Source organism: Streptomyces syringium (assembly GCF_017876625.1).
Classification (GTDB): Bacteria; Actinomycetota; Actinomycetes; order Streptomycetales; family Streptomycetaceae; genus Streptomyces; species Streptomyces syringius.
This window is the reverse complement of sequence record NZ_JAGIOH010000001.1, coordinates 574,051-631,375: the sequence shown is the minus strand read 5'-3', so window position 1 is coordinate 631,375 and position 57,325 is coordinate 574,051. Positions and strand designations below refer to the sequence as shown.

The window sequence follows — 57,325 nt, the reverse complement described above, 5'->3', positions numbered from 1 at the left end:
GTCCCGGCAGACGGTCGACTACCACCTCAGCCGCCTGCGGCATGTCCTGGGGGCGGCGACCCGCCCGGCCCTCGTCGCCCGCGCCTACGTCCTCGGCATCCTGGCCCCGTGCGCCTGGCCTCCGCGCTCCGCCACGGCTGCCCATCCACTCAGCGCTGTCTGAGGGAAGGGCAGCGGCGAGCCTTCCGCGGTGCGAGGCCGCGCAGTGCTGAACGGGCCGGGCCCTGCGTGTCGGGGGCTGTCGCGGTGGACGTGTCCGAGACCGGATGTGGGCCGGCAGATGGCCGGGGTGCTCGGAAATCGCAAGCCCGGGATCAGGCTGCCTGGTATGTCTGACTAAGCCTTGATGGGTGCGGCGGACCTGGCGGCCTGCTCGATCTTCGCGCGGTAGGCCGCACGGGCTTCCTGGTCGATCTGCTGCTCGTGCTCGGCGCGCACCCCGGTCCGGCCGTCGAGGCCCTCGCGCAGGATGTCGGCGTGCCCGGCATGCCGGATGGTCTCGCCGAGGACGTGGACCACGATGGCGAACAGGTTCGTGTTGGGATAAGGCTCCGGCCACCACGGCACGTGGCCGGGGGCGTCGAGGGGAAGCTCGTTGATCGTCGCGTCCGAGTGTTCCCACGTGCGCCGGTAGAACCCGGTGATCTGATCGAGGGTCTCGTCCTCGGCCGCCCACTGATCGCTGCCGTCATGGTCCTGCCACCGGGGCAGCGGTTCCGGGGAAGGGCGGTCGAAGACCTCGCCGAAGTACCTGGCCTCGACGCCGGCCACGTGTTTGACCAGGCCGAGGAGGTTGGTCCCGGTCGCGGTCAAAGGCCGGCGGGCGTCGTATTCGGACAAGCCGTCGAGTTTCCAGAGCAGCGCCTTGCGGTCCCGCCGCAGTCTCCCGTGCAGGCTGTCCTTCGCGAATTCATCGATCATGCGGCATGAACCTTCCATGGGCTGTTCGTGGTCTCAAGATCCCGTACGTGGTCCGCAACAGCAACTACACGCATGCTGTTCGGTGCTGTTCTCTGATCCCGTTGAGTAGTTCGGGACGGGGACCGGGGAGGCGGGCGGGTGCCAGGTGAGAATCCAGCCGGCGGTAAGGACCGCCGCGCCGCCTGCCAGGGCGATCGCGCCGCCTGTTCCGATGCCTGCGGACACCGAGCCGAAGCAGGCCGGCCCGACGCCCTGCAGCGTCATGCTGCCGGAGCCGAGCAGACCGAAGGCCTGGCCCTGGCCCTCCTGCGGCAGGGCGTCCAGGAACGGCCGTTGCAGGCCGAGACCGTAGGCCAATCCGAAGCCGCAGAGCAGCAGCAGACAGGACGAGACGCCCACTCCGGGCTCGGTAGCGAAGCCGACCAGCGGCAGTCCCGTCAGCGCAATCAACGGGACTACCAGTCGCTCCCGGGTGGGTGGCCGTAGCAGTCGACCCACCAGCAGGTCACCGACAAGCATGCCGACCGGCAAACAGCCCATCAGCACCGCGTACCGGCCGGGCGCGAAGTGGTGTCCTCCCGCGTAGGCGACGATCAGACCTTCCGCGCCCGCTACGAACGCGGGCGGTAGCCACTGGGCCAGCATCAGTCGTCGTACCGTGTGTCCGCGCAGCAGCAGGCCGGCACCGTGCAGGCTTGCCCGGACGGCCCCGCCATCGCCCCGAGCCCTGCCGGGTGTGCCACCGAACTCTCCCGGCTCCAGCCGGGGTAGCCGGATGCGGACGGCGAGCGCGCAGCCGAGGTAGAGGGCGGCGCTTACCACGAGCGCCCGGTGCGGGCCGAGTACCGCGACGACCGCACCTCCCAGCGCCAGACCGAACAATTGCGCGCCAGAGGAGGCGACGTTGTTCAGTGAACGGCCCAGTACATAGGCGTCGCCCTTGAGCCACTGCGCGACCAGCCGACCCGACGCGCCGCCGAACACCGGTGTGGCGAGGGCGACCAGCGCCACGACACCGAGGCTTGCCGCGATCGGCATCCGCACCAGGGCGAGCAGCAGGGCGGCGGCGCACTCCAAGGCGTAGCCGCCGGCGATGAGCGCACGGGGTGGCAGTTGGTCGGCCAGTGAGCCCAGCAGCAGCGAGCCGAACAACTGCGGGAGAAAGCCGATGCCGAAGGCCAGTGCGCTCAACAGCGCGGAGCCGGTGGCCGCGAAGACCAGCACCGAGAACGTGGTGATCCGCAGCGAGCCCGCAGTGATCGCGACGGCGCGGGTCGAGAAGAGCAGCCGGAATCGCGGCTCGGCCAGCACCTCCCGGTAGGTGGCACGGTGATTGCCCTGCGCGGGTTCGGCGGTTGGGGTCATGACGCCCAGCCTCGCCGTGCGCCCGCGCCACTCACCAATGATTCGTCGCTGGACGAATCGGAACAGGCGTCCGGCGGTAGCATCACGGGGTGCTCCGCTTCGACGTTTCCGCCGAGGACCTGCTGCGCAGCCGCTTCGCACTGTCGCCCGCGATGGACCTCTGCTTACTACTACGCTCGCTCGCCGGCCAAAACCGGCCGCTGCCGCGAGCCTGGGCCACCCGGCTCCTGCCGGCCTTTGAACGGCTTCGCCGCGAGACCGAACTGGACGCCGCCCTCGCCCTGCACACCCCGCAATCCGGGCCGGACTTCGTCGCCCCGCCCCCGCGCGGTCTCAACCAGACCTGGGCAGACGACCTGGCCATGATCCGGGCCACACCGCTGGAAGCGGCCCGCCATGAATTCGCCACCACCGCGACCGGCCCGTCCGCCCATGATCCCCGCGTACGCGCAGTGCTGGACTCCACGGACGCCGTCTCCAGGATCGCCGAGGCGATGGACCAGGCGTGGCACGAGCTGCTCGCCACGGACTGGCCGCAACTGCGCGCGATCTGTGAGCGCGATGTCGTGCACCGGGTGGGTGTGATCGGCGAACACGGATGGGCCACGACCATCGAGAGCCTGCACCCGAGCGTCGCCTGGCGCGCCGGCGGTATCGAGATCGGCTTCTTCCCCCCGGTCGGAAACGTCCGTCTCGCCGGCGACGGGCTACTGCTGATCCCTTCGGTCTTCGTCGGGAACATCGCCGCCCACCTGGAAGACCCCTGGCCCAGGACCTTGGTCTATCCTGCCCGCGGCACCGCCGCCCTGTGGGACGAACAGGCGACCGTTCTCCAACCGGACGCGCTGACCGCTTTGGTCGGCCGGGCGAGAGCCCGGCTGCTGTTGGCGCTGGACGCCCCGGCCAGTACGAGCCACCTCGCCCGAAGCCTCGCCATGGCACCCGGCGCGGTTGGAGACCACCTCGCCATCCTGCGAGGCGCGGGGCTGCTCGTCCGCGCCCGGTCCGGACGGTCGGTGCTCTACCGGCGCACCCCGCTCGGCGAGGCGCTGGCCGCCGGTTCGGGCTGAGGGCTCAGATCAGCACTGTTTTTGAGGCGCCGCCAGCAGATGATCGTGCAGCCGAGGGTGAGGAAGGCCCGGTTGATGTCGGCGCGGATTTCCCAGCGGTACGCAGTCGGCGGAACCAGCGCAGAGGTGCGAAGGCCGCTTCGACGACCCAGCGGTTCATGCCGAGTCCGCTTCCGTCGTCAGCTGCCTGCCTGGTCTGACGAGACCTGCCTCACCGGATCAGTCTTTCAGGGCGTAGAAGTGGATTCGTGTGTTCGGCTGGAATCCGATGCGTGGGTATACGGGGGCTCCGGCGGCGGTGGCGTGCAGTGTGGCGCGGGTCAGTCCGGTGGCCAGCGCGCCTTCGTGCAGCGCTTTGCGCGTGACCGCTTCCCCGTAGCCCTTGCGCTGCCACTGCGGGTCGGTGGCGACGAATGCGACGAACAGGCGGCCTTGTGCCCCGGTCGTGGCGGCGCACGCCACCGGTTCGTCGCCTCGCAGGGCCAGGTAGGCATGCACCTCGTTCTTCCAGAGTGTGGATCCCACGAGGCCGTCGCGGCCCTCGTCCAGAGGGAAGCCGTAGGCGCGTGATTGGAGGTCGGCGTAGGCCTGCAACTGCTCGTCGGTGCGCACGCGGGCGAATGTCAGATCGGGGTGGGACGGCTCGGGGATGGGGAGCAGGTCGCCGGCCATGCCCGTGCCGGGGAAGGCGTACTGGAGGCCGGCCTGCTCGGCCGTCGTCTCCAGTGCGGTGCGGGCCTTGTTGTCGAGGAGGTCTTCGAAGAGCCATAGGAGGCCCGGGTGTTTCTTTGTCCGCATGATGCCCGCGGCCTGGTTCAGACGGTGCTTGAGGAGGTCTGCTCCTGCTTCCGTCTCGGTCAAGGTGATGCAGTTGAAGAACCCGAACCGGCTGTCGGCCCAGCGGAGGGTGATGCCCGGAAGTTCGCGTACGTCCGCGTCCGGGTCGCGGTCGAGCACCATGGTCCGCCAGACGGTGGTGAGTTGTTGTACCGATTCGAGGGACTCCGCGGAAACAGTCACCGTGCCTCCATCACTCGTGGTGCTTGACAAGGTCCCCGTGCAGGTACTGGGTGCCTCTCGCGCCTCTGCGGCAGTGGGGACTCTACTGGCGACGGTTCTCATCAGATGATGTTTTCGGCCTCTTCGGCCTGGTCGTGGGCGTTTGCTGTGCCGGAGCGGGGGACACCGTAGGAGCGGCGTCCGAAGCGCCACCACAGGGCGGCCACGAGGAGGGCCACCAGCAAGGCGACGGGAGTGTAGTTGAAGCTCGTGGCGGTGACGGGGCTGGTCTGCGGCAGCAGGAACAGCACGGTGACCCCGGCTGCCCAGAGCACTGCCACCCAGCCGATCGGCCGGCTCCAGCGGCCCAGGTGCCAGGGCCCGGGGGTGAACCGGTCCCGGTGGCGCAGTCGCAGCAGCACCGGGATGGCGTAGGCCGGGGTGAAGCCCACGACGGAGATCGCGGTCACCGCCGCGAACGCCGTGGCGGAATACAGGGACGGCAGGGCCAGGACGAAGGCGATAGCGACGGCGAGCCAGACAGCGTTCGCCGGGACGGCAGTACGGCGGCTGACCTTCTGCCAGTGCGCCGAGCCGGGCAGGGCGCCGTCCCGGGCGAAGGCGTAGATCATGCGGCTGGCGGAGGCGGTGACGGTGTAGCCGCACAGGAACTGCGCAACGATGATCACCAGTAGCAACGCCTTCGCCGTCGCCACACCCAGCGCGTCCAGGAAGATCTGCGCTACCGGCACCCCGGTCTCGCTGCCCAGCGTCGCGGCGTAGTCCTGGACGGCGAACAGCAAGGCGGCCAGCAAGATACCGCCGGCGACCCAGGACACCGCCACCGAGCGGACGATCCCGCGCGCCGCGGCCACGGAAGCCCCACTGGTCTCCTCGCTCAGGTGGGCCGATGTGTCGTAGCCGGCCAAAGCGAAGCACGGCAGCAGCATGCCCAGCAGGACCACGTACACGGGGCTCGACCAGCCGGTGTTGTTGGTGAACTCGGAGAACACGAAGCCGGCCGGCTGGTGGTGAGAGGGGACGAGGGTCAGGGCGCCGACGATGACGACGGCCCCGGCCAGGTGCCACCACGCGCTCAGGGAGGTCAGGACGTTCATCAGCCGGGTGCCGAAGAGATTCAAGACCGCGTGCAGCGTGAGGATGACCGCGAAAACGATCAGCAGGGACCCTGGGGTCGCCACGAAGCCGAACTGCAGGTTCGCCCAGGCGGCGGTGAAGGTCGCGATGCCGTAGTCCTGGGCCGCGATCCCGCCGAGCAGCCCCAGAAGGTTGAGCCAGCCGGTGTACCAGCTCCACCGCTCGCCGCCGAGCTGGCGGGCCATGTAGTACAGACCACCGCTGGTGGGGTATCGGGAGGTGATCTCGGCCAGCGCCGCGGCCAGGCACAGCACCAGCGGTCCCACGGCGAGCCACCCCCACACCACCACCGCGGGCCCACCGCTGTTCAGGCCGTAGCCGAAAAGCAGCAGCGCCCCGGACATGATGGAGATGACCGACAGAGAAGCGGAGAAGTTGCCGAAGGCGCCCATGCGCCGGCGCAGTTGCTGGGTATAGCCGAGCTCCCTGAGTACGCGCTCGTCGTCCAGTAGCTCGGACCGCTGCGATCGTGCACGTGCTGATGAGCGCATTGAGATCCTCCGCACAGGGAAGAACGAAAAGGGAAGGGGCAGGGTGGCTGCTGGGCCGTCAGCGCGGCACGGCGGAGCCCGCCGACGGATCGGAATACGGCAGTCGCAGCCTTACCAGCCTTGAGCCCCACGGTGACGTGGAAGGTGAGCTCGGTGTGGCGCATCACCCGCGGCCCTCCGCTGTGGTGCCCAAGGGGGCGAAGGCCCGGCGGATCCCCGCACGGTGGGTGCCGGTGCGCAGCAAGGTGGTGAGCAACAGGCGGGCCTTGAGGGGGTCGAGGTGGCCGGCGCCGATCAGACCGCGCCCCAGCAGGTCCTTCTCGGACCCCGGGAATCCGTAGGTGCGGGTCAGGGTCGTGCCGCTGCCGGCGCGGGAGGCGAGTACAACCGGGATACGCCGTGCTGTGTCCTCCAGGAGGGGTACCCATGCGGCGGGGACGTGTCCGGCTCCGAACGCGGCGATCACCAGGCCGTCGGCGTGCTCGGCCATGGCACGTAGCATCACTCCGTCGTCACCGAGGCTGGCCACATACAGGCCGACCCGGGCCGGGATCCGCATCGGGGCGGTGAGCGGAGGCGGGCGGTGGGCGGGCACGGCCAGGAGCCGCACTCGTCCCTCGATAACGGTGCCCAGCGGACCGGTGCCGGGGGCGGTGAACGCCGTGGTGCTGGTGCTGTGGGTCTTCCTGACGCGGGCGGCGTCGAAGATCTGATCGCTGAAGACGACCAGGACGCCCAGGCCACGGGCCTGGGGGCTGGCGGCGAGGGCGACCGCGGCCAGCAGGTTGGCGGGCCCGTCCGCCCCGGCCATCTCCGGATGCCGCATCGCCCCCGTCACGACCACGGGCGCGGTGCCGCCGTAGAGGAGGCTCAGCAGATAGGCGGTCTCCTCCAGGGTGTCGGTGCCCTGCGTGACGACGACCCCGTCGAGGGTGCCTTCGGCGTCCATCGCCCCTAGCGTGTCCGCCAGTTCGTTCATGTCGTCAATCGACAGGGACGCCCCTGGGACGCTGCGGAATTCCAGGGTCTTCACTTGGGCGACGACGTCCCCGAGCTGGGGCACCGCGGCGAGGAGGTCGTGCGCGCCGAGAGCCGGGCGCACGCCACCCTCCGGTGCGGAGGTCATTGCGATGGTGCCGCCGAGCGTCACCACGAGCACCGTGGGAGGCGAAGAGGTGTTCACAAATGTCCTCGCAGAGCGGTCCGGACAGGGCGGCAGCGAGCCTAACGGGCGCCTTCCGGCCTGCCCAGGGCGCCTACGAAGCCCGGGGGCCGATCCAGTTCGAAGTGATCAACCTGCTGCCCGGCCGGAGCGTGCTCCTTCGGGCCCTGCTCCGCGAGGAGGGGCCGGCGTTTCAACGTGTAAAGACCTGGAAGACATCCCGCGATCCCGACTACGCCGCCCGCAAGGCCCGTGTCGAGCACCTCTGCGCGATCGCCGACGGCGAGGTGATGCCCGAGGGCGGCGAGCCCGGAACCGTCTTTCGCCTGGACGACTTCGGGCCGCTGAACGCGCCGGGCGACCTGCACCCGCCCTCCCACGTGACCGTACGGCTCGATGAGAACGCTCGCGCCCTGGGGTCACCCCTACCCCTACCCGAGGGGGAGGGGTGACCCCTCCCACAGGAGGGGGCGTGTAGACCGGGGGAGAAGTCGAATGGCCGTTTGGGTGACGATTCCCCGCTACGAGAACTGAAAAAATCCGGGCACCGGACCGGAAATTCCCGTACGGCTACAGCAGAGGAAAAGAATGAGAAATACAGGACGGCAGCGCGTCATACCCCGTGTCATCACGACGGTCATGGCGTCGGCCGTGGTATTCGCCGTCACCAGCGAATCCACCGCCCTGGCCGCTCCGCCCGACAAGCCGGGCAGCGCGGCGGTCTCACCGCAGACGCACGCCGATGAGTACACCCATATCGTGGTCGACAAACGGCCCCGCGGAGAAGCGAATACCGGCGAATTGCGCGAATCGCTGAACAGGAACGGCCTCCAGACGTCGAAGAGCCGCTGGCTCGCCGACGGAAAGGACCTGGACGCCGAACTGCGGAGGATGGGCTCGGGGTACGCGAAGAACGGACACCACGAGCACGTCTTCATGTGGGACTCCACGAAGAAGGGCATCGAGGGCGGAAACGCTATCGAGGGCAACGGGGACGCCGTCCGGGTCAAGATCCGGTGGGACGCGCTGAAGAAGGACGGAAACTTCCTCGGCGGCACGCTCAAGGGAGACCATGGCGGCGGCCCGCTCGGCGGCGCGTCGACCAACGGCGCCTGGGCGTACAAGGGGGACATTCCCCGGAAGTACCTTTTCATCGTGGGCGTCGACGACCCCTCCCACCCCGGCATGAGCCAGTGGCTCGCCGGAAAGGGCTGGCCCGACGGCAACGGCGTGTGCTCCACCAGCGGCGCGTCGGGCAGGGCGAAGCGTTCCGCCGACGCGTGCGGCATCGCGGCCGCCGACGACGCGAAGGTCGCCCGCACCCACCAGGAACGCCTGCGTGCGCAGGGCGCCGACGTCGAGTACGTCACCTCGCTGGAGGAGTTCGAGAAGAACCCCAAGGCGCTGATGTCACCACTGCGCGAAACCAGCAAGGTCCTCAACGGCGCCGCGGCCGCCGAGCTCGGCGCGAAGGACTTCGAGGCGTTCTCCACGCAGGTCACCGAAGCCCTCGGCCGTGATCTGAAGGCCGTGCACGGACTCACCACCGACACGGGCCTGCTCGCCGAGGTGGGCCGCCGGGTCGGCCGGGCCGGCGAGCTGGGCGTCAAGATCCTGCCGTACGCGGGCATCGCCGCCACCGGCTACGCCGTCGCCGAGGACGCCAAGGCCGGGGACTACGGGAACCTCGCCTTCGACTCGGTCGCCGAGGGGCTCCAGGTCGCCATGGTTGCCCAGCCGGAGCTCACGCCGCTCCTCGAACCCGCCCTGCTGGCCGAGCAGCTGGCACAGCTCGTGTACGACGAGGTCGCCGGATGGATCGCGGAGCAGAAGCAGCTCGCCCACGACCGCGGCCAGTGGGACGACGCCGTCAAGGACTTGGTGGCGCACCGTGACACACAGTGGCGCAACCGCCTCGAAGGCCAGGCCCTCCAGGAGCTCTTCCCCCAGCTCAACGAGAAGTTCAACCGCGTCCTGACGTCCGACGTGGTCACCCTCGGCAAGTGGGCCAAGGCCAAGAAGGCGGCCGTCGCCCGGATCGCCGAGAACTCCCGGGCCCGTGCCGCCTCCGCCGAGGAGAAGCAGCGCATCAGCACGCACGAGTCCACGCTGAAGAAGAAGATCGACGCGAAGATGTGGGAGCAGCAGGACGCCAGGGCCGAGCTGTACGCCCAGGAGATCGTCAAGGTCGCCACGGGGGCCTTCGCTGCGGTGCTCGAGCCCGGCAAGGACGGCAAGAACGGTTTCGACACCTTCAACGCCCACTTCGTCGACAAGAGCGCGAAGCCGTATCTGGACAAGCTGATCGGCAGGATCTCCGACGACGAGTTCCGCGCCAGCGGGGCCAGGGTGTGGGACCAGCGGGAGCTCAACCGCCGTCAGGCGCGCTGGAAGAGCATGACGGACGGCAAGCTCGCCGAGGTGCGCAAGGCCCTGTCCGGCGCGAGCGGCACCACGCTGTCCGCGGAGGAACTGCGGAAGATGCAGCAGCAGTACTTCCCGGCGAAGGAGGTCTTCCGCGACCCGGAGCGCGACCGGGACCGGATCTTCCAGGAACTCGTACGGGATCAGCGCAAGCCCTGAGGGCGGCAGCGCCGGGCAAGGCCGACGACGATGTCCGGAGGATAGACTCACCACCCATTCGGACATATTGTGATCATCTGAAGGGCGTACGGGCATGGAGTGGTACACCGCGCTGTGCAACAGCCGGTGGAAAAACACCGTCCTGGCGGTGGTCTACGGCATCCCGCTCGTCGACATCGCGCTGGTCGTCCCGGACGCGGGCCTCGTCCCGGACCGGACCGCGGGCCTGCTGATCTCCCTCGCCATCGCGGTGACCACAGTGTGGCGCGAGCGCTTCCTCCTGCCCTACAGCGTGCTCTCGGCCGCCGGCGTGATGGTCACCGGCCATCTGCTGAGCACGACGCTGGCCTGCTACACCGCGGTCCGCAAGGGCCACTCCGTACTGGCCACGGTCCTGGTGCTCGTCTCCCTGGTCTTCGCGCTCGCGACGCCGGAGTCGCTCATCGCGCATGCCCCGCACCCGGAGGCCACCTTCTTCGGGGCCGCGGTCATCGTGCTCGTACCGGTGCTCATGGGCTGCCTGGCGAAGGCGAACAGGAAGATGGCCGAGCTCACCGCCGAGCGGCAGGCCAGGGAGGCCCTCCTCCAGGAGGGCCGGCTCCGCGAGGCGGCCCTGCGCCAGCGCGAACGGCTCGTACGGGACATCCACAACGGGGTCGGGCGTCAGATCACCCTCATGGTGCTCCAGGCCGGCGCCATCGCGGTCCGCAAGGACGCGTCGGCACCCGTCAAGGACGGGTGCCGGCTCATCTCCGACGCGGGGCGCGACGCCGTCCACGCCCTGCGCGAGATCGTCGTGCTCGCGAAGACGCCCGACCCCGGCGAGGTGCCGCCGGCCGAACGCCGGCACACCCTGGCGGACCTCGCCCCCGTGATCGGCCGCTACCGCGACGGCGGCCGGCCGATCACCATCAACGTCCACATCTCCCCGGTCCCTCCCGACCCGGCCGCCCAGGACCTCGCCTACAAGGTCGTCGCGGAAGGGCTGAGCAACGCTGCACGCCACGCCCGCAGCGCCGCCGTCGACATCCGGATCCACCAGACCGGCACCGAGCTGATCGTCACCGTGGCCAACGAGGTGCCGCCGCCGGACAGCGACCCGCTGCCGGGCACCGGCCACGGCCTTGCCTGGCTCCGCGAAGAGGTCCGCTCCGCGGGCGGCGCCCTGACGACGGCCCCTGCGCCGGGCGGCGGATTCGTCCTGGAGGCCCGACTGCCGCTCCCCGGCGACCTCGCCCCCCGCCCCGCTTCCCTCACCCAGGAGAACCCGTGATCCGCGTCCTGATCGCCGACGACGACGCCCTGGTGCGCGCCGGGATCCGCGCCATCGTGGAGGCATCTCCGCAGATCACGGTCACGGCGGAGGCCCGGGACGGCCTCGACGCCATCGAACAGGCCCGCCGGTGCCCGCCGGACGTGGTGCTGATGGACATCGAGATGCCGGGCTGCGACGGCCTGGCCGCCACGCGCCACCTCCTCGCACGGCCCGACCCGCCCAAGGTGCTCGTCCTGACCACGTTCGGCATGGACGAGAACATCACCGCCGCGCTGCACGCGGGGGCCTCGGGATTCCTGCTGAAACAGCTCAACCCGGAACAGCTCATCCACGCGGTGTGTACGGTCGCCGCCGGCGGCACCGTGCTGTCCCCCACCGTCACCCAGCAACTCCTCTCGCGTGGGGCGTCCGTGCCCCGGCGCGCGGCCGAGGCCCGCGCCCTGATCGCCAGGCTCAGCACACGCGAGCGGGAGGTCTTCGCCCTCCTCGGACAGGGCATGAGCAACGCCGAGATCGCCGAACGGCTGTACATGAGCGCGTCCACCGTCAAGACGTACGTCTCCCGGGCCCTCACCAAGCTCGACGTCGACAACCGCACGCAGGCGGCACTGCTGGCGTACGAACTCAACCTGCACGAGCAAAGCGGCCGCAGAACACCGGAGAAAGACTGAACCTCTTTCATCCTCAAGGCCAGAGCGCGGGCGTCGCACTCCGATCGGGCGCACTCCCGGCAGGCCCCTGAGCCTCAGCCAGGCTGGGCGGCTCGAGCGGGCGGTGTCGGCGAAGCCCTCCTGGTGGTGTTCCTGAGACGTCCACTCGGACAGGTAGCCGAGATCCCCCACGGGTGGTACGGCTTCGAGTCCGCCGCTAGTGCCTGGGTGACGGTGTCGAGCATGACCTGGGCTGTCTCTGCGTCGTCGACGTCGATCTCGGCGAACGCGATGACCCTGGGAACCCGCTGCTCGCCGTCCGTGATCACGCTCAGGCGGCGGTAGAACGTCCGCGCCCTGGCGTCGGCCGGGACGGCGTCCGCATCTGCCCACTGCTCGTAACCAAGGAGAGCACCGTGGTCTTGCCCACAAAGAGACTTCGGAACAGCAGCGCATCCGGGACGCCTGATGCCGGGGTGGCCGCCAACTGCCGTACGGGATGTCTTCCTGGACATGGAAACTCCTCCTCGTTCGAAATGCGTCCTGGGAACCGCCCGAACCTCCCTGGAGTACGGCGTGGTAGGGGGGCGTGTGACGACGATGGCCATCACGACCAGCGCATCCCGAGCGCGGATACCGCCTGGTGCCCCGGTCCAGGAGCGACTCAACCAGCAGCAGTCCCCGCCCGCCGAGAAGGCGGCCGCGATGGAGCCCGGGCACCCGGCATACCGAGCCGACGTCTTGCTCAGCCTGGCTGAGACCCACTGAGCCTTCCACACAACCCGAGCACCCCGCAGGCAACACGGCCAGTGGTCGTATTCGGCTCGTGATCACGGTCCTTGAGTGCTTGCAGATCACGAGCAAGGCCGTCTCCATACCCTGCGATCACTCCAAAGAGTGACCATGCGGCCGGGCCAAGCTAAGAGCTGTGGGCTGCTGCTGGGCCGGGATTGGGTGCGGGCGGCCGCCACACCGGGTGGATGCGGCGGCCGTGGGTGGGATCGGCTCGTGGTTCGAGTCAGTCAGCAGAGCGGTGGATCAGCCCGGCGTCACCGCACCCTTTGGCACTCCGAACCACTCCTCCAGCGCGTCCGCCAGCCCGGCCGTCGGCGTCGGCGCCTGCGCGTCGGCCGCCCAGGCCGTGAAGCCGTCCGGACGGACGAGGACGGCCGCCAGTTCCGGGCGGGCCGGGCAGCCGGCCGTCAGGGTGTCGACGCGGCCGGCGTACCCCGCGGCGAGGGCCCGGAGCTCCGGGTCGTCGGTGAGGTCGAGCAGCAGCGCCCGGCCGCCGTGGAGGTGGTCCGCGAGACGGCTGCCGTCGGCGAGTTCGAGGTCAGGGGCGCTGCGGCCGGTCAGCGGGTGTTCGCCCGGCAGCTCGTACCGCACTCCGGCGCCGTTGAGCCGCGCGGTGAGGTACGTGGTGCCCGTGACCGTCCCCGCCAGGTCGCTGACGATCTTACGCAGGGCCCGGGACTGCGGGTCCGGGCGCATGGCCGCGACCTGGGACCGGGTCCAGTCCAGGATCCCCGCGTCGACCGGGTGCCGTTCGGCGGTGTACGTGTCCAGCAGCCTCTCCGGTGCCCGGCCGGCGATCACCGCGGCGAGCTTCCAACCGAGGTTCATCGCGTCCCCGATGCCCAGGCTCAGCCCCTGGCTGCCGAACGCTGAGTGCACGTGCGCCGCGTCGCCTGCCAGCAGCACCCGGCCCTTGCGGTACTCGGTGACCTGGCGGGCGTGGTCGGTGAAGCGGGTCGCGGTCCGCACCTCGGTGATCGTGACGTCCACGCCGGAGACACGGCGCAGGCTCTCCTGGAGGTCCTCGGTGGTGACCGGCGCGTCCCGGTCGGCCGGCGGGCCGTCGAACTCCACGGTGACGATGCGGCCCGGCATCGGCCCGTGGGCGTAGACCCCGGTGTCCGTGGCGGTCCAGCCGACCGTCAGGTCCTCGGTGCCGGTCATCTCCACCACCGCCTGGTGGCAGGTGATCTCCGGGTCCGTACCCGGGAATGCGAACCCCGCGAGCTTGCGGACCGTGCTGCGGCCGCCGTCGCAGCCCACGAGCCAGCCGGCGCGTATCGCCCCGCCGTCCGTCCGCACCGTGACGCCCTCGTCGTCCGCGTCGAAGCCCGTCAGCTCCACTCCCCGGCGCACGTCGACGCCGAGCTCGTCCGCCCGCTCGCCGAGCAGCCGCTCGATCTCCTGCTGCGTCACGAGGAGGATCTCGGCGGCGGGTCCGGCGTCGCCGAAGCCCGGCTCCGTGCGGTCGACCAGGTCGGCGCGCAGCATGATCCCGGCGAAGTGCCCGACGAACCCGAGCCCTTGGCCGGCGGCCCCGCCTCCGTCCCCGCCGTTCCGCTCGCGCATGAATGCCTGGAAGCGGTCCATCGCCTGCCGCTGCGCCTCGGCCAGCGCGGGCAGCATGCCCCGGCGGTAGAGGGCCTCGGCGCTGGGCGTGGTGATCGCCCCGCCCTTGATCGTCGGGTTCACTTCGGTGAGGCGCTCCAGGACGGCCACCCGCGTGCCTCCGAGCCGGAGTTCGCAGGCCAGCATCAGTCCGACCGGGCCGCCTCCGGCCACCACTACGTCATAGTCCATGGCGCCCACTATGACCGAGGGCCAAAGAGGCCCTTTCACCGCCTTGACCAGCCACAACAGGCGCCGCGATGTCAAGGGACCGGCCTGGCGAACGGGACGGGAAGCGGGCCGCCCGCGCTGTTGCCCGGCTGCCCTACCCGCCGCCCGCCGGTGTCCCGGCCGGCCCTGGATCGGCTCGGTCAGGTGGTCTGGCGGTCAGCGACCGCAGCGACTGCGCATGGTTCAGCGTCGGCGGCCGAATGGCCACCAGTCCCGACGCAAGCGGCGGCGGGGCAAGGCAGCCGGTCCTGGGTCGGCCTCCGCGCAGCTTCGGGCGTGCGTCGGCCCTTTCACGGCCGAGCCGGGGAGTTTCGGCGGGTGCCGAGGGAAACAAGAACAGTCGGTTGCCCCCTGGACGGGGCAACCGACCGCCGTGTCTTGCAGGTCAGAGGGCGTCGGCCAGCTCTTCGATCTGGTTGGCGAGGTGGGGGTCGGGGTGCATGACGCGGCCGAAGCCGAACTCCTCGACCTCGTCGGCCTTGAGCCGGCCGACGACCTTGCGCAGGGCGTCGCTGGGGAAGTGCGGCTGGGGGCCGGTGACGCGCTGGGAGAAGGGGCTGGGGTAGTGGTCGGTAAGGGCGACGGCCTGGTAGGCCCAGTGGTCGGCGTCGCGCAGGTCGCCGCGGCCGAGGTGGAGCAGGTGCAGGCAGTAGGCGGCGAGGGCGTTGCCGGCGCCGGCGGAGAACTGCCACCAGAACTGGGCGCAGGTCGGTTCGTTGGCGAGGCTGAGCAGGCAGGCGAAGTGCAGGGCGCCGTCGGGGTCGATGCCCTCGTCGCACAGTTTGGTCAGCCGGGCGCCGACGTCGTCGCGGTGGAGCAGCTGGGCGGCCAGGTCCTGGAGCTCCTTGTTGGCCCGGTCGTGCGCGGTGGGGAAGTGCCCTGCGGGCGCGGGCCGGGCGCCGAACATCATGCCGGCGGTGACGTCGCGGACGATTTCCTGCTTCAGGTCGTCCATGTCCTCGTCGCTGAAGGGATCGGGCAAGCCGGCTTCAGCCAGGGCTTCGTCGGTGCTGCGCGGCACGGTGTTACTCCTTGTCTTCGTCGGCAGCCGGGGTCATGGACAGGCCGAGCTTGGTGGCGATGCGTTCCCGGGCCAGGCGGCGGTGGGAGCGGACGGTGTCGGGCTTGATGCCCATGATGTCGGCGATGCGGGAGCTGGGGTAGCCCAGCAGGTAGTGCAGCACGATGACGTCGTACTGGCGGGCGGGGAGCGAGGCTATGGCGGTGAAGAGGCCGAGGGAGGATTCCATGATCTGGAGTTGGCCGCGCATGGCTTCGAGCGTGGCGCGGGCGGCCTGCTGGAAGCTGGCGGTCTGCACCATCTGCGGGGCGGTGCCCGTGAGCCGCAAGTGTGTCTCGACCCGTTGCTTGAGCAGGGCGAAGGCGTATGCCTCGGGGCTCTCCTCCTTGAGTACGACCACCCAGTTCAGGGCCAGGTGGGAGTAGAGGCGGCGGACTACGGCCTTGGCGGACTTCTTGTCGCCGAGCATCGTGTGGGCGTAGCGCAGGTGCGCCTTGGCGTACAGGTCGTAGAAGGCTTCCAGGTCCGGCGGCATCTGGTACTGCATGCCTTCGAGTGAGTTGAGCTCGTCGAGGAAGCTGCTGGGCAGGGTGAACTGGGCTTCGCCAGTTCGGTCGGCTTCGCCGGATGGCGGGGTGTGCATGGTCAGACCTCCTCGTCGCGGGAGATCAGTGGCAGGGGCGACGTGCGGGTGGTGCGGGGGGTGTCCCCCAGCAGCCCGGCAGTGCCGACCCGTACTCCGGCGCTGAGCACGCGCCGTGCCAGCGTGCGTACGTCCGGAGCGAAAACACGCAGCGCGGTGGCCACCACCAGCGCGCTGAGCGCGTCGTTAACAGTCACGAGCCATCCTCACGTCCTGCGGGCGGCGCCCAACTCCCCATCCCCATAAGGGCGCCGGAGGACGGTTGTCCTCAGCCGCAGGATTTCGGACCAGGGGGCCCGAACGCGTACCGGAGTCCCTAATTTTTTCACGACCCGTGATCATGCCGTCGCATAGAGGCGTAGACCAATCCGTTCCGCTGTCACCCAACTACTCACAGGTAACGCCCCTGACCGGCCCAAAGCCCCACCCCTGTGTCCGCGCACCACCCGTCAGGCTCGACCTCGGGCAGAGGCTGCAGGTGACCTGGATCACAGGCGAATCGCTCGGGAGGAAGCGCGCCTGAGACGAGACGCGGTGCTCAGCGCTCTCCTCAGTCTCCGGCCAGGGTCGGCGGCCCTGGCCGGAGAACGCGCGAGCATCTCGAACAGCGGCTCCCACAGAGCCGACTCCCGGCTCGCGTCGTAGCACCGTCGGCGGAGTACCTCCGATGCCGCTCGGCCAACGGGTGTGGACCCGTGCCGACCTCGGGTTGTGCGGCAGATACACCACCGGCACGCGCCGCATTGGGCCTCAGAAACAGAAAACGCCCAGAGGAGCAGGAAGGCCCCTGCCTGCGCCAGCCGCAGCGCGGTACTACGAGTTCAGAGCTTCGCCCCCGCGCTGGTATAGCCCCGCCCTCCAGGGCCAGCTCCTTGATGCGATGCCCACGCCCCGCCCCACGCGGGGCGACCCCATGCTGGCGAGTTGCCCCCCACCCCGACACCGGGCCACCACGATGGGTCCCGGGGAAGCCCCAGAGCCCCGTGACCGGCTGTCAGGGCACCGAAACTGACACCCCAGCCCCTGGGCCGTCATCACCGATCTCCGAGGACACGGCTCCGATGAACGCCCCCTCGTTGCGCACGTTCGCGAGCACATTGAGTTGAATCGGACCGTTGAGCATGTTTCTCAGGGTGATTACCCTTGTGAGGTCCAGAAGGAGAGGCTCGGGCGGCTTCGGGGACGGAGCGGCGACGGCGGATCCGAGCGTGGGACCGGAAAGCAGGGCTACAGCCGTACAGGCGATGGCGACGAGTCGAGCAAGACGCACGGGAATCCCTTCGTCTGCGGGACCGGTTTGGACACCGGCCACTGGCAACTACCCGCACGACGAGCACCTACGCGACACCCTCGCCGTCCTCTCGGCATCGACCCAGGCGTACGGAGTCGCGCCACCGGCTCCCCTTTCCCCCGCACCACCCACCGACAGGTGACCTCTTCTTCCCGTCACGGCGTCATTCAATGACCGGCCTCCCCGCCGACTACCGCGCTTTCCCCAACCGAGTCCCGTCAGGAAGCCCACCCGAAGGCCCCAGGGTGGCACCTTGCGAAAGATCAACCAGGTATCTGACGGGGAAGAGCTGTTGGAAGGCTGGCAGCGCAGGGAGCAGGCAGTCGCCAGCAGGCCTGTCCCAAGGTGTCGCCGCCGCAACCGGCCGTGGGTCAACCCGAACCGGGCTGGAACGAGCCGCCACTGATCGCTGGCCTGCACGGCACTCGGCTCCGTACTTGAGCTCGATGTGGTCCTCGTAGATGGGCGGGTTGTCGACGAAGACGGTGCCGCCGGGGCATCGGCCGACGCTGATTGCGTTCCAGTCGGTCCCAGGGCGCCCGGATGCCGGAGCGGGACGCAAGCACGCCGTGGGGTGTTACGCCGGCCAGGTCACTGGCGAACACGACATCGCCATCCGTCCCACCAGCAGCCGGGTCGCTGCCCGGAGCTCGCAGCACCTTCGGCGGCCACGTCGCGAAGAACGCGTTCCCCTACGCGGCGGAACACGGTTAACACCCCAAAGACATTGTCCACGCAGGTGGGAACATCGACTTCCTCGTCTTCGACGATCGACGACTTCTTCGAGATCCGGCAAAGCGCGCGGAACCCCGAGGAACTCACGAGCGTCGGGGGTCGACGTGAAGTGCAGCTCCAGCGCCCGGGGAGCGATCACCGTTGCGCGGTGGTGCTGGCTCCGTCGAGTGATTCCCGGATGATGTCCGCGTGCCCTGCATGTTGGGCGGTCTCTCTGATCAGGTGCAGCAGGATCCGGCGCGCCGACCAGTAGACCGTCTCCGGCGGGGACCACGGGGTGCTGGGAAGGGGCACGCTCCGGTCCAAGTCCCGTAGGCCGGCCACAGCCTGTTCGGTCGTGCGCGCCGCGGCTGCGTACTGATTCAGCAGCCCGGTAAGCGCCTCGTCGTCGGCCATGCCGTACTGCTCCATGTCCAGCATGCCCTCCGGCAGCTCGCCGTCCCCCTTGACCATGATCTGCACCCACACCTGCTCGCCGCGGGTGATGTGCTTGACGATTCCGCCCAGGGTGAGGTCGCTCGCGGTCGTGCGCTGTGCGGCCTGCACGTCGGTGATGCCGCGGACCGTGATCAGCAGCAACTCCCGCTGCTCCGAGAGTGCATGCAGAAGCTCACCGCGCTCGCCTGGAAGAAGTGGGGTCAGGTTGTGCGACGAAGTGGTCATGAGCAGACCGTAGGAGGCGTGTAGGTCAGTAGGTGTCCTCGATTGCGCGACATCGCCGCCTTCAGCGCGTTCGCCTCTACCGTCTCGGTCTGTCGGCAAGGGAGCCGCAGCGACTGGATTCGCTGTGACGCCTTGATTGGATGACAGCGGCCACTCCTGCCCAGGTCGCCAATCAACTCGCCGTCGGGCGGCTCCTACTCTTCTGGCGCGAAGGCGGCGGCGTTTCGGGCATCCGGTCGCGGAACTGGTCCGGGAGGGATGGGTGCTCAGGAGCCAGATGCAGTGCGTCTCGTGTACGGTGCCCGCCGGATCGTCCAGGAGAACCTAGCCTTGATCATTCCGAGTTTCGTGTCATTTCTCTGCGCGGTGGCTTGAAGACGAGTGGTTCCCCCACAGCCGCGCCATGCCCGTCTTGAGCCGGTCCCGCGGCCGCGCGCAAGATTCTGAGCTCTGCCGTGGCCAGTTCCAGGTCGGCTGCCAGTGATTCGGCCGAGGCGTCCGAGCCCACCTGACGCTCGATCGGCACCCGAGATAACTGGCGTCGCGTCCCCGCCTACCGCGTCCTCCCCGCGGAACGCCTTCGTGTATCAGCCTGGTGCCTCTGTCTTTTCCCGTTTCGCCGGCGTCTCAGGGCCGTGGGTAGAGGCCGGTCGGCGAGGGACCGGATCGGGTGTACGCGCGCCGGGCGGCGGCCCTGGAAGTGGGCCCGGTCGCACCGTGCTTCGCTCGGGGTCAGTTCCCCTGTGCGGCGAAGGCCGCGTACGCGGTCTCGTCGAAGAGGACGAAGCGGACCTCGTCCACGGAGGTGTCCGTGGTCCGCACCGTCTCGACGGCGATGCGTGCCGCGTCGTCCATCGGCCAGCGGAAGATGCCGGTCGAGACGGCGGGGAAGGCGACCGTCTTCGCGCCCAGCTCGTCGGCGACCCGTAGCGATTCGCGGTAGCAGGAGGCAAGCAGCCCCGAGCGGTCCTCCTCTGCGGAGAACACCGGGCCCACCGTGTGGATGACCCATTGGGCCGGGAGGCGGCCCGCCGTCGTGGCGACGGCCCGGCCGGTGGCGAGGCCCTTGCCGTAGTGGGAGGCGCGCAGGTCCCGGCAGGCGTTGAGGATGTCCGGGCCGCCCGCGCGGTGGATGGCGCCGTCGACGCCCCCGCCGCCGAGGAGGGAGGAGTTCGCCGCGTTGACGATGGCGTCCACGTGCTGCTCGGTGATGTCGCCCCGCACGAAGGTGATGGTGGTCATGAAGCCATCTTCGCTCACCACGTCGTCCCGGCCGGAGCGCGTTTCCAGGGGCGTACGGTGACGTGACGCGCTCCGCGCGCGAATGAACCCGTGCGCCCTTACCGCGCCGTGTGCATCGGCAGGGCGAAAAAAGTCATTCCATACCACTGCCCGGTCGCCCTTCTGCTGCCAATCTGCAACCTGGACACGCCGAAACATGGGGCGGATCTTCCGTCTCCGGCAGGCCATCGGGGGATCACATGGCACGGGCGGACAGTTGCGTTCGGCCTGCCGCGCGAGCGGTTCGGCATCGGCTCCACGGAACGGTGGTACGGGTACTTGTCGCGCTGGGCGCGGTGGTGGTGTTGAGCGCGCCCTCGCCGTCACCCGACAGCGGTGTCCCCGAAGAGTTGCGCCGGACGGCCCAGGAGCTACGTGAGGCCCAACGCGGGCAGACCGTCCGGGTAGCGGTGAAAGGGCAGCTCGAACTCGGCCCGGGGAACGTCCGGGAGGGCGTGCGGCAGATCGCCGTCGGCGCGCGAGAAGGCCGCTTCCTGATCGTCGACCTGACCGCATCTCCCCGGAGCGGACAAGCCGGAGCCCTGCTCGCTCTGCTGGCGAAGGAGTGGGTGGTCCCGCGCGACGTGGTACTCACCTCGCTGCGAGGGCAGGCCGACGCGTTGAAGGAAGTGCCGCTGTGCAGCGAGGGGAAGCACAAGCCGCTGTGCGAGTCGCTGCTGAAGGGTGACGTGAAGCTGGAACCGGGCAAGGGCAAACCACTTGCCCTGCCCACCCGCGACGCGGCATCCGCGTCCGGAAAGGGCGCCGACGGGACGCGGTTGCTGGTTCTGGAACAGCGCCGGTCCCCGGCCGACCGCAGCGGACGCCCGGACACGACCGATGCCCTCCTCATCGCCCTCGTGGCCCTCCTCTCCCTCGTCGCCCTGGCCGTGTTCAAGACCAGGCGCCCCGTCGCCGCAGCCACCACCGGTCGTCCGCTCCCGCCCGGCTTCCTCCTCTCCGGGGCGCCGGCGCCCGCGGACCGGCCGGCGCCGACGCCCACGGGACGGCCCCGACTGGCCGTCGTGCGGCGGCTGCCACACGGGCCGGTGCGCACCGCGGTCGTACGGACCTGCTTGCGGCCCCAGGGATATGTCGAGTTCGACGGGTGGCTGCACCGGGCGACGTGGGCCGAACCTTCGCTCACCCCGCCGGGGCCCGGAGCGAGGGTCGATGTGGTGGGCCCCGGCTCCGGGCGGCTGGAGGCCTTCGCGCCCGGCGGCCCCGGGCGCGCCGACGCCCGCGCTCGCGGCAGCACGCCACCCTGACGTCCGTACCGGAACATCCGGAACTTCAACGCACACACATCGGGGGACAACGTGATATCCGGAATACCGAGGCAGCCGGCCGTGCCGTCGCATGACCTGCCCACGCAGGACATGCCCGCGTCCTTCAACGACATCGAGATAGAGAACAACAACGCCCAGCGGCTGCCGCTGCTGCTCCTCCTCGACACCTCCAGCTCCATGACCGGTGAGCCCATCCGGCTGCTCAACGAGGCGCTGGCCACCTGGGGAGACGAGATCAGGGACGATCCGGCGCTGTGCAACAGCGTGGAGATCGCCCTGGTGACCTTCGGCGGCGCGGGCATCGGCATCTGGCAGGGGCCGCACGAACTGGCCCCGGGGGCCCAGGTCAGCCCGTTCGTCCCCGCCCAGCTGTTCCAGCCGCCGCGCCTCGCCGCCTGCGGGGTCACCCTGCTGACCGAGGCGGTGGAGACGGCGATACCCCTGGTGGCGAAGCGCAAGACGGAGCTGAGGCGCAAGGGCCTGCAGTACTACCGTCCGCAGGTCTGTCTGGTGACGGACGGGCTGCCGACCGACACGGCGGGCCGGGTCACCTCGGCATGGCGGCGGCTGATCCCGGTCCTCGCCGCGGAACAGCAGGCGAAGAGGTTCCGCTTCTACGCCTTCGGTATCGGCGGCATCAGCGAGTACGGGCAGCAGGTGCTGCGCGAGCTGGCCCCCACCTACCACGCCACGCTGCACGGGTTCCCGTTCAAGGACCTGCTCCAGACCATGTCGGCCAGCGCCGGCGCGGAGCAGAGGGGCGCGGAGGAGGAGACGTTCGAGCAGCTCTTCGCCCGCTTCAAGACACAGCGTTCCGCGTGGGACGACTGAGCGACGGAGGCGGGGACGAGGTGTCGGGGGTGGTGGGAACGGGGCGTTCCGCAGCGGCGGCGTGGCGGGTGCACGGCCTGAGCGTGCGCGGATACCGGCACGTGCAGCAGGGGCTGCCCTGTCAGGACGCCTGGGGGCAGGCGTGCGCGGGCCCGCCCGGTGCCCGGATCACCGTGCTGGCCGTGGCCGACGGGGCCGGCAGCAGGCCCCGGTCCGAAGAGGGCGCACACCTCGCGATCCGGCTCGCCACCTCGGTGTTCGGGAGGCATCTCGCCTCCTTCGCGACGGCGCCGGACGGGCCGGGCGAGCCGGGGGAGCCGGGCGGGCCGGGGGAGCCGGGTGAGGGGAATACCCTCGCCCGGCTCCAGCGGGATGCCTTCCGGGAGGTGAGGGACAGCTTCCTCGACGACACCCGGGAGCTGGCCGGGGGCAGGGGCGGACCGGCGGACTTCGCCACCACCCTCACCGTGCTGGCGCTCGGCCCCGGCTGGGTGGGTCACACCTCCCTGGGGGATGGATTCGCGGTGCTGCGCGCCGGTGAGACGGACGGCGCACCGCAGTTCCACCTCCTGCCGCAGCCGGAGCCACCGGGGGAGTACGGCAACGAGACGACGTTTCTCAGCTCGCCGGACGCCGTGGCGCGGGTACGGATCGACTGCGTCCGCGACGACGAGGTCGACGGTGTGCTGCTGTCCACGGACGGTCTGGCGCAGGCGGCCCTGTCCACCGCGGACGGACCGGGAGGGCCGGTGCCCAACCGGTCGTTCGCCACCTCCGTGCTGCGTGCGCTGGACCGGCCGGGGCCGGACCCGCAGGCCGACGCCGACGACCTGGGGGCACTGTTGCGCTCGCACCGGCTCACCGCGCTCAACGCCGACGACAAGACGCTCGTCCGGGCCGTACGCGGAGCCCGGCAGGACTGGGGGAGGGGCCTGTTGTGACGGGCCGGAACGTGCGGTTGAACGGTCGGCCGGTCGTCCTGCTCGATCAGCCGCTGGGCTCGGGCCTGGAGGCAGCCGTCCACGGAGTGGAGGGCGCCGATGATCTGGTGGTCAAGGTCTACCACGAGCCCGACGTGGCCCGGGAGCATCGGCTGAAGCGGATGCTGACCCTGAGCCCGCTGGCCGGCCGCCCGGTGGGCAGCGGCCAGCCGCCCGAGCTGGCCTGGCCGGTGGGGCTCGCGTACACGGCGGAGGGCGCGTTCCTCGGCTACGGCATGGGCCGCTACGCCGGCCCCGAACATGTGCAGCTCACCGGGTTGTTCAGCCGTGACCAGCGGCTGCGGCGGTTTCCCGAGCAGGCCGACTGGCGGTTCCTGCTCGGCGTCTGCTGGAACCTGGCCTTCATGACGGCCCGGCTGCACCACGAGGGGCTGGTCATCGGTGACTTCTCCGCCAAGAACGTGGTCGTCGACCAGCGGGGCTTCGCGACGTTCTTGGACTGCGACTCGATCGGCTTCACCGACCCCGTGACGCGCGAGGTGTTCCCGGCCTTCCTGCACACCCCCGACTACGCGTCCCCGGAACGGCTGGCCGGTGCCCCCGGCAGCGCGCACAGCGACGACTTCGCCCTGGCGGTGCTCGTCTACCAGTTGCTCAGTGCCGGATACCACCCCTTCGGCGGGGTGCCCCGCGACAGCGAGGACGACGTACTGATCTCGGACAACATCACCGCCAGCCGAAGCTTCGTCGTACGGCCTGAGTCGGTATATCTGCCGCGTGGTGTGATCGACCCGACGGTGCTGCCGCCCGCGGTGCTGGAGCTGGCCCGGCAGGCGTTCGGGCCGGGAACGCGCGAGGTGGCGGCACGGCCCTCGGCCCGGCACTGGCTGGAGGCACTGGAGCAGGCGAGGGCCGAGGGCGCGGTGACGACGTGCCCCACCCGCCCGCGGCACGCGCACAGCACGCACCTGGCCCGTTGCCCGTGGTGCGACCGCGCCCGCCTGACGGGGCACGATGCCTTCAACCCGCCGACGGCCCCACCCGCAGCCGACGCGCCGGCCGACCTGCTGGAGTTCCCGCCGGAGTGGCTGAAGTTCGTGGCCGTGGCGTCAGCGATCCTCCTCGTCATCATGCTGCTCGCCTCGGTCAGGTGACGTGATGCGGCCGTTTCCCGATGCCATGGGCACGCACGACCATGTCTTCGAGCGGATCGCCCGGGCCGTCGATCCCACCGACCCGGCGTCCGCCGGCCTGCTGGCCCTCGTCGGCTCCGCGCGGGCCCGGATGACCGCACCGATGCGGGTGGCCATGGCGGGACAGATCAAACGCGGGAAGACCACATTGGTCAACGCGTTGCTCGGCGAGGAGATCGCCGACACCGGGCGACTGGAACTCACCTTCAATGTCTGCGAGTTCCACCACGCCGAGCGCCCTCGGCTGCTCGTCCACTTCAAGGACGGCAGGCCCGCCCGGGAGTTACCGCCCGGTGCGCTGTCGCGGCTGACCGCGCGCGATCCCGCGGGGGCACGGCTGCTGCGCGCCGTACGCAAGGTGGAGGTGGGCCGTCCCAGCCCGCTGTTGCGCCGCTTCCGGCTGGTGGACACCCCGGGCCTGGGCAGCGTGCACGGCACCGACGCCGGGAACACCCTGGCCTTCCTGGGCATCGACGACCCGGGGCAGCGGGCCGACGCCGCCGGAGCGCTGCGGCGGCTGGGGCGCGACGCCCGGTCGGTGCACGCCGAGAGCGCCGCCGAGATGGACCGCGCCGACGCCGTCGTCTTCGCCTTCAGCCGGGGCCTCGGCCGGGCCGACCAACAGGCCGTCGACTCCTTCGCCGGGGCGTACGGCACGGTGGTGAGCCCGCTGAAGGCCTTCGGCGTGCTCACCCGCGCCGACCAGTACTGGCCGCCCGCCGGCGAGACGGGCCCGGACGGACTGCCCGTCGACCCCCTGGCCCACGACCCCATGGCGACGGCCCGCCGCATCGCCGACTCCTGTCGTGAGCGGCCCGCAGCGCGCCGCGTGTTCCACACCGTGCTGCCCGTCGCGGGGCTGCTGGGAGTGGCGGCCCAGTGCATGCCGTCCGCCGCGTTCGAGCCGCTCGCGGACCTGGCGAGGACGCCACCGCACCGGCTCGCGGAGCTGATGGAGGACGTCAACCTCTTCTGCGTCCGTGACGACCTGGGACTGCCCGTACCCGCCGGGGTCCGGGCCGCGCTGGTGGACCGGATGGGCGCCTGGGGTGTCTTCCTCGCGTGCGGTGCCCTGCGCGACGGTCTGGGGGAGGACGCCACCCGCCGGCTGCTGCTGGAGCGCAGCGGCGTCGTCGCGCTGCGCGAACAGATCCTGCGGCACTTCGGCAACCGCGCCGCACTGATCAAGCTCGACCACGGCCAGCGGGAGATCGCCGAGGAGGTGACCCGGCTGCGCACGGCGGCGCAGCTCGCCGACCGGCCCCCGCCGGCCGTGGCGGGCCGGGTGGCCGGGCTGCTGGAGGACATGAGGGTCACCGACGCCGGCCCCTCCGAACTGGCCGCCCTGGCCGCCCACTACCGGGGCGGGCTGCACCTGACGGCGGCGGAGGAGTCCCAGCTGCTGGCGGTGACCGGGGAGTCGGGGCCGAGCTGCGCCGCCCGACTGGGCCTTCCGGCGGGTACCCCGGTGGCCACGCTGCTGCGGACGGCCCGCCGCCACGCCGCGCACTGGGCCGCGCGCTGCTGCGACCCGCTGCTCGACCGGCCCACGCTCGCCGTCGCCCGCGTGGTCCTGCGGTCGTACGAGCGGGTCGCGGACCTGGTCGCCCGGGCGGAGGCGCTGTTGTACGGGGACTGCCACGAACGGCCGGGCGGGGTGGCCGGGGACGAGACGGACGGAGGGAGCGGTCGGTGAGCTGGAGCGCGTACGAGGAGGGCACGAGTGCGTACGACGGGGGTGCGGGCGCGTTCGACGGGGAGGGGTTCGAGCCACCGCTGGACCCGGCGTCCGGCGGGGAGCTCTTCGACCCCGCCGACATCATGGGCACCCCGGACCCCATGGAGTGGACGGATTTCCTGGACCCGCACGACGGCGCGGAGATCGACCACGGTGACGCCCCGGCCCTCACGGGCGTCGCCGACCTGCCGAACCACAACCCCGCCCACAGCGACCCCCACGCCGTCGTCGGCGACCCGGGCGGCGCCATGGGCGTCTGGCACCAGCACACCGGCGAGGGCGGCTGCGCGATCGGCGCCCAGGGCATGGTCCTCGCATACCTCACCGGGGAGCGGGTCAGCGAGGAGCAGCTCACGGCGGAGGCCGCGGCCAGGGGGTGGTTCGACGGCGCGGGCACCTCGCCGGACGCGCTGGGGAACCTGCTGGAGCTGCACGGGGTCCGGGTGCAGCACACCGAGGGCGCGTCCCTGGCCCAGCTCCAGGAGGTACTGAGCCGTGGCGACGCCGCCATCGTCGGCCTCGACGCGGACGAGATCTGGGCCCCGGGCCACGATCTGGCCGACGACACCCTCGGCGACCTGCCGGGCATCCCCGGCCAGGACGCCAACCACGCGGTCTGGGTCACCGGGTTCGACCACAGCGACCCCGCACATCCGATGGTGGTGCTCAACGACTCCGGACACCCCGAGGGGCAGGGCCTGATGGTCCCGCTGGACGAGTTCCTGGCCGCCTGGCAGGACTCCGGCAACCTCCTGGTCACCGCCGAGCGCCCGGAGGCATGACATGACACACGAGCAGAGGACCGGGCCCGTGCGACCGCCGACACCACCGCATCCCGACCGGCCGCCGACGGCGGCCCACGACTCCCTGGCGGAGCTCTCCGCCAGGTGCGCCGCGTGGCTCGGCGCCGAGCGGGACCGGATCGAGGGCGAACTGCGCGCCGCGTACGGGAAGCCGCCGGGCACGGCGGTCAAGGAGCAGCATCCGGCCCCGGACTCCGTGCCGCCCGCGGCGGTGCCGCTCATCGAGCTGCTGGACCGGCTGGCCGGACTGGCCGGCGACCCGCCGGCGGCGGACGGGCCCGTACTGGACCGGGTGCGCCGGGGCGTCGTGGCCGCGCTGACCGCTTCCGGTGTCACCCCGGTCGAGGACACCGGCCCCGTGGACCCCGCCCGCCACCATGTGGTGGCCACCCGCGACGACCCCTCCGGGCTGCTGAGCGACCGCATCGCGGAGACGGTCCGCCCCGGCTACCTCTGGCGGGACGTACTACTGCGGCCCCAGGAGGTCGTCTCCTACGTGCCGTACGTGGGCCCCCGGCCCCCGCGAGCCGAAGCCGAGCGCGGAAGGCGGGACGCGCGATGACCGCCGCCGACGGCGACCGCCCGAGGTCCGAGGCCCTCCGCGGGATCCTGCGCCGCTCCCGGACGTTCCGTGAACTCGCCCCGATGGAGGCGGGCATCGGCTGGCCGCTGCCCGTGCCGGTACTGCAGGACGGCGCGCCCCGCGTCTACGTCCGGCTGCCGCTGTTCGTCATGCGCCCCGACCCGGCCGGGGGCGCCGACCTCTTCCCGCCGTTCGCCACGGTGGCCCTCGACTGGTCCACCGGGCGCCTGGCCGAGTACACCGACCTGCGTTTCAAGGAGCCCGAACGGTCACGGCGGGAATGGGAGCGGCCTGTGGGGCGCTTTCCGCACCCGGCCGTCGAAGGGCTGTCCACCGCCGGGTACCTGGCGGAGCGCGCCAGGCTGTTCGGCCTGTACGACGAGCTCTTCGACGGTCTCGCGTCCGGCCGCCCGCCCGCGTCCGCGTGGGCGGGACCGTTCGGTGACCTGCTGGGACGGCTGCTCGAACCCTCCCTCGCCCCCTATTACCGGCGACTGGCCCCCAGGTTCCTCGGCCGGCACCTGCCCGAGGAAGGGTGAACCACAGCGTGCGCGACAACGCCTTCGGCCGGCTGCGCGCCGACGTGCTGGCCGCCTTCCCCCGGCTCACCGAGGAACTCTCCGACGAACTGGGCCCCCGCGGGCGGGAGCGGCTGGAGCAGTCCCGGTCCCGGCTGGAGCGGGGCACCTGCCACGTGGTCGTCGGCGGCGAGTTCAAACACGGGAAGTCCACCCTGCTCAACGCCCTCGTGGAGCGGCCGGGGCTGTTCCCCGTCGACGCCGACGTGGCCACGAACGTGGTCTGCACCCTCGCCTGGGGACCGCGGGAGCGCGCCCGGGTCCACCTCGGCGACCCGGCCCCGGCCGACCGCGCCGGGCGGCACACGGAGATCGACCTTGCGGACCTCGGCGCGTACGTCACCGAGCAGGGCAACCCCCGCAACCACAAACGCGTACGGCTGGTCGAGGTCCGGGCGCCTGTCCCGCGGCTGGAGTCCGGGCTCGTGCTCGTCGACACCCCCGGCGTCGGCAGCGTCGACCCCGAACACACCGCCGCCACCCGCTCCTTCCTGGACCGGGCCGACGGCCTGGTCTTCGCCTGCGATGCCCTCGACCCCCTCACCACCTACGAACTGGACTTCCTCGACGAGGCGCTCAAGGCCTGCGACGTCGTGATCGTCGCCGTCACCAAGACCGACAAGGTCCGTGACGCCTCCCCACTGGTCGACGACGCCCGCGAGAAGATCGCCGCGCGGACCGGCCGCCCGGCGGGCAGCCTGGTGGTGGTCCCCGTCTCCGCCTTCCGCAAGCTCACCTGGCTGCGGCACAGGCAGCGGGCAGCGGACGGGGAAGGTGGCCGCACCGACGACCGGCTGCTCGCCGCCTCCGGCTTCCCCGAGCTGGACCACGCCCTGTGGGGCGGACTGGCCACCGCCGCCGGAGCCGACCAGCTGCGCCGGGCCCTGGACGGACTCGCTGACGCGCTCGCCACGGCGGGCTCCCCGACGGCCAACGAACTCGCCGCGCTGGAGTCGGACGAGTCCCTGCGCCGCCTCCGCCACGACATCGCGGGAACGACCGCGCGGATCGAGCGGCTGACCGCGGGCGGCGCCGAGTGGCGCACCGAACTGCGCCAGCGCTTCGAGCTCGACAACCGCCGCACCCGCACCGGCCTTCAGGAAGCCTTCGACGCGGTGTCGCGCCGCTACCAGGAGGCGGTCGCCGGCGGCTGTGACCCCGGATCGGAGGAACTGGCCGGCGAGGTGGCCGCGGGCATGCTCCACGCGCTCACCGAGGCCCACGAGCGGCTGGCCACGGTCGCCGTGACACTGATGCGCGAGTTCGCCGAGCGCACCAGCCTGCGCCTCACCCCGCCCGAGGTGCCCCCGCCGCCCTTCACACCCGCCGTGACCGTCCCCACCGTGCCGCTCGGCGTCCGCCCCGCCCGCGCCTTCGATCTCCTGCGCAGCGGCTGGTCGACCGGCATGGCGGGACTCGGCGCCGGCGGGCTGGTGGGATTCGTCGAACCGGTCACCGGCTTCACCGTGGCCGCGTGCCTCGGCGTCACCGGAGTCGTCCAGGGCATCCGCAACCACCGTGAGGACCTGCGCGAACGCGCCGAACGGGAACGGGCCGCGCGCCTGCTCCACCTGGTCAGCCAGGAGATCGCCGCCAACCGGCGACACGCCACGGAGGCCTTTCGCCAGGCGTACGGGGACACCGCCCAGACGTTGACGCAGGAGCTGGGCGCGCAGCTCGCGGCCCAGCGCGAGTCGCTCGCCGAATCCGGCCGCAGGCTCCAGGAAGCCACCTCACGGACCGAGGAACAACTGGCCGGGCGGCGCGGCGAGCTTCTCGCCCGGCACCAGCGCCACCGCCTCATGCAGGGCGAACTCGACCGGCTGCGCTCCCGGATCGAGCAGTCGGCCACGCCACCGCCACGGCTACCGCCCCGCCCTCCCGCCCGGCAGCCGACGTGCCCGGCGGACCGACCCCGTGACACCGCCGACTCCCCGGACTCCTCCCCGGGCTCCCCGGATCTCTCCCCGGACCCGCATGGTCTCTTCGACCCCGGCCAGTTCGACGCGCCATGACCACCGATACCGACCGGCCCGGCCCGGTCTACGGAATCGACTTCGGCACCTGGTCCTCGGCGCTGGTCGTGCTGCGCCGGGGCCACCCGCCGCTGCCGGTGCGCGACCCCGTGAGCCCGTACGGCACCACATCCGTGCGCAGCGCCGTCTGTCTGCTGCCCGACCGGTCCATGGTGGTCGGGCAGGCCGCGCAGAACTCGAGGCTGCGCCACCCGGAGCGCTTCCGGTCGGGGTTCAAGCAGGAGTTCGGCCAGCCGTCCCCGCACCTGCTCGGCGACCGACGCTTCAGTACCGCCCAGCTGACGACGGAGGTCCTCGGCTTCCTCGTCCGGCAGGCCCGGCGCGCCGCCCCCACCGCCCCCGCCCGCGTCGTGATCACCGTGCCCGCCACCTGGGAGAGCGGCCGGCGCGAGCTGATGAAGACAGCGGCCCGCGCCGCGGGCCTCGCCCCGGAGACCATCGAGGTGTACAGCGAACCCGTGGCCGCGGCCGTGTACGCCCTGCACGACCACGACCCGGACAGGGAGCGCACCCTCCTCGTCTACGACCTCGGCGGCGGCTCCTTCCATCTGGCCATCGCGCGGGGGACCACGGAGGGCCTCACCGTCCTCGGCTCGCCCGGGGGCCTGCCCGACTCCGGCGGCATCGCCATCGACCAGGCCGTACTCGCCCTGGTCCGCGACCGCTGCCCGCGGGCCGTGGACGACCTGCGGGCAGCGGCCACCGGAACGGACGATCCCGCGGTGCTGCGCCGCGCGACCCTCCTCCACGAGGCGTGCACCGCTTTCAAGCACCAACTGTCGGTCTCCTCCGAGCACTCCGACCTGCTGACCATGCTGGACCCGCCCGTCGAGATCACCCTGACCCGGGCCGACCTGCGGGACGCCGTCCGCCCGCTGCTGTCGGACACCGTCGCCGAGTGCGAGCGGGTACTGGCCGCCCACGGCCTCGACTGGGGCGACCTCGACCTGATCGTCCCCGTGGGCGGCAGCTCCCGTCTGCCCATGGTCGGCGACCACCTCGCACGGCATACGCGACGACCGGTGCTCGACGTCTTCGAGCCGGAGCTCGCGGTGGCCACCGGCGCCGCGTGGCTGGCCGGGGGCACCGCCCCCGTACGCGTGAGGACCTCGCCGGCGCTCCCGTCGCCCGCGCCCCGTTCCCGTCCGCTGCCGCCCCGGATCGCGGCCCTGCTGGACGCCGGACTGACCGACCGCATGGTGATCGAGGCGGTGCGCCGTGCCCGCACCTGACACCACGTCGGAAGCACCGATGCCGCTGGCCGCCCACTGGCGGCAGCTGGTCTGCTCCTGGGCCTCCGGCCACCGGTGGCCGTACGAGGCCGACGCCTCCTACGTGTCCGTCGAGCGCGACGCCCCCGAAGCGGAGTGGAAGATCCGTCTGACGGTGACCACGACGGGAAACGGCTTGCTGATCGTCCTGATGACCGACGACCGCTTCCTGAGGGGGGATCAGCTCGCCGTGGCGGCGGCCGCCGCCAACGCCTGGAACACCGACAGGCTGGTCCCCATGCTGACCGTCTTCAATCTGACCACTGCCCACCCCTATCTGGCCGGCGTCCGCACCCTGCCCCTGACCTGCGCGATCCCGCGGGCGGATTTCCACACGGCCGCGGACGGGTGGGTCACCGAGGCCCGCGAACTCTTCGCCTGGTGCCGCGAGGAATGCCGTCTGTGACACAACACGTCCCCCGGCTCCCTCCCCTCCATACGACTGAACCGCCGTCGACCGGAGCTGTCCGTGCGCGGATGCCCGCCCTGGCCGGTGTTACTTATAGGACGGATGTGAACGTGTAGGACGGATGTGAACGTGCGCGGCCCGTCCGCCGGTCACGGCACGGCCATCGTGACGATCCCGGGCCCGGCCCGGTGGGAGGTTCTGGAATGAGACGTGCGCTGGCGTGGACTCCCGTCGCCCTGGTGGTGGCGGTACTGGGTACCTCGGTGGCGGTCGCCGCCGCCGGCCCGACGGTGCCCGTGCGCGGCTCGGCCGGACTGTGCCTGACCGGACCCGCCGCGGCGGCCCTGGAGGACGCGGACATCACCATGACCGCGACCGCCCCGGCATCCATCGACCCCGCGGCCCCCACCTGCGTCCGCTTCCCGATCACCCACGGCAGGGTCTCGCTCCCGCTGGAGGACGGCGGGGCGATGCTCGACGGGGGCCTGGCCTTTGTCCGCGACGACCGAAAAGTCGAACTCGACGGACTCTTCGGCCACTTGGGAAACCCTCGCACCACGGCGAAGGCATCGGTCAACGGCACGGAGAAGCAACAGATCACGTTCCTGCGCTACGCGGTGGACCTGGAACACTTCTCGGTCGGCGCCCGGCGGGTGGCCGCCAAGGACGTCCGGACCGTACTGGCCGACGACGGCTACGCCGCCTTCGACAAGGCATTCGACGGCTCCCCGCTGCGGGCCGGCGAGGACATGTTCACGGTCGGGGCGACCACGGTCTTCGTCCTGCCCGAGCCTCATGAGGTGACGTGGTGACGGACGACAGAAGGCAAGGAGAGTTCGCACTCCTTGCCTGTCTCAATTTATAGCGCAGCGGGGGGCTTGCGGCAAGGCCCGGGTCATGCCGCAGAATTGTCGATCAAGGCCAGACCTGCGGAAACGTCAACGCGGAGGTGCGCGGGTGCGCGCCGCCGGACTGCACGGAGCAGCTGGCCGAAATCCAACTTTGTTAGGTGGGGGATTTTGTGATTGACGTGATCGTGGTCGGCAGCGGACCGACCGGCCTGATGCTGGCCGGCGAGCTGCGCCTGCACGGTGTGCACGTGGTCGTGCTGGAGAAGTTGGCGGAGCCGACGTCGGAGTCCCGCGGGCGCGGTCTGCACGTGCGCAGCGTCGAGGTGATGGACCAGCGCGGTCTGCTGGAGCGGTTCCGCGAGGTCAGCGAGCCGTTCTCGGTCGGCGGTCCCTTCGCCGCCTTCCCCACGCCGTGGCCGGAGCAGATGGACACCGCCCACCCGTACGGCCTCGCCATGCCCCAGCCGGTCACCGAGCGCGTGCTGGGCGAGTGGGCCGTCGAGCTCGGTGCCGAGATACGCCGCGGCTGCGAGGTGGTCGGGCTGAGCCAGGACGAGGACGGGGTGACCGTCGAGCTGGCGAGTGGGGGCGTCCCCGCCAATGAGGGCGTAGCCGGTGGGGGAGGCACGCACCTGCGCGCGCGCTACGTCGTCGGCTGCGACGGCGGCCGCAGCGCGGTGCGCAAACTGCTCGGCGTCGGCTTCCCCGGTGAGCCCCCCACGGTCGAGACGCTGCTGGGCGACCTGGAGGTGGCCGAGGACCCGGCGACGGTGGCCGCCGTGGCAGCCGAGATCAGCAAGACCTACGTGCGGTTCGGCGTCATCCCCAACCCGGACGGGACGACGTACCGCGTCATCGTGCCCGCCGACGGGGTGGCCGAGGAGCGTGCCGCGCCGACCCTGGAGGAGTTCAAGCAGCGGCTGCGGGAGGTCGCGGGCACCGACTTCGGCGTGCACTCGCCGCGCTGGCTGTCCCGGTTCGGCGACGCCACCCGGCAGGCCGAGCGCTACCGGGTCGGCCGGGTGCTGCTCGCCGGCGACGCGGCGCACATCCACCCGCCGGTCGGCGGGCAGGGCCTCAACACCGGTGTGCAGGACGCGTTCAACCTCGGCTGGAAGCTGGCCGCCGCGGTGGCAGGCTGGGCGCCGGAGGGGCTGCTGGACAGCTACCACGCCGAACGGCACCCGGTGGGCGCCCGCGTGGTGAGCAACACCCGCGCGCAGAGCGTGCTGCTGCGGACCGACGCGGGTGCGGTGGCGTTGAAGGAGATGTTCTCGGAGCTGTTGGAGTTCGAGGTCGTCAACCGGTACGTGACCGAGATGATCACCGCGGTCGGGGTCCGTTACGACTTCGGCGACGGTCACGAACTGCTCGGTCGGCGCATGCGGGACGTGCAGCTGAAGCAGGGGCGTCTCTACGAGCTGATGCGCGGCGGCCGCGGTCTGCTGCTCGACCGGACGGGCCGGCTCTCGGTGGAGGGCTGGGCGGACCGGGTCGACCACGTCGTCGACGTCAGCGACGAACTGGACGTGCCCGCGGTGCTGCTGCGGCCGGACGGCCACGTGGCCTGGGCCGGCGAGGACCAGCAGGAGCTGATCGGCCGACTGTCGCAGTGGTTCGGCGCACCGTCAGCCGAGCGCGCCGCCTGACGGGGAGGCCACCCGCCTGACCCGGCCCCCGACCTCGATGGTGCCATCGGGGCGGGGGCGGGTCAGGATCCGGGAGCCGCAGCCCTGACGGATGTCCAGGGCGCGGCCCTGCTCGTGGGTGAGCACGATCGCCGCCGCGCCCGTCGCCTCGTCCTCGACGACACCGTCACCACGCCGCGGAAAGGCGCGGGCGCGCAGCCGTCCCGCGGCCTCGTCCTGCCACGCCCACGCGTACAGCCACCCCTCGCCCTCGGGCGGCGCGGGCAGCGCCTCGACCTCGGCCGGTGAGGCGAACCGCTCGGTGCGCCGGCCGGACGCCCACTCGGCCCGCCCGCGCACCCAGGTGAGGTCGCCGTCCCGGCGGACGGGGACCTCACCGGCGGGCGGGCGGAGCACGTCGGCGCCCAGCAGCCACGCGACGCCGACGAGCGGATGCCCGGCGAAGGCGAGGCGGGCCGACGGCGTCCAGATGTCGACCACCCCGCGCTTGGCGTCTTCGACGAACACGGTCTCGCTGTAACCGAGTTCGGCCGCGAGCTCCTGTCGGCTCGCGTCGCCGCGCACGGCGGATCCGTCGCGTACGACACCGAGCGTGTTGCCGCCCCGGCCGCCGGGGCCGCCGAAGACACTGAGTACCTGGATGTCGGTCATTCCGGCATTCAACATCACCGTCCACTCCCGTGCCGGTGTCCGCCCTCCCCGTCTTCGGCGCGGTCCTCGCCGACGCCCCGTCGCCACGCGCGGATCCGGCGCAGCCCCCACACGGTCAGAGCGCCGAGCAGCGCCGCGAGGTAGTCGCCGAGGACGTCGTGCAGGAGGAAGTCGGGCAGTCGATGCATGCGGCCCAGCTTCCGGGACCTCTCCGGGCCGGCGGTCGTCTGCGATCGGTTGTGAACATCCCCGGCGCGGCGGCGGCCGGACTGGGATGATCCGGGACAGCCACGAACGGCTGCGAACGGCCGCGAACGGTTGGCAACGGTGGAGAACGGGTCGATGGGAGAGCGAGTCGTGGGACGAGCGGGCCACTTAACGATGCCGGAACTGCCGTCCGGTGCGCGCCGTCGGCTCAAGCGCAAGCTGCACGAGCTGCATCTGAAGGCGGGAGCACCGTCGGTCGGAACGATCCGCCGGGAAATGCCCGAGCGGTATTCCCGGTCCGTCGTGCACGGTGTGCTCACCGGCCCGGTGATCCAGCAGCGGGACCAAGTCGTCGCGGTGGCCGAGGCGTTGGTGCGAAGGGTCCGGGGCGCCGATGCGGAGAAGCTGCTCGACGAGGTGTACCGGCAGTGGGAGGAGGCCTGGGCCGAGGAAGTCCACCTGGCCGCGGCCTCGGAGACGCCGGTCTGGACCGTGTCGTACCTGGACGAGCCACCGCGTTCGCAGTCCCGGGAGCCCAATACCCGCCTGGCGGATCTGTTCGGCCTCGCCGGCTGGTCCAAGGGTGAGCTGGCGAGACTCGTGAACCGGCAGGCGGCTGTCATGGGACATCCGCAGGTGGCAGTCGACACCTCGCGGGTCCGGCGCTGGATCGACATGGGGGAGTCCCCGCGGGATCCCGTGCCCAAGGTGCTGGCCGCCCTGTTCACCGAGCGTCTCGGTCGTGTCGTGACCATTGAGGATCTCGGGTTCGGCCGGCGCGGGCGCGCGACCAAGGGGCAGTCCGTGGACGGACTGCCCTGGGCGCCCGAGCGGACGGCCGCGGTCCTCACTGAATTCACGGGAATGGACCTCATGCTCAACCGACGCGGTCTGGTGGGAGCGGGCGCGACACTCGCCGCGGGTTCGGCACTGAGCGGCACCGCGTTCACTGCGGGCGGCCACGAGAAGCAGCGTGCGTGCGTGGTGTGCGGGAATCCGGCCGTGGACGGGCTGTTGCACATTCCGGCGTCCCGGGGCGGTGTCTGCCACCCCTGCGCCCGGCGACTCGGCCACATGGCGTTCACGTCCCCGTGAGGGGGGCCGGGGACGTGGGACGACTCACTGCCGAAGGAGGCCCCTGACGTCCGGTCGCGAGGAGCCCCGTGCGACGATCTCGGCAGTAACTCACATGATTTCAGGACCATGAGAGGGAATGTGGCATGACGGACCACACACGCCGCACTGTCCTACGAACGGCTGTCGCGACCGGTGCCCTGGCGACGGGAACGCTCGCCGCGGCCCCCGGTGCCGGCGCGGCGCCCCACGGCGGCGGACACAGCGGGCATCGGCTGCCGACCTACGTATTCGTTCACGGCGCGAACAGCTCGGCCGGTGGCTGGGCGCCCTACATGCGGGAACTCGCCCTGCTGGGCCACCGCACCCTCGCGGTCGACCTGCCCGGCCACGGCCCGGACGCCTACTTCCCGGCCGCCTACCAGGCGCCGCAGGACCTCGAAGCCCTCAAGACCGAGCCGTCCCCGCTCGGCAAGGTGACCCTCGACGACTACACCGACCACGTCGTGGAGATCGTCCGGCGGGTTCGGAGGAACGGCCCCGTCATCCTCGTCGGGCAGAGCCAGGGCGGGCTCACCGTCAACCGGGTGGGCAACGCCGTTCCCGAACTGCTCGACCGCATCGCCTATGTCGCGGCCTTCTGCCCGGTGAAGCTGCCGACCCTGCTCGACTACCTCAAGGCACCGGAAGCCAAGGACAGCCTGGCGTTCACGATCCCGGGCATCGCGGCCGCGCCCGAACTCGGCATCACCCGGGCCAACTGGCGTTCGGGAGACCCGGACTTCCTGGCGAAGCTCAAGGCGGCGACGGCCGCCGGCTACCCGGACGTGGCGTTCCGGGCGCTGCTCAATACCCTCGAACCGGACGAGACGGCGGGCATCGCCGTGACGGAAGCCCGTGTCGACGCCGCGACCTGGGGCCGGATCCCACGGACGTACATCCGCTTCAGCGAGGACCGGATGATCCCCCCGGCTCTCCAGGACCGGATGATCGCCGAGGCGGACGCCCTGACCCCCCGCAACCGCTTCACGGTACGCACCGTGCGGGCCCCGCACATGGGCCCCTACCGGCGCGCTCCCCTGGTCTCGGCGCTCGCTGAGCTCGCCCGCGGTATCGCCTGATCTCGCGCAGGCAGCCCGGCAGTCCGGCGGCCACATCCGGTCTCGCGGCGTTCCGTCGGGAGACCGGACGGGCCCGGCTAGAGGAAGATGGCGATGGCCTGGACTTCCAGGACCGCGTCCTCGGCGTTCCAGTCCTGGACCTTGCCCAGACAACGCGCCGAGAACGCCCCCCGGGGCACCTCGTCGCGCAGCCCTTCGGTGGCGCACGTGACGCGCACCCGGGGGCTCTCCGGGGCAGCGCCGGGGCCGTCGGGGTCGCCGTAGGGCGCCAGGAAGACGGTGCCTTCCGGCTCCTCGCTGATCTTTCGGAACCGGCCTCTGAGCAGGACGTAGTCCTCGATGTCGCGGAGCCGGACGCTGTCCTGCGGGGCGCGGGAGCCGTGGGTGGTGGCCAGTGCCTTGACCAGCGCCTCGTTCCGCTGGACGGTCCCGTTCACCAGGTCGACGTGGACGATGACGTCATTGCGCTCCAGCACGTCCATGATGACGCCGATCACCGAAATGGGCTCCGCCACCTCGAGATACCTGCTGACGATCTCCCGGCTGTCCCGCCTGCCGGCGCCCGCGCCGATGCCGAAGACCGTGGCGCGGATGTTCCCGTCCTTGTTGTCACTGGTCCGCTGCTCGACCTCTTTCCTGAGGGCCACGGTGTACCGGCCCATCTGGTACTGGTCCATGATCGCGGTGTTGTGGAGGTAGAAGCAGATGCTGTAGTTCAGATTCCGCCCGGCGGGGCGCCTGCGGCGGCGGAGATCGCGTACCGCCAGGATGACGAGTGTCAGCACGCTCGCCGCCGTCACCGACCAGATGAGCATCCAGGGCCACCAGACGCCCCACCACGTCTCAGTGAACACACCCACGGGTCTCCTTGAAGGCGTCGAGGAGGGAGCCGGTCGTGGCGTCGACCATGCGCCCGCCGGTCGTGCGCGCCGCGCGGTCCAACTCCGCGGTGCCGGCCTCGCCGTACCGGACGGTGAACGTACGCACGGCCCGCACCGGGCCGGGCCGTGCCTGGTACCGGCGTACGAACGCGTCGAGCCCCATACCGGCGTTGTTCTCGCCGTCCGTCATGAGCAGGATCGACACCGGCCGCCCGGGGTCCTCCCGGACCATGCCGGCCACCTTGTCGTAGGCCGCGTCGAGCGCCGACCAGACGGCGGTGGCGCCGTCGACGTCGCCCGACGCTATGAACGAGCGGAGCACGTCCAGGTCCCGCTGCCCGTGATAGGTCACGCTGCGCTGGTCGAGCACCCGGCTGCCGAACCGCAGCACGGTGAGCGTCTCGCCCTGGTAGAAGCGGACGAACTTCCCCGACCGGGAGTCGTCCGCCCCGCCCAGACCGTCGAACGTCGCCCGTAACTCCGCCATGCGGCCGCCCTTCATCGATCCGGAGAAGTCGAGCAGGAACATCACCCTGGCCGGCTTCGCCTTCCCGGCGCCGCCGTAGTCCGCGAGCAGCCGGTCGACGACCTCCTGCCGGTCCGGGAAGTACAGCGCGTTGCCCACGGGATGGCGGAGCCGGGAGTCCCGGGGCACGGACGTGTCGAGCGGGCGGCGCAGCGTACGCTCCATGATTTTCTTCTGGGCCGGATCGCTCCGCAGCCAGGCGACCACCTTGTCGTAGGCAGCGCGTTTGGCCGGATCGAGCAGCAGCAGCGGGTAGTCCGAGAGGACCATGCCGTCCTTGGGGTAGACGACCTCCAGCGGTTCGCCGAGCCTGCCGCCCGCGTTGAGGGAGAGCAGCGACGACTCGTAGGTGATCAGCGCGTCGAGTTCGCCCTGCCGCCGGACGAAGGTGTCCGCCAGGGCAGTCGTGGACCCTTCGGTGAGTGCCTGGCCGGCGAAGAAACCACGGAGCCGGTCGCAGGAGACGTCCTCCAGGCGCAGGGCCTTTCCGGTGCCCGCGGCGGCGGTCGCCACCCCGACCAGGGCGGCCAGACCGCTGTTGGTGCGCCGTGGGTCGGCCATCGCGAACCGCAGCGATCCGGCCGCCGCGGCGTCGGCGACGTCCGCCCACGAGATCTGCCCGTCCTTCGTGCCCCGGCGCAGACGATCGGCGACGCTCCGCTTCATGCCGATGACCACGGGGGAGAACATCGTCCGCTGGGACAGCGGCAGTTCGACCCTGCCGCCAGCGCCCTTGAGTTTGAGTTGGAACCAGCGGTCGGAGGAGAGCCAGGCGAGGTCGTGGTGGTAGCGGCCGGGCGTCAGGCCGTTGCTGGCGTCCACGGTGCCCCGGTAGTCCATCCGCAGCGTGACACCGGTGTCCCGGCGCAGGTCGTCGAGGAGCGGCTTCATATCGGCGAGTTCCGAACTGGCCAGAACGTCCAGGGTGGTGCCGTCGCCCTCGCCGGAGGAGCAGGACGTGGTGGTCGTGGCGAGCAGTGCCAGTACCAGCCAGAGCGTGAGGAGCCGCGGCAGGCGGAGACCGGGCCTCACGGGGCTTGTTCCGGCAGCTCGGCGGGCGGGCAGTCCCCGATGGCGGAGATCATCCGCTCGAGGAGCGCGAGCCGGGGCATCAGCGACTTGGTGTCGCCCGAGCCCGCCGCGGGGACGGGTATGCCGTTGCCCTTGAGGAAGGCCGACAGCTGGTCACTGGCCACGGCGCCGGTCGGATCGAGGACCCGGAAGCCGAGCTCCATGGCCCGGCGGCGCAGACCGGGGTCCCGGACGACCAGCTCGCCGAGCCGCTCGCCGCCCGGGGTGAGGGCGATGAACTGGGGCTGCGTCACGAATTGACTGCTCGGGTAGAGCAGCACCCGCTCCGAGTCGACCCTGTCGTACCGTGCCTTGTAGCTGCGCTGATAGGCGAGGTACTGGTGCTCGTAGGCCACCACGACGGGGGAGATCCCCTTTCCCTCCGGCGAGCTGTAGGTCTGGAACACATCGGCGGCGGGCAGTCCCTGGCGGACCAGGAGCGGCTTGATCTGCGTGGCGAGCCGGTCGGCCTCCCGCTCGGTGTCGGGGACGTCGTCGTGGTTCCGGGTGAAGGCGACCAGCCCCAGATAGGTGCCCGCCGAGTTGGACCGGCAGATGTCGGACGTCTGGGCCAGGACGGTGTTCCCGTTGGTGGTGCCGTGCCGCTGGATCCCGATGTCGTTCCACCGGTTCCCGCCGTCGCGGGCCACCAGATCGAGGAACTTCGCCATGTCCAGCGTGTAGTACAGCGACCCGCCCGGCTCCGGGCTCCGCTGCGGGGTGGCGATTCCGGCGTCCCGCAGGGTCTCGGCGTAGCCGCGATAGGTGGCTAGCACAATGGGGCTGACGAAGGGCCGGTGCACCTTGCTGTACTGGTTCTTCGCCGCCCGCTCGCTGGTGATCAGGTCTCCCGCGGGCTGTCCGGAGGGAAAGACGAAGTCGTACGAGTCGATGTTGCGCACCGCGACCTCGCGCGAGCCCGAGCTCGTGATGTGGACCTTGATGTGATGTCGCATCAGGATGCGCCGGACCTCCTCGTCCCCGAAGAAGTCGCCCTTCGACCCCATCTTGCCTTCCAGGGTGACCACCCGCTGGAAGGGCAGCAGGAAGTTCCCGGAGAGGGCGAGCAGTGCCGCGCCGGTCAGAACGGTGGCCAGCAAGGGGGCTATGACCACCAGGAACCGCCGGCGCGACCATAAGGAGGGCGCCCGGCGCTCGATGGCCAGACGTGGTTCCTCGACGGTCGATCTGCCCCCGGTGGTGGTCACGACTCCTCCTGCCCGCTCACGCCAGGATCCCCCCATGCCGTGCACCCGTCGATAGGGGAGCGAGTGTGACACCGCGGGGTGGCGAGCCGCGTAATGAAGGGGAACGGGTAGGTGAACAACTCGCCGTATCACCGGGGTCGTTGGGGGATCCACAGCCGGCAGGCGGGTGACGGTGTTGTCGAGAGCGGACGGTGTGATCCCTTCGGCGTTGGGGCACCGCCCGGACCGGCCACACGGAGCCGGCCGGCCCGCGCGCGCAGCCGCATCGGGCAGAGGCGCCGCCCCACGCTCCCGACGCGAGATCGGCCGAAGGTAGGTTGGGCCATAGCCGATCTTTCAGGAGAAACCGTGTCACCCGCTCAGCCCCGTGTCCTGTACGTCACCGACCTCGCCTACCCGGCGCGGGGGCGGCGGTACTGCGACGAGGACATTTTCCTGTCCTCGCGGCTGCGTGACGACTTCGACATCGCCCTGTGCCACCCGTTGGACGCCGCCGCGCTGATGGACTCCTTCGACGCGGTCGTGGTCCGCAACAGCGGCCCGGTGCTGCACTACCAGGAGCGCTACGACGACTTCCGCGACCGCGCGGCCCGGGGCGGCACCCTTGTCTACAACGAGCTGACGGGCAGGGCCGACATGGCCGGCAAGCAGTACCTGCTCGACCTGAGCGCGGCGGGATATCCCGTCATCCCCACCATCGACCGGCACGAGGACCTCGACCGGCTGCCCCGGGTGGACGAGTACGTGGTCAAGCCGAAGCTCGGCGCGGACTCCATAGGCCTGGAGATCGTCCCCCGTGACCGGCTGGACACCCTGGAATACGGCGGCGTGCTCGTCCAGCCGCGCATCCGCTTCCGCTACGAGGTCTCGTTCTACTTCATCGACCACGCCTTCCAGTACGCCCTCCACGCGCCTCGGCCCGAGGAGCGGTGGGTGCTGGAACCGTACGAGCCCACCGCCGCCGATCTGGACTTCGCCCAGCGCTTCATCGACTGGAACACCCTCGACCACGGCATTCAGCGCGTCGACGCCTGCCGCACCCCGGACGGCGAACTGCTCCTCGTCGAGCTGGAGGACCTCAACCCCTACCTGTCGCTCGACCTCGTACCCGCGAGCACCCGCGACGCGTTCGTCGCCGGCCTGAAGGCATCACTGCACCGCCTGATCAGCCGGGCAGGGGCCACGACGCGGGCCTGACCGTCGGGTAATCACGCTGTGACCGCCGGTCCGCACTCCCCGCTACGGGCGGTGTGACGGCAGGGGCGTGAGCTTCGGCCAGCGGGCGAGGACGCGTCGGCGCATGTCCGCGCAGAGCCGGTTCAAACCGCTCAGATCGGCCCGGCCGGCGGTCATCCGGCTGACGACACCGAGCCGGTGGGCCAGGCGCTGCCGGGCGGTCGCGGTGCCCCACGCCCAGTCCCGGCCGGTGACCCGGGCCAGATGGTCGGTGGTCCCGCGCTCGGCCTTCGGGACGAGTGCGTCGCCGCGGAGCAGCCAGCCGGCGCACGCGTCGGTGAGATCACCGCGGGGTTCGGTGCCGGTCGCGGTGCGCCACGCCGAGCGGTAGGCGGCCTCGGCGCGGGCGAGGAGCGGTTCGGGGGCGGCGGTGGCGCACCAGCATGTCGGGAAGCCGATGCGAAGGTAGGCGAGTTCCATCAGGCCGTTGCCGAGAGAGGCCTGTTCGAAGTCGATGAACCGGATCCCGTCGGCGGTGTGCAGATCGTTGCCCGGACAGGGATCGCCGTGCAGCAACGCGTACCCGGGCGCCTCGCCGAGGCGGTGCACGAGGTCATCGAGCTGGCCGGGCGCGGGGGAGGGCACGGTGACCCCGAGCGTCTCGGCCAGCCGGAGGAAGGCGGCCACGTCGTGGTGTCCCGGCCCCGACCACGCGGGGAGCGAGCCGGCGTCCTCCGGTCCGGTCGTCGCGTGCAGCCGGGCCAGGGTCGTGGCGTAGCCGACGATCCAGTCACCGGGCGGGCGGTGGTGGTCCACGTGCTCCAGGACCAGGACGCGCTGAGGGGGATCGGTGCCGAGGAGCGCGGGCACCACGGGCGGGTCGGCGCGGGCGGCGAGCCGCAGCGCGGTCACTTCGCGGTGATGGCGCTCCGCGGCGTCCGGGCCGTCCACGGCCTGTTTCACCACGGCCCGCGCTCCGCCCAACTCGACGCGCCACACGTGTGAGCGTGGGCTGCTCTCCAGCAGGTGGGCCTGCCGGGGCCCGCCCAGTTCGGCCCGCAGTGCTCCGCCGAACGGCAGTCGTGGTGCCATGAGTTCATCCTTCCGGGCCGAAGGCGGGCCCGGGGCCCGCCACGGACGCCACCGTAGGCTGTGGGCCCGGCAGTCGGCCACAAGATTGCCGCGGGCGCCGGTCACTGCCCGGCCGGAACCGGGAGCGTGTCTTTCACGCCGCCGTGCACGCCTCCTCGGGGAGCCCTGGACGGTGGACCTCCGCGCCGAACTCCACCGCCGTCACCTGCTCGCGCGAGGCCCGGCCGAGCAGCACCACCGAGACCGCCTCGGCCACCACCTCGGGGACCGCACCCGGGCCCGCCCCGGTCTGTGCGGACAGCGCGAGCAGCAGCCGGTCGAGCCTCCTCCGGTGGCGGGCGAACACCCGGCCCGGCGCCCAGCGGCCCCGGGCCCGCTGCCCCGCGAGGGCCTCGGCGGCGCCGACGTCCAGCAGCACCAGATGCAGTTCGCGGCCCTGCCGCCCGGCGGACCGGGCCAGCCAGCGGCGCAACCACGGCCGGCTGCCGCAGTCGTGCACCAGCAGCGGCCCGCCCGCGCGCACCGCGGCCCGCAACCGGCGGACGTGCTCCAAGCGGGCCCAGGGCCGGTACACCGCGTACGGCAGACGATCCGGCATCAGCGCCTGGCACGCGACGTGGACATCCCGCGGATCGACGGCCGCCGCGCCCTCGGACCACCGGCGCAGCAGGGTGCTCTTGCCGCTGCCGGGCAAGCCGGAAACGACCACCACGGCACCCGCGGGGTAGGACAACACAGCAGGGGCGCCTGCTCGTCCCCGGAAGTCCACCAACCCGCGTGGACGCACACCCGGCCCCCGGCCCCCGTACGGAACGGCCCGTACGTCCGCCGCGTCCGGCCTGCCTGTATCGCCCACTGCTGCCCCTTGTCCGTGCCGACGTGCCCCACGGCCCCGTCCGGGCCGCCGATCGGCCCTCGAGAACCGCGTGCGTCGGCCCCCGCCGGGGCGTGAGCGGGGACAGTCTGGGAGACGCCGCGGGAAGCCCGTCGGTTTCTGCGACCGGGACATTTACGGATGGTAGGGCGCAATGCCGCCGCATCGGCCGGAAGCGGCCCAGGGGGAAGCCGGTGTCGGAGTGATGCGCGGGAAGCGGGGCGCGGCGGGGGCCGGGGACCGGTGGGTGCTCGCGCGGTCGCCGGTGGTTGCCGTCCGCCCACCGGCCGGTGGCGACAAACGTAAGCCGTTGGTCCGAAAATCGCTTTGACATGCCCGCTCTGAGTGGCATTTAGTTCTATTTACTAGGACCTTCAGTTGGGGAGTACGTCATACTTACGAAGCGCAAAGGACTGACGGCCGCGGGATTCGTCGCCCTGATAACGGCCGCGTCCGTTTCCTGCGGACCCGCCGAGCAGCTCAGTGCGGGAGCGAAGGTGCAGCGCGCCTTCGACAAGATGGGACAGCAGAAGTCCCTTTCCGCGGACATCAGCCTTGACGCGAACGCGGACGAGATCTATGCCGCCCTGAAGGACACCGATGACTTCGAGCGCCGCGACGCCGACCTGCTCGAAGGCCTGAAGCTCACCTCCGCCTCCGCGTTCGACAAGCCGCTCAAGGACGTCAAGGCCGGCGACGAGAACGGCTCGGGCGCCTTCAAGCTGGCGAAGAACGACGGCAAGGCCCTGTTGGAGGTCCGCTCCATCGGCAAGAAGTACTACGTGCGCGGTGACCTCAAGGCATTCTCGGAGCTGCCTTCCTCGAAGGGCCGCGACGACAGGGCGGGGATCGACGAACTCATGAGGAAGGCGGACGAACTCCCTTCCTCCATGGGCGCGGTGAAGAACGCGGTCAAGGGCGAATGGGTCGTGCTCGACGCCGACGCCTTCAAGGAACTGGCCGAGAAACGCGGCAGGAGCAAGAACGGAGCCCGGGGCGAGGAGGAGCAGCTCGATCCGAAGAGCCGGCAGCAGATCTTCGACGCGGTGCGGAAGGCGCTCGGGGACAACGCCGAATTCAAGGCCGCAGGCAAGAAGGGCGGCGCGGACCACGTGAAGGTCACCGTGCCGGCGAAGAAGGTCGCCGCGGACCTCGCCAAGGCCCTGGAGCCGCTGCGGAAGAAGCTGGGCAAGGACGGCAGGCCGTCCGGGCCGGACGGCGCCCCGAAGAAGGACGTCACCGTCGACGTGGCCATCAAGAACGGCATGATCTCCGCCCTGACCCTCGACCTGTCCCAGCTGGACGAGAAGGTCAAGGGGAAGCTGCCGCTGGTCATCGGCCTCCGAGGTGGCGCGGGCGGCGTCATGGCGCCCTCCGGCGCGCAGGAGTTGAAGCCGCAGGACCTCGTCGCGGCGATGATGCGCCTTGCCATGGACAGGATGGGTGAGCGCGGCACCCCGGACGGCGCCGACGGCTTGCGGATCTGACGCCGGCTCCCCCCGCGACCGCCCGCCCGGCCGCCTTCCCCGTGGTCATCTCCGGCTCCCCGGACGCCACCTGGGGCCCCTCCCATCTGTCGGACATGGCCGAGCGCCTGTCCGCGGTGCTGCTCCCGGTCCCCCGGCGGCGGGCATTCGCCGAACGCCCACCGGCCCGGGGAAGCGGCGGCCGGACTGCTCGCGTTCTGGAACGGCCGGACGTAGGACGGGGACTTCGACGAGCGAGCGGAGCCCGCAGCCGCACCCGGAGCCGGCCGTCCTCGAAACCGGCCCTCCTTTCGGAGCAGGTCCCCTTCGGGTGACACACCGAATGGCGGCCCCGCCCCCGGGAATTCATGGTGGCAGCGCCCCGGCCACGTCGTACGGGGTCCGCGACACCACGGGAGTTCTCTTGTTCCGCAGACGCGCCATGCCCGCCGTCCTCCTCGCACCCTTCGTCCCGGCCTTCCACCGGTCCTGGGGGACGCGCCCCAGTGGAGCCGGCAGCGATCCGACGGGCTGCCGGGCCGGCTGAACGTGCGACTCCTCCACGCTGTGTGCGTCGCCCTCACCGCACTCGTGATGGCGGGCTGCGCCACGCCACCGGCCGAACCCCGCAGACCCGGCATCTCGGCCTCCGAGCAGGCCCGGGACGATCTCATCAAGTCCGTCCAGCGTGCCCTCGTCACCCGCTGCCTCGCAGAGCGGGGACTCACCCTGCCGACCGCACGGACGACGAAGGCGCGGGACGCCGGTGGCCACGACCGGCGGATCCAGGACGCCCTCTTCGGCACCGGCCGCCGCGAACTGTCCCTCACGCTCGCCACCGGGTACACCATCACCGCCCACACGGACGGCTGCCAGGCCGCCGCGCAACGCGTCCTCTACGGAGACCAGCGGAGCTGGTTCCGGGCCCAGGCCACCGTCGACAACCTGCGTGCCGAGGCGGGCGCCCGCATGGCGGCCGACCCGCGCTTCCGCGCCGCCCTGGCCCGGTGGAACCGCTGCGTCACCCCGCCCGGCGCCGCGCGACCCGAACGCCCGGATCCCGCGGTCACCGCCCGCTGCGACCGGGAGAGCGGCCTCGCCGACGTCCGTGCCCGCCTGGAGCCGGCCCGGCTGGCCGAGGTCCGGGCCCTGCGGCGCGAACAGCTCACCACCTACGCGCGACTGCGCACCCGCGCACTGCACCGTGCGGTGGAACTCGCCACCGCACAGCCCGCCCCGCACAGCGATGCGGACCCGCGTACCCCTACAGAAGGGCATGACCACTCATGAACATGAAGCGGATCGCCACCTCCGCCGCCGCCGTCCTCCTCGCCTTGACCGGCGGACTGGCGATGACCACCCCGGCGGGTGCGGCCGACTGTCCGAGCGGCCATTTCTGCGCGTGGACCGACGCCAATCACGGTGGTCAGCGGGCCAACTGGAGTGGTGACGACGGCTGGTGGGAGAGCTACATTGCCGACGAGGACTCCTCGTGGGCGAACCACGGCATCTCGGGGCCGGGCATCAAGGACCACGTGAGGGTGTATTCGAGGGCGCACCAGGGCGGATACATGACGATCTGCCTGGCCCCGGGCCAGGAGGTCGGTTACAACGGAGCGGCCAATGACAACGGCGACTCCCACACCTGGGCGATGAGCTGCTGAAACCGTCGGCCGAGGGGCCCCGCTCCGGAGCGGGGCCCCTCGGGGCCGGTCGCGTGACACACCCCCGGCAGGGCGGGCGAAGGGCAGAGTGGGGCCATGGACTACCTCCCTCATTTCCGGCGCGAGGTCCGGGCGTTCGAGGCCGCGGCCCGCCGGGCGGCCGAAGCCGGCGTCGCCCCGCTGGTTCCCTCCTGCCCCGGCTGGTCGGTGTCCGAGCTGGTCGGGCATCTGGGCGCGGTGCACAGGACCGTGGCCCGTGTCATCAGGGAACGGCGCCGCGAGCCGTTGGACGGCACGGACCTCAGCACCCTCGAACTCCCCGCCGACCGCGTGGGCTGGCCGACGGCGCTGGAGCACGCGCCTGCCGACCGTGGCCCCGTTCCGGTGAGCCTGATCGACTGGTTCGCAGACGGGGCCTCGGCGCTGGAGGCACAGTTCAGCACCAGCGGTCCGGGTGAGCCGGTGTGGACCTGGTCGTGGGAGCAGACCACCGGCTTCTGGCTGCGGGTCCAGGCGATCGAGGCGGCCGTGCACCGCTGGGACGCCGAGAACGCGATCGGGACGGCTCGGCCGGTCGCCTCCGCGCTCGCGGCGGACGCGGTGGGCCAGACCTTCGAGGTCATGGTGCCGGCCCGGCGGGCCGCGGGAGCCGCCCCGCCCGGGTCCGGCGAACGGTTCCGGTTCCGGCGCACCGACGGCACTCGGGCATGGACGGCGCGCTTCGACGGCGACGACGTCCGGCTCGACGACGGCACCGGCCCCTGGGACGTCGAGCTGGCCGGTACGGCGTCGGACCTGATGTTGTTCCTCTGGCACCGGATCCCCGCGGACCGGCTGGAGGTGAACGGGGACCGGGCTGTGCTCGACCGCTACTTCAGCCTCGTTCCGCCGATGTGATGGCAGGGCCGGGCCCGGGGCGCGCGAAGCCCCAGGTGCTCGCGCGGGCCCGCGGAGCTCCGGCCGGCGCGCGTGTCACCCGATGACGACGTTGTGGGCCGGAGTGACCTCGGGGCGCAGGTCGCCGTATCCGAGGTCGGCCATGATCGGGCCGAGCACGGTGGCGAAGGTCTCGAACGCCTCGGGGGACTCCCAGACGTCGGTGACCCGCCATCCCCCTTCGACCGGCCCGGAGGCGTGCGCGAGCAGCCCGGGCACCGGCAGATCGTCCGTGCTGGTGAAGCCGTGGCCGTCGGTGAGGCGTTCGATGCACTTGTCGTAGAGGTCCTGAGCCGCGCCGGGGGCGTTGAACGTGACGATGATGGCCATGGCGGTTCCTGTCTCTCGCGGTGTCGGTGGATCCGGTGCGTGCCGCGCGGCCTGCCCCGCCGGGCCCCGTCGTGAACCGGGCCCGGCGTGACGGGCCCGCCGCTCGCACCCCCTCTGGCTCCCCGGCCCGCGGCCACGTCATCCCCCGGCGGTGACGGCTTGTCGGCGCGTTGGGCCCCCTGCCCGGAGGCGCGGGGCGCGGGCGTGAAGGACGGACGGGCTCACCGCTTGTCGCGCGCCCGGCGCCACCGCTTCCGGGCACCCCGCGTGATCCTGGCCTTCGTCACTTCGGGCCCGGCTCCTGTCGGCCGGCAACGACCCGCCCCGTGCCGCACAAGGGCCACAGACGGCCGCGTAGGTCCCCCTGAAGGCCTGACCCCCGCCCCAGAAGCCGCCGGGGGCGGCCCCACGGCCCGCAAACAGCGAAGGCGCCCACCCCCGGCCTGTGCCGGGGATGGGCGCCTTCGTGGCTGTCACGGGCCGTGGGGCCCACGCGCGGGGGCGCGGGTCCCGTGGCCGGTGGGGGCTAGGCCTTGTCGGCTCCGGCCTGCTGCAGCTCGGTCTCCTGCTTGACGCGGGCGACCTTGCCGCGGACGACGAACCAGCCGCCGACCAGCGCTCCCGCGATGAGCGGCAGGCACAGCACGGTGGTGCGGCTGGCGCCCTCGTCGGCCGCCATCAGACCCAGCACGCTCGCCAGGAAGACCAGCGTGATGATCTGGGTGTACGGGGCCCAGGGCAGCTGGTAGGAGGGGCGGGAGAGCTTGCCTTCCTTGGCGCGCTTCCAGAAGAGCAGCGAGCAGAGCATGATCATGCCCCAGGTGCCGATGATGCCGATCGCGGCGAAGTTCAGCACGATCTCGAAGGCGTTCTCGGGGACGACGAAGTTGAGGCCGACGCCGAGGACACAGAAGAACGCGGTGAGCAGGATGCCGCCGTAGGGGACCTGGCCCTTGTTCATCAGACCGGTGAACTTCGGGGCGGAGCCCGACATGGCCATCGAGCGCAGGATCCGGCCGGTCGAGTAGAGACCCGAGTTGAGGCTGGAGAGCGCCGCGGTGAGGACGACGAGGTTCATCACGCCGGCCGCGTACGGGACGCCGATCTTGCCCAGGACGGTGACGAAGGGGCTCTCGTCGCCGGTGAAGGCGGTGTAGGGCAGCAGCAGGGCCAGCAGGACGACCGAGCCGACGTAGAAGAGACCGACACGCCACATGATCGAGTTGATCGCCTTCGGCATGATCTTCTCGGGGTTCTTGGTCTCACCCGCCGCGACACCGCACAGCTCGACCGAGGCGTAGGCGAAGACGACACCCTGGATGACCAGCAGCATGGGCATCAGACCGGTCGGGAAGACACCGCCGTTGTCGGTGATGTTGGCCAGGCCCGGGGTGGTGCCGCCGACGTCGTGCTGGGTGACCAGCAGGAAGATGCCGATGAACATGAAGAGGACCAGCGCGCCGACCTTGATGATCGCGAACCAGAACTCCATCTCACCGAAGTACTTCACCGAGATCAGGTTCACGGTGAGGACGATCGCGAGGGCGATCAGCGCGAGCACCCACTGCGGGATGTCGCTGAACATTCCCCAGTAGTGGGTGTAGGTGGCGACGGCGGTGATGTCGGCGATGCCGGTGGTCGCCCAGTTGAGGAAGTACAGCCAGCCGGCGGTGAACGCGCCCTTCTCGCCCATGAACTCACGGGCGTAGGAGACGAACGCGCCGGAGGACGGGCGGTACAGGACGAGCTCGCCGAGCGCCCGGACGACGAAGAAGGCGAAGACGCCGCAGACGGCGTACGCGATGAAGAGGGAGGGGCCCGCGTTGGCGAGGCGGCCGCCGGCGCCGAGGAAGAGGCCGGTGCCGATCGCTCCGCCGATCGCGATCATGTTGACGTGGCGGGACTTGAGGTCCTTGCTGTAGCCCGCGTCTCCGGCGTCGACGTGTGTGGACGTCGTCGCCGGGGCGGATACATCGGGCTCGGTGCCGGCCGCAGTGAGGGTGCGGTCACTCATGTATGTCTTCGCCTTCATTGGAGGGGGGAGCAGGATCGGGCCGTACGACGCCGTCGGGGGTGATCTCCGTGTGCGGGGACGGGCGGCCTGAGCGGCCGACCACCCGGCACCGCTGAGCGGCAGCCTCGACGATGGCCCGGTGCCCGGGAGACGGCTGGCGACGCCGCTTCCCGAGGGGTTCGGAAGGGATGGAGCGTGGGCCCGAGGCATCCCGGTGCTCTTCGATATCTCATCGATGATCTTGGGGGTGCCGGTTGCCCGGGGCCCGGGTGATCAGGACGTGGAAGAAGGCGCCGAGCACCCCGGGGGATGGATTCGGACTTCTCTTCCCTGTCTTGATCAGTTCTTGGGGTGAGGACGCTCGCCGTGGGCTAAGCGCCGTCGGCGCCCCGAGGGGCGACGAGGCCGAACACCTGCGGGGTGTGTCGTGCCTCCCCGGTGGCAGACAGCGTCGCCGAGCGGAGCGTGCGCCCCAGGGCGTGGCCGAGCACCGCTTCCGTGGCGCTGACGCGCCCCGGTGCTCCGCCGGCTGTCTGACAAGTCCATGCGGTGAATGGTGTGAGGCGCGCTAGGTAATCGTCAAGAGTTTACGAAAACTTGATTTTACCGGCTACTCACGGTAAGGCATTCCTGGTCAGCGGCTTCCTACCCGGTAGTCACCGCATGGTCCGCAGATGTTCCAGTGACGCACAACACGCCCTCTTGAGCAGGTGTGGGGCATTCATCACGGTGAAAACACGCGATAAACGCGCGGCAAAGAGGCCGCGGCCCACCAGGGCCGCGGCCTCTTTGCCGCGCTCGGCCGTATCCGCCGCCCGCGGGCTCAGCGGTAGCGTGCGCGCCCGACGCCGGCGGCGATGGTCAGCGGGACCGTCAGCACGGCGGCGATCAGGAAGAGACCGCGGTACGCGTGGTGGTCGGCCGCGCCCGCGGCGAGGCCGCTGGCGAGCGCGCTGCCGACGTACAGGGCCACACCGAACATCGCCACCCCGGTCGCCCGGGCCGTCGGGGCGAGCACCGTCGCCCAGGACTGGACCGTGGAGTGCATGAACGACCAGCCGCCCCCCAGCAGCAGCGCCGTCACCACCAGCGCGGGCACGGACAGGCTCACCGCGGCGATCGCGTACGCCGCGGCCATCTGTACCCCGCCGACCAGGATGATCATGGCGGGGCTCCACCGGCCGACCAGCCGCTTGACCAGCTGAGCCGCCGCCATGGACCCCACCCCGTACAGCGCGGACACCGCACCCGCCACCGCGGTCGGCACCCCACGGGACTCCAGGGCCGGGGCCAGATAGGTCAGGAAACCCAGCAGCACCGCCCCTTCGAGCAGGGCGACGGCCATCACGTACCACTGCCAGCGCGAACGCAGCACCACCCGGACCGGGGCGAGCAGCGAAGGCGTGGGCTCACGCTCGGGCTCGGCCAGCCGCCGCAGGGCCACCGCGAGGTACGCGGCGAACACACCCGGCAGCGCGAACACCAGCCGCCAGCTGACGTAGTGCGCCAGCGCCCCCGCCACCACGGTGGCCACCGCCGTGCCCAGGGCGAACGCCGTCATCAGCTCGCTGAGCGGGCGCTGGCGGACCTCGGCGGGCACCGTGTCGCCCACGTAGGTGAGCGAGGCCGCGATGGACGCGGCGAAGAAGGCACCGGCCACGGCGCGGGCCACGATCAGCATGGTGGCACCCGTGGCGGCCGCCGACACGAACGCCGCCAGCGCCGCGCCCGTCAGCGAGAACCGCATCACCGCGACCCGGCCCACCCGGTCGCTGGCGAGCCCCCACACCGGCTGCATCAGCCCGTAGCAGAGGTAGTAGCCGCTCGCCGCCAGCACCATGGTCGGCAGCGGGACACCGAGCCGGGCACCGATCACCACCAGCATCGGGGCGATGCAGAAGCGGTCGAAGTTGCTGATGAACCCGGCCGCGCGCAGCAGTCGTAACGAAGCCGGCGGCAGGCCCGTCGGCGGCGGGGAGGTGGGAGCGGTCGTCGTGGTCACGGGGACGGTGTCCTTCCTTCAACTCTTCAACCGGACACCCCAAGCCCATCACCCGGCCGGGGCCCGTTCCCCGCTCAGCCGATTACCATCACTCACAGCCTGCGGGGCAGCGGGCCGGGCGATGTGACGGGTGGGGGAGCGGGCGGGATGCCGGGGAACGGGAACGGCGACGGCACGGACCCCAGCACCCCGCGCAAGGAGCTCGGCGCCTTCCTGCGCTCCCGCCGGGAACGCCGCACACCCGCGGAGATGGGCCTGCCGGGATCACCGCGCCGCCGCACCCCCGGGCTGCGCCGCGGCGAAGTGGCCGCACTGGCCGGCATCAGCGAATCCTGGTACGCCTGGCTGGAACAAGGCAGGGTCCGCACCTCGGAACAGGTCCTGCGCGCGGTGGCGCGCGCCCTGCGCCTGGACGAGGCGGAGACCGCGCACGTGCTGTCGTTCGTCGAGGACACGGCGCCGGAGGAGCCCGCACCGGGGTGGGTGTCCCGCAATCTGCTGTCGCTGGTGGAGGCGATGACGCCGAACCCGGCCGTGGTGATAGACCCGCACTGGGACCTGCTGGCGTGGAACGCCGGTTACGCGGCGCTGCTCACCGATCCGGCGCGGCTGGCGCCGAAGCAGCGCAATCTGCTGTGGCTGGTGTTCCGGTGGCCACCGAGCCGGCGGCTGCTCGCCCAGTGGGAGCCGGAGGCGCGGAGCCTGCTCGGACAGTTCCGTGCGCACGCCGCCCGGCACCCCGACGACCGGCGGTACGCCGAGATCGCCGGCGAACTCATGGCCGACCCCGACGCCGCCCGCTGGTACGCCGAGCGGGCGATCGCCGACTTCCAGCCCGCGGTGCGGCACTTCCGTCACCCCACGGCGGGGGATCTGCGGCTGCGCTACGTCAAGCTCGCGGCGGTCGACGAGCCGGGCCATCACTTCCTCGCCTACCTGCCCGACGACGCCTCCACCGGCGCCGGCCTGCGCACGCTCACCGGGCAGACGTGAGAGCCGCCCGTCGCCGGGCGGCTCCCAACTCACGGATCACGGGGTCAGCTCGTCAGGACCGCCTTCATCACCGACCCGTCGGCCACGGCGGCCAGCGCGTCCGCGTGCCGCTCCAGCGGGAACGACGTCACCAGGCTCGCGAGATCGAAGCGGGCCGCGAGCGCCGGCAGCAGCCGCACGTACTCGACGAGATGGGCTCCGGTGAACGCCCAGGAACCGATGACGTCGAGCTGTCGGTAGACGATCTGATGCGGGTTGATCAGGGTGTCACCCGCGTCCGTGTACTGGCCGATGACCAGATAGGACCCGCCCCGGCGGGCCAGGGTGAGGCCCTGCGCCACGGCCGCCGGAACACCGGCGCACTCGATGACGAGGTCCGCCCCCGCTCCGCCGGTGGCGGCCCGGACCTCGGCGAGGACGCGCTCGGGGTCGTCCGCGCCGGCGATGTCGAGGTGCACGTCGCCGATGCCCGCCCCGGCCGCGCTCTCCAGCCGTTCGGCGGGGCCGCCGACGAGGATGACCCTCGCCGCACCGGCGAGCTGGGCGAAGGCCGCCGCGGCCAGCCCGACGGGCCCGCTGCCCTGGACCACCACGACCTCGCCGAGCCGTACGGGCCGGCGCTCGTACAGGGCGTGCACCACGGTGGGGCCCGCGCAGGCCAGTGACATGGCGGCGAGCGGATCGACGCCCTCGGCCGCCTTGACCACGGTCGTGCCGGGGTGCAGCACGATGTGGTCGGCCCAGGAGCCGGCCAGCTCCGGGCCGTCGGCCAGCGACCGGTTGACGCCGTAGGTGCGGCGGTTCTCGCACAGCGTCGGTTCGCGGTGCAGCCGGCACGGCGGACAGACGCCGCAGGCGATGGAGGAGGCCCACATCACCGCGTCGCCGGGGGCGAGTTCCGCGCCGGTGGCGTCCCGGTGGGTGCCCGGCCCCAGCTCGCGCACCACGCCGAGCCCCTCGTGGCCCAGCACCAGCGGGGTGGGAATGGGCAGATGTCCCTGGCACAGATGCAGATCGGTGCCGCAGACCCCGCCGTGACCACAGGCGACGATCATGCCGCCGTCGGGGGCCGGGGGAATGGTGAACTCGCGGAGCGAGAGGGGCCGGCCGAACTCCTCCAGGACGACGGCGCGACCGGTCCGCGCGCCGGTCACGCGGTCACCGTCCGGAGCGTGTCGAGGAACGGCGCCGGCAGGGGGCGCAGCGGCTCGGTGTCGCGGCACACCACGTACTCCGGTCGCTGCCCGCCCGGCGCCTCGGGCAGGTTGGCGACGTCGTTGTAGGTCGCGATGAGCAGCCGGCGGGCGAACGGCGACATGTTGGGCGCCGACCCGTGCACGATCTCGGGCGAGAAGAAGACCACGGATCCCGCGGGTCCCTTGGGGCTGGTCATGCCGTGCCGGTCGACGTGCTCGGCGAGCTGCCGGGGCGTCAGCGAGATGTCGTCCGGATCGAGGTGCTGCTCGGACTTGGCGTCGGCCTTGCGGCTCTCGCGCACGAGGCCGCCCCGGTGGGAGCCGGGCACGAAGATGACCGGGCCGTTGAACTCGGTGACGTCGTCGAGGAACACCCCGATGTTGACCTGCCGCGGCGCGGGCAGCCCGTCGGCGATCCGCCACGCCAGATAGTCCTGGTGCCACGCCCACCGCTCGCCGCCGAAGGCGGGCTTGGCGTTGATCTTGAACTGGTAGACGTACACGTCGTCGGTGAGCAGCTGCTGGACGGGGCCGAGCACCCGGGCGTCGCGGATGAGCCCGGCGAACTCCGGCTGCCGGTGGTGCGAGGCGTAGACCGCGCGGACCTCCGCGCTGTCGTCCTCGACGACCAGGTGGGGTCCGGGCACCTCGCAGTCCCGTGCGAAGGACTCGCGCAGCCGCTCCACTTCCCGCTGGTCCAGCAGGGACTCCATCACCAGGAAGCCGTCCCTGTGGTACTGGTCCACCTGTCGCTGATGCAGACGCATGGTTCTCCTTGGTTCGTCGCGGGTTTCGTAGGTGTTTCGCGCCGTGGGTCAGCCGGCGACGAGGTCGCCGCGCTGGAGTCCGGAGTCCGCGGGGACGGCGGCCGGGTCGCCGCCGAGTTCGACGACGGCGTTGTGCTCGTCGACGAAGACGACGCTGGGTACGAAGGAGCGGGCCTCCTCGTCCTTCATGGCGGCGTAGGCGATGATGATGACGCGGTCACCGGGGCTGATCAGCCGTGCCGCGGCGCCGTTGATGCCGATGACACCGGAGCCGCTCGGCCCCTCGATGACATAGGTGGACAGCCGGGAGCCGTTGTCGATGTCGACGATGTCCACCTTCTCGCCCGGCAGCAGATCGGCGGCCGCCATGAGGTCCGACGCGATCGTCAGCGAACCGACGTAGTGCAGGTCGGCCTGGGTGACGGTGGCGCGGTGGATCTTCGACTTCATGAGGGTGCGGTCCATGGGGAACTCGACTTTCCTTGTCCGGAGTGGTGATTCAGGGGTGGTGACGGGGGACCGAAGGTCGTTCAGACGGGCCAGGTGACGTACCGGCGCATGCCGTACAGCAGCGGCGCCGTGGCGCTCCCCCCGGAGGCGGCCGCGTCTTCGGCGACCTCCGTCCGCAGCACCTCGCCGATCACGACGGTGTGGTCACCGGCGGGTACGAGCCGTTCGACGCGGCACTCGGCGAGGGCGTGGGAGTCCTCGTGCAGGGCCGGCAGCCCCGTCGCGGGGGCGGGCTCCCAGGGGACGCGGGAGAAGCGGCCGGCGGTGCGGCTCGCGAAGGCCTCCGCCGCCCGCTGCCCGGGGCCGTGCAGGAAGTTGACGACGAAGGCGCCCCGCGCGGCGAGGACGGGCAGGGTGCTGCCGGTGTTCGACGCGCAGACCAGCAGCAGCGGGGGATCGAGGGACACCGAGCACACGGCCGTGCACGCGAAGCCGTAGGGCTGCCCGGACTCGTCCGCCGTGGTGACGACGGAGACACCGCCGGGGTGGGCACCCATCACGGCGCGGAAGGCGTCCGGGGTCACGGGGGCGGCGGTGCCCGCGAGGGGGCTCACCACGCGAAGGCCCGCGCGTCGTAGAGGTTGACCCCGACCGCCGCCTTGCCGAGGTACTCCAGGCACTCGTGCGGCTTGGCGGGCATGACGGAGGAAAACGACACCTCGCGGATGAGCCGTTCCAGCGGCCGGGAGCGGCTGACCGCCGCCGAGCCGCAGATCCGCAGGGCGTCGTGGGCGAGCTCGGGGCCCACCTCGCCGACGATGTATTTGGCGGCGTGCACCATGGCGTTGGCCTCCATGCTGCCGCGTTCGGCGTCGACGAGATCACCCGCCTCGTGCACCAGCGCCCGGGCGGCCCGCAGCCGGGCGGACATCCGGCCCAGGTCCTGCTGGAGCACCGGGGACGCGGCGCGTGCGTCGGAGGCGGCCACGTAGTCGGCGGCGCAGCGGTAGACGGCCTCGGCGATGCCCAGATAGGCGCCGGTGTATCCGGCGATCATCCAGTGCGGTTCGCGGACGAGCTTGAACAGCGACATGCCCTCGACGCCGAGATAGAGCCGGGAGCGCGGCACGGGCACGTGGTCGAGGGTCATCGTGGCGGTGCTGGTGCCGTTCATCGCGGACATGCTGTGCACCGGGCCGAAAGTGATCCCCGGGTCGTCGGCGGCGACGACGAAGTGCGAGACCTCGCTGCTGCCCTCGGTCCCCTCGGCGCGGGCTGCCACGACGTAGTAGTCGGCGATGCGCGCCAGGGAGACGAAGGACTTCTCCCCGGTGATGACGTAGGTCTCGCGGTCCTCGCTCAGGGTGTAACTGGTGCGCACCTCACGGAGTTTGGCGCCGCGGCCGGCTTCCGAGGTGGCGGACGCGAACAGCTTGCGGCCGCGGACCACCTGGTCGTTCATCCAGGTCCGGAACCGGTCGGCGGCGGGCGGCAGGGGAGTGGCCGCCGCG

Annotated in this window: 52 protein-coding genes and 3 pseudogenes (2 of these 55 running past the window's edge); 27 read left to right on the top strand and 28 right to left on the bottom strand. The window is 71.4% G+C overall.

Going from position 1 to position 57,325, the window contains the following annotated elements; genetic code table 11:
• Positions 1-163, top strand: the end of a protein-coding gene (locus JO379_RS02840) for a PAS domain S-box protein (protein WP_209513626.1). The gene continues 1,133 nt to the left of window position 1, outside the view; the window shows 163 of its 1,296 coding nt (coding positions 1,134-1,296); its start codon lies beyond the left edge, outside the window; the stop codon is at positions 161-163.
• A gap of 173 nt (positions 164-336) precedes the next feature.
• Here JO379_RS02840 and JO379_RS02835 read toward each other — a convergent pair whose 3' ends face one another.
• Together JO379_RS02835 and JO379_RS02830 are read right to left on the bottom strand one after the other, a co-directional pair.
• Entirely contained in the window at positions 337-921 is a 585-nt protein-coding gene (locus tag JO379_RS02835; protein ID WP_209513625.1) for a DinB family protein, read from the bottom strand.
• 33 nt (positions 922-954) lie between these two features.
• Positions 955-2,286, bottom strand: coding sequence for an MFS transporter (locus JO379_RS02830; protein ID WP_209513624.1), 1,332 nt, complete (start codon positions 2,284-2,286; stop codon positions 955-957).
• Between the two features lie 89 nt (positions 2,287-2,375).
• Between JO379_RS02830 and JO379_RS02825 the strand changes: the two genes are divergently transcribed.
• Positions 2,376-3,356 (top strand): winged helix-turn-helix domain-containing protein, encoded by a 981-nt coding sequence (locus tag JO379_RS02825; RefSeq protein ID WP_209513623.1) that lies wholly within the window; start codon positions 2,376-2,378, stop codon positions 3,354-3,356.
• Here the strand turns inward: JO379_RS02825 and JO379_RS33065 are convergent.
• The 4 genes and pseudogenes from JO379_RS33065 to JO379_RS02810 form a co-directional block, all read right to left on the bottom strand.
• Positions 3,308-3,534: pseudogene (locus JO379_RS33065) on the bottom strand (hypothetical protein); the annotation flags it as partial. The gene JO379_RS02825 and the pseudogene JO379_RS33065 sit on opposite strands and share 49 nt — an antisense overlap.
• 41 nt (positions 3,535-3,575) lie before the next feature.
• Positions 3,576-4,376, bottom strand: a complete 801-nt coding sequence (locus JO379_RS02820) for a GNAT family N-acetyltransferase (protein WP_209513622.1) — start codon at positions 4,374-4,376, stop codon at positions 3,576-3,578.
• Between the two features lie 101 nt (positions 4,377-4,477).
• Positions 4,478-6,004 (bottom strand): amino acid permease, encoded by a 1,527-nt coding sequence (locus tag JO379_RS02815; RefSeq protein WP_209513621.1) that lies wholly within the window; start codon positions 6,002-6,004, stop codon positions 4,478-4,480.
• Positions 6,005-6,167: 163 nt separating this feature from the next.
• Entirely contained in the window at positions 6,168-7,187 is a 1,020-nt protein-coding gene (locus tag JO379_RS02810) for an asparaginase (RefSeq protein ID WP_209513620.1), read from the bottom strand.
• Positions 7,188-7,324: 137 nt separating this feature from the next.
• On the opposite strand from JO379_RS02810, the pseudogene JO379_RS33845 reads away from it, so the two are divergent.
• The 4 genes and pseudogenes from JO379_RS33845 to JO379_RS02790 all read left to right on the top strand — a co-directional run.
• A pseudogene (locus tag JO379_RS33845) lies at positions 7,325-7,516 on the top strand (IS630 family transposase); the annotation flags it as partial.
• A 238-nt stretch (positions 7,517-7,754) separates the two neighbouring features.
• The gene (locus JO379_RS02800; RefSeq protein ID WP_209513619.1) at positions 7,755-9,749 is read left to right on the top strand and encodes a hypothetical protein; all 1,995 of its coding nucleotides are present in this window, start codon (positions 7,755-7,757) and stop codon (positions 9,747-9,749) included.
• A 94-nt stretch (positions 9,750-9,843) separates the two neighbouring features.
• Positions 9,844-11,022, top strand: a complete 1,179-nt coding sequence (locus JO379_RS02795) for a sensor histidine kinase (protein WP_209513618.1) — start codon at positions 9,844-9,846, stop codon at positions 11,020-11,022.
• A complete protein-coding gene (locus tag JO379_RS02790; protein ID WP_209513617.1) occupies positions 11,019-11,696 on the top strand; it encodes a response regulator in 678 nt (225 codons plus the stop codon). The genes JO379_RS02795 and JO379_RS02790 overlap by 4 nt, the downstream gene beginning before the upstream one ends.
• Before the next feature lie 74 nt (positions 11,697-11,770).
• Here JO379_RS02790 and JO379_RS02785 read toward each other — a convergent pair whose 3' ends face one another.
• From JO379_RS02785 to JO379_RS02755, 7 genes are all read right to left on the bottom strand, one after another.
• Entirely contained in the window at positions 11,771-12,190 is a 420-nt protein-coding gene (locus tag JO379_RS02785) for a hypothetical protein (protein WP_209513616.1), read from the bottom strand.
• A 523-nt stretch (positions 12,191-12,713) separates the two neighbouring features.
• Positions 12,714-14,270 (bottom strand): FAD-dependent monooxygenase, encoded by a 1,557-nt coding sequence (locus tag JO379_RS02780; RefSeq protein WP_209513615.1) that lies wholly within the window; start codon positions 14,268-14,270, stop codon positions 12,714-12,716.
• A 424-nt stretch (positions 14,271-14,694) separates the two neighbouring features.
• Positions 14,695-15,330, bottom strand: coding sequence for a hypothetical protein (locus JO379_RS02775; protein ID WP_209513614.1), 636 nt, complete (start codon positions 15,328-15,330; stop codon positions 14,695-14,697).
• Between the two features lie 4 nt (positions 15,331-15,334).
• Positions 15,335-15,973, bottom strand: a complete 639-nt coding sequence (locus JO379_RS02770) for an RNA polymerase sigma factor (protein WP_209513613.1) — start codon at positions 15,971-15,973, stop codon at positions 15,335-15,337.
• 2 nt (positions 15,974-15,975) lie between these two features.
• Positions 15,976-16,170 (bottom strand): hypothetical protein, encoded by a 195-nt coding sequence (locus JO379_RS02765; RefSeq protein ID WP_209513612.1) that lies wholly within the window; start codon positions 16,168-16,170, stop codon positions 15,976-15,978.
• A gap of 1,964 nt (positions 16,171-18,134) precedes the next feature.
• Positions 18,135-18,662: a DinB family protein gene (locus tag JO379_RS02760; RefSeq protein WP_209513611.1), complete on the bottom strand. Its 528-nt coding sequence runs from the start codon at positions 18,660-18,662 to the stop codon at positions 18,135-18,137.
• 732 nt (positions 18,663-19,394) lie between these two features.
• Positions 19,395-19,904 carry an O-acetyl-ADP-ribose deacetylase gene (locus JO379_RS02755; protein ID WP_209513610.1) on the bottom strand — a complete coding sequence of 170 codons (510 nt, stop codon included), beginning with the start codon at positions 19,902-19,904 and terminating at the stop codon, positions 19,395-19,397.
• A gap of 305 nt (positions 19,905-20,209) precedes the next feature.
• Here JO379_RS02755 and JO379_RS02750 point away from each other — a divergent pair, with 305 nt between their 5' ends.
• From JO379_RS02750 to rox, 13 genes are all read left to right on the top strand, one after another.
• Positions 20,210-21,211 carry a hypothetical protein gene (locus tag JO379_RS02750; RefSeq protein ID WP_209513609.1) on the top strand — a complete coding sequence of 334 codons (1,002 nt, stop codon included), beginning with the start codon at positions 20,210-20,212 and terminating at the stop codon, positions 21,209-21,211.
• An 81-nt stretch (positions 21,212-21,292) separates the two neighbouring features.
• Positions 21,293-22,063: a vWA domain-containing protein gene (locus JO379_RS02745; protein ID WP_307841878.1), complete on the top strand. Its 771-nt coding sequence runs from the start codon at positions 21,293-21,295 to the stop codon at positions 22,061-22,063.
• Complete coding sequence (locus JO379_RS02740) at positions 22,051-23,004, top strand: PP2C family serine/threonine-protein phosphatase (protein WP_307841877.1); 954 nt, start codon at positions 22,051-22,053, stop codon at positions 23,002-23,004. The genes JO379_RS02745 and JO379_RS02740 overlap by 13 nt, the downstream gene beginning before the upstream one ends.
• Positions 23,001-24,158: a hypothetical protein gene (locus JO379_RS02735; protein WP_209513608.1), complete on the top strand. Its 1,158-nt coding sequence runs from the start codon at positions 23,001-23,003 to the stop codon at positions 24,156-24,158. Before JO379_RS02740 ends, JO379_RS02735 begins: the two co-directional genes overlap by 4 nt.
• Positions 24,159-24,162: 4 nt before the next feature.
• A complete protein-coding gene (locus JO379_RS02730) occupies positions 24,163-25,893 on the top strand; it encodes a dynamin family protein (RefSeq protein WP_209513607.1) in 1,731 nt (576 codons plus the stop codon).
• Complete coding sequence (locus JO379_RS33840) at positions 25,890-26,717, top strand: C39 family peptidase (RefSeq protein WP_209513606.1); 828 nt, start codon at positions 25,890-25,892, stop codon at positions 26,715-26,717. Before JO379_RS02730 ends, JO379_RS33840 begins: the two co-directional genes overlap by 4 nt.
• Position 26,718: 1 nt before the next feature.
• Positions 26,719-27,300, top strand: a complete 582-nt coding sequence (locus tag JO379_RS02720; RefSeq protein WP_209513605.1) for a nucleotide exchange factor GrpE — start codon at positions 26,719-26,721, stop codon at positions 27,298-27,300.
• Positions 27,297-27,860: a hypothetical protein gene (locus tag JO379_RS02715; protein WP_209513604.1), complete on the top strand. Its 564-nt coding sequence runs from the start codon at positions 27,297-27,299 to the stop codon at positions 27,858-27,860. Before JO379_RS02720 ends, JO379_RS02715 begins: the two co-directional genes overlap by 4 nt.
• On the top strand, positions 27,857-29,914 hold the full coding sequence (locus tag JO379_RS02710) for a dynamin family protein (protein ID WP_209513603.1): 2,058 nt from the start codon (positions 27,857-27,859) through the stop codon (positions 29,912-29,914). Before JO379_RS02715 ends, JO379_RS02710 begins: the two co-directional genes overlap by 4 nt.
• The gene (locus JO379_RS02705) at positions 29,911-31,167 is read left to right on the top strand and encodes an Hsp70 family protein (protein WP_209513602.1); all 1,257 of its coding nucleotides are present in this window, start codon (positions 29,911-29,913) and stop codon (positions 31,165-31,167) included. Before JO379_RS02710 ends, JO379_RS02705 begins: the two co-directional genes overlap by 4 nt.
• Positions 31,154-31,612 carry a hypothetical protein gene (locus tag JO379_RS02700; RefSeq protein WP_209513601.1) on the top strand — a complete coding sequence of 153 codons (459 nt, stop codon included), beginning with the start codon at positions 31,154-31,156 and terminating at the stop codon, positions 31,610-31,612. The genes JO379_RS02705 and JO379_RS02700 overlap by 14 nt, the downstream gene beginning before the upstream one ends.
• 206 nt (positions 31,613-31,818) lie before the next feature.
• Positions 31,819-32,427: a hypothetical protein gene (locus JO379_RS02695; protein WP_209513600.1), complete on the top strand. Its 609-nt coding sequence runs from the start codon at positions 31,819-31,821 to the stop codon at positions 32,425-32,427.
• A gap of 209 nt (positions 32,428-32,636) precedes the next feature.
• On the top strand, positions 32,637-34,115 hold the full coding sequence (rox, locus tag JO379_RS02690; RefSeq protein WP_209513599.1) for a rifampin monooxygenase: 1,479 nt from the start codon (positions 32,637-32,639) through the stop codon (positions 34,113-34,115).
• On the opposite strand, the gene JO379_RS02685 is transcribed toward rox, so the two are convergent.
• Together JO379_RS02685 and JO379_RS02680 are read right to left on the bottom strand one after the other, a co-directional pair.
• A complete protein-coding gene (locus tag JO379_RS02685; RefSeq protein WP_209513598.1) occupies positions 34,095-34,766 on the bottom strand; it encodes a PhzF family phenazine biosynthesis protein in 672 nt (223 codons plus the stop codon). The two genes, rox and JO379_RS02685, sit on opposite strands and share 21 nt — an antisense overlap.
• Positions 34,767-34,780: 14 nt before the next feature.
• Positions 34,781-34,954, bottom strand: a complete 174-nt coding sequence (locus JO379_RS02680; RefSeq protein ID WP_209513597.1) for a hypothetical protein — start codon at positions 34,952-34,954, stop codon at positions 34,781-34,783.
• A gap of 511 nt (positions 34,955-35,465) precedes the next feature.
• Between JO379_RS02680 and JO379_RS02675 the strand changes: the two are divergent.
• Positions 35,466-35,912 (top strand): annotated as a pseudogene (locus tag JO379_RS02675) (NsdA family TPR-like regulatory protein); the annotation flags it as partial.
• 281 nt (positions 35,913-36,193) lie between these two features.
• The gene (locus JO379_RS02670; RefSeq protein ID WP_209513596.1) at positions 36,194-37,168 is read left to right on the top strand and encodes an alpha/beta hydrolase; all 975 of its coding nucleotides are present in this window, start codon (positions 36,194-36,196) and stop codon (positions 37,166-37,168) included.
• Positions 37,169-37,245: 77 nt separating this feature from the next.
• On the opposite strand, the gene JO379_RS02665 is transcribed toward JO379_RS02670, so the two are convergent.
• Genes JO379_RS02665 through JO379_RS02655 form a run of 3 tightly spaced genes read right to left on the bottom strand, consistent with a single transcriptional unit; the run spans position 37,246 to position 40,854 of the window.
• Complete coding sequence (locus JO379_RS02665; protein ID WP_307841876.1) at positions 37,246-38,022, bottom strand: hypothetical protein; 777 nt, start codon at positions 38,020-38,022, stop codon at positions 37,246-37,248.
• On the bottom strand, positions 38,012-39,607 hold the full coding sequence (locus JO379_RS02660; protein ID WP_209513595.1) for a vWA domain-containing protein: 1,596 nt from the start codon (positions 39,605-39,607) through the stop codon (positions 38,012-38,014). The genes JO379_RS02665 and JO379_RS02660 overlap by 11 nt, the downstream gene beginning before the upstream one ends.
• Positions 39,604-40,854, bottom strand: a complete 1,251-nt coding sequence (locus tag JO379_RS02655) for a hypothetical protein (protein WP_307841875.1) — start codon at positions 40,852-40,854, stop codon at positions 39,604-39,606. Before JO379_RS02655 ends, JO379_RS02660 begins: the two co-directional genes overlap by 4 nt.
• A 348-nt stretch (positions 40,855-41,202) precedes the next feature.
• Here JO379_RS02655 and JO379_RS02650 point away from each other — a divergent pair, with 348 nt between their 5' ends.
• Positions 41,203-42,051, top strand: a complete 849-nt coding sequence (locus JO379_RS02650; protein ID WP_209513594.1) for an ATP-grasp domain-containing protein — start codon at positions 41,203-41,205, stop codon at positions 42,049-42,051.
• A 42-nt stretch (positions 42,052-42,093) separates the two neighbouring features.
• Here the strand turns inward: JO379_RS02650 and JO379_RS02645 are convergent, their stop codons facing one another.
• Positions 42,094-43,122, bottom strand: coding sequence for an aminoglycoside phosphotransferase family protein (locus tag JO379_RS02645; protein WP_209513593.1), 1,029 nt, complete (start codon positions 43,120-43,122; stop codon positions 42,094-42,096).
• 133 nt (positions 43,123-43,255) lie between these two features.
• Complete coding sequence (locus JO379_RS02640) at positions 43,256-43,858, bottom strand: AAA family ATPase (protein ID WP_307841873.1); 603 nt, start codon at positions 43,856-43,858, stop codon at positions 43,256-43,258.
• A gap of 635 nt (positions 43,859-44,493) precedes the next feature.
• Between JO379_RS02640 and JO379_RS02635 the strand changes: the two genes are divergently transcribed.
• From JO379_RS02635 to JO379_RS02620, 4 genes are all read left to right on the top strand, one after another.
• Positions 44,494-45,483 carry a hypothetical protein gene (locus tag JO379_RS02635; protein ID WP_209513591.1) on the top strand — a complete coding sequence of 330 codons (990 nt, stop codon included), beginning with the start codon at positions 44,494-44,496 and terminating at the stop codon, positions 45,481-45,483.
• A gap of 528 nt (positions 45,484-46,011) precedes the next feature.
• Positions 46,012-46,752 carry a hypothetical protein gene (locus tag JO379_RS02630; RefSeq protein ID WP_307841872.1) on the top strand — a complete coding sequence of 247 codons (741 nt, stop codon included), beginning with the start codon at positions 46,012-46,014 and terminating at the stop codon, positions 46,750-46,752.
• A gap of 2 nt (positions 46,753-46,754) precedes the next feature.
• Positions 46,755-47,126, top strand: coding sequence for a peptidase inhibitor family I36 protein (locus JO379_RS02625; protein WP_372449131.1), 372 nt, complete (start codon positions 46,755-46,757; stop codon positions 47,124-47,126).
• Positions 47,127-47,222: 96 nt separating this feature from the next.
• A complete protein-coding gene (locus JO379_RS02620) occupies positions 47,223-48,023 on the top strand; it encodes a maleylpyruvate isomerase family mycothiol-dependent enzyme (protein ID WP_209513589.1) in 801 nt (266 codons plus the stop codon).
• A 75-nt stretch (positions 48,024-48,098) separates the two neighbouring features.
• On the opposite strand, the gene JO379_RS02615 is transcribed toward JO379_RS02620, so the two are convergent.
• From JO379_RS02615 to JO379_RS02605, 3 genes are all read right to left on the bottom strand, one after another.
• Complete coding sequence (locus JO379_RS02615; RefSeq protein WP_209513588.1) at positions 48,099-48,392, bottom strand: hypothetical protein; 294 nt, start codon at positions 48,390-48,392, stop codon at positions 48,099-48,101.
• A 526-nt stretch (positions 48,393-48,918) separates the two neighbouring features.
• Positions 48,919-50,406 carry an amino acid permease gene (locus JO379_RS02610; RefSeq protein WP_209513587.1) on the bottom strand — a complete coding sequence of 496 codons (1,488 nt, stop codon included), beginning with the start codon at positions 50,404-50,406 and terminating at the stop codon, positions 48,919-48,921.
• An 823-nt stretch (positions 50,407-51,229) separates the two neighbouring features.
• Positions 51,230-52,408 carry an MFS transporter gene (locus JO379_RS02605; RefSeq protein ID WP_307841871.1) on the bottom strand — a complete coding sequence of 393 codons (1,179 nt, stop codon included), beginning with the start codon at positions 52,406-52,408 and terminating at the stop codon, positions 51,230-51,232.
• A 147-nt stretch (positions 52,409-52,555) separates the two neighbouring features.
• On the opposite strand from JO379_RS02605, the gene JO379_RS02600 reads away from it, so the two are divergent.
• Entirely contained in the window at positions 52,556-53,401 is an 846-nt protein-coding gene (locus tag JO379_RS02600) for a helix-turn-helix transcriptional regulator (RefSeq protein ID WP_209513586.1), read from the top strand.
• A 44-nt stretch (positions 53,402-53,445) separates the two neighbouring features.
• On the opposite strand, the gene JO379_RS02595 is transcribed toward JO379_RS02600, so the two are convergent.
• The 5 genes from JO379_RS02595 to JO379_RS02575 form a co-directional block, all read right to left on the bottom strand.
• Positions 53,446-54,555, bottom strand: a complete 1,110-nt coding sequence (locus tag JO379_RS02595) for a zinc-binding dehydrogenase (protein WP_209513585.1) — start codon at positions 54,553-54,555, stop codon at positions 53,446-53,448.
• Positions 54,552-55,364 carry a phytanoyl-CoA dioxygenase family protein gene (locus JO379_RS02590; RefSeq protein WP_209513584.1) on the bottom strand — a complete coding sequence of 271 codons (813 nt, stop codon included), beginning with the start codon at positions 55,362-55,364 and terminating at the stop codon, positions 54,552-54,554. The genes JO379_RS02595 and JO379_RS02590 overlap by 4 nt, the downstream gene beginning before the upstream one ends.
• Before the next feature lie 48 nt (positions 55,365-55,412).
• On the bottom strand, positions 55,413-55,829 hold the full coding sequence (gene panD / locus JO379_RS02585) for an aspartate 1-decarboxylase (protein WP_209513583.1): 417 nt from the start codon (positions 55,827-55,829) through the stop codon (positions 55,413-55,415).
• Positions 55,830-55,894: 65 nt separating this feature from the next.
• Positions 55,895-56,428, bottom strand: a complete 534-nt coding sequence (locus tag JO379_RS02580; protein WP_209513582.1) for a flavin reductase family protein — start codon at positions 56,426-56,428, stop codon at positions 55,895-55,897.
• A protein-coding gene (locus JO379_RS02575) for an acyl-CoA dehydrogenase family protein (RefSeq protein WP_245381348.1) crosses the window boundary here: on the bottom strand, positions 56,425-57,325 show its 3' portion. 287 nt of this gene lie beyond the right edge of the window; 901 of the gene's 1,188 nt are visible here — the last part of the coding sequence; its start codon lies off the right edge, out of view; the stop codon is at positions 56,425-56,427. Before JO379_RS02575 ends, JO379_RS02580 begins: the two co-directional genes overlap by 4 nt.

Excerpts from the sequence above, each read along its gene's own strand:
- JO379_RS02600 (WP_209513586.1), top strand. The coding sequence starts at position 52,556 with ATGCCGGGGAACGGGAACGGCGACGGCACGGACCCCAGCACCCCGCGC.
- JO379_RS02715 (WP_209513604.1), top strand. The coding sequence starts at position 27,297 with ATGACCGCCGCCGACGGCGACCGCCCGAGGTCCGAGGCCCTCCGCGGG.
- JO379_RS02625 (WP_372449131.1), top strand. The coding sequence starts at position 46,755 with ATGAAGCGGATCGCCACCTCCGCCGCCGCCGTCCTCCTCGCCTTGACC.
- JO379_RS02785 (WP_209513616.1), bottom strand. The coding sequence starts at position 12,190 with ATGTCCAGGAAGACATCCCGTACGGCAGTTGGCGGCCACCCCGGCATC.
- JO379_RS02680 (WP_209513597.1), bottom strand. The coding sequence starts at position 34,954 with ATGCATCGACTGCCCGACTTCCTCCTGCACGACGTCCTCGGCGACTAC.
- JO379_RS02830 (WP_209513624.1), bottom strand. The coding sequence starts at position 2,286 with ATGACCCCAACCGCCGAACCCGCGCAGGGCAATCACCGTGCCACCTAC.
- JO379_RS02670 (WP_209513596.1), top strand. The coding sequence starts at position 36,194 with ATGACGGACCACACACGCCGCACTGTCCTACGAACGGCTGTCGCGACC.
- JO379_RS02620 (WP_209513589.1), top strand. The coding sequence starts at position 47,223 with ATGGACTACCTCCCTCATTTCCGGCGCGAGGTCCGGGCGTTCGAGGCC.
- JO379_RS02815 (WP_209513621.1), bottom strand. The coding sequence starts at position 6,004 with ATGCGCTCATCAGCACGTGCACGATCGCAGCGGTCCGAGCTACTGGAC.
- JO379_RS02720 (WP_209513605.1), top strand. The coding sequence starts at position 26,719 with ATGACACACGAGCAGAGGACCGGGCCCGTGCGACCGCCGACACCACCG.
- JO379_RS02800 (WP_209513619.1), top strand. The coding sequence starts at position 7,755 with ATGAGAAATACAGGACGGCAGCGCGTCATACCCCGTGTCATCACGACG.
- JO379_RS02685 (WP_209513598.1), bottom strand. The coding sequence starts at position 34,766 with ATGACCGACATCCAGGTACTCAGTGTCTTCGGCGGCCCCGGCGGCCGG.
- JO379_RS02590 (WP_209513584.1), bottom strand. The coding sequence starts at position 55,364 with ATGCGTCTGCATCAGCGACAGGTGGACCAGTACCACAGGGACGGCTTC.
- panD (WP_209513583.1), bottom strand. The coding sequence starts at position 55,829 with ATGGACCGCACCCTCATGAAGTCGAAGATCCACCGCGCCACCGTCACC.
- JO379_RS02755 (WP_209513610.1), bottom strand. The coding sequence starts at position 19,904 with ATGACCACCATCACCTTCGTGCGGGGCGACATCACCGAGCAGCACGTG.
- JO379_RS02615 (WP_209513588.1), bottom strand. The coding sequence starts at position 48,392 with ATGGCCATCATCGTCACGTTCAACGCCCCCGGCGCGGCTCAGGACCTC.
- JO379_RS02770 (WP_209513613.1), bottom strand. The coding sequence starts at position 15,973 with ATGCACACCCCGCCATCCGGCGAAGCCGACCGAACTGGCGAAGCCCAG.
- JO379_RS02795 (WP_209513618.1), top strand. The coding sequence starts at position 9,844 with ATGGAGTGGTACACCGCGCTGTGCAACAGCCGGTGGAAAAACACCGTC.
- JO379_RS02695 (WP_209513600.1), top strand. The coding sequence starts at position 31,819 with ATGAGACGTGCGCTGGCGTGGACTCCCGTCGCCCTGGTGGTGGCGGTA.
- JO379_RS02780 (WP_209513615.1), bottom strand. The coding sequence starts at position 14,270 with ATGGACTATGACGTAGTGGTGGCCGGAGGCGGCCCGGTCGGACTGATG.
- JO379_RS02610 (WP_209513587.1), bottom strand. The coding sequence starts at position 50,406 with ATGAGTGACCGCACCCTCACTGCGGCCGGCACCGAGCCCGATGTATCC.
- JO379_RS02730 (WP_209513607.1), top strand. The coding sequence starts at position 24,163 with ATGCGGCCGTTTCCCGATGCCATGGGCACGCACGACCATGTCTTCGAG.
- JO379_RS02645 (WP_209513593.1), bottom strand. The coding sequence starts at position 43,122 with ATGGCACCACGACTGCCGTTCGGCGGAGCACTGCGGGCCGAACTGGGC.
- JO379_RS02835 (WP_209513625.1), bottom strand. The coding sequence starts at position 921 with ATGATCGATGAATTCGCGAAGGACAGCCTGCACGGGAGACTGCGGCGG.
- JO379_RS02705 (WP_209513602.1), top strand. The coding sequence starts at position 29,911 with ATGACCACCGATACCGACCGGCCCGGCCCGGTCTACGGAATCGACTTC.
- JO379_RS02760 (WP_209513611.1), bottom strand. The coding sequence starts at position 18,662 with ATGACCACTTCGTCGCACAACCTGACCCCACTTCTTCCAGGCGAGCGC.